Origin of the sequence: Massiliimalia massiliensis, from assembly GCF_900155615.1 — a bacterium.
GTDB lineage: Bacteria > Bacillota > Clostridia > Oscillospirales > Ruminococcaceae > Massiliimalia > Massiliimalia massiliensis.
The window spans coordinates 518623-575814 of sequence record NZ_FUHT01000002.1 but is presented as its reverse complement, the minus strand read 5'-3'; the positions used below and the strand labels follow the sequence as shown (position 1 = coordinate 575814).

Here is a 57192-nt window from a genome sequence, read left to right as displayed (position 1 = left end):
TCATCAATGTCTCTGATTTGGAAGCGAAATTTGAAGATGGCGCTGTCATCGATACAAATGCAATCGTTGAAGCAGGTCTTGTGAAAAAGACCCTTGACGGAATTAAAGTTCTCGGCAATGGTGAAGTGACAAAGAACTTTACTGTGAAAGCGGCAGCTTTCTCCAAATCTGCGGTTGAAAAAATTGAAAAAGCAGGTGGAAAGACCGAGGTGATGTAAGGTGTTGGAAGTAATTAGAAATGCCTTTAAGAACCCTGATTTGAGACGGAAGATCTTCTATACAATGATGATCCTTCTCATCTTCAGAATTGGTGCTGCAATCCCGGCTCCGTTTATCGACGCTGAACCCTTAGTGGCGTTAACTGGCGACGGCAGCAACTTCTTTGGGTACTTGAACATGCTTTCCGGTGGTGCGTTCCAAAGTGCAACCATCTTTGCAATGTCCATTACACCTTATATCAATGCGAGCATCATCATCCAGCTTTTGACCGTTGCGATTGGTCCGTTGGAACGCATGGCAAAAGAGGGTGGCGAAGGCCGCAAAAAGTTAAACAAAATCACTCGCTGGACAACAGTGGCAATTGCTATTTTACAGGCGGTTGGCTACTATTTCCTGATGAGAAGATATGACGCGATCCCCGAGGCATATCTGGATAACACTTTCACCACATGGTTCACCGCGATTACCATTATCCTGGTATTCACAGCAGGTGCTGCCCTGGTAATGTGGCTGGGTGAGCAGATCAATGACAAGGGAATCGGCAACGGGATTTCCATTATCCTGTTTGCGGGAATTATCACAAGAGGCCCGGCTGCCATTCAAGTCTTGTGGGCAGAGTTCCAGAAAGGCGGATACCACTACTTTGTAGTGCCGCTGACCCTGATTGTCTTTGCCGCAATTATTGTGTTTATTGTCATTATGACAACGGCAGAACGGAGAATCCCGGTAGCATATGCGAAACGTGTGGTCGGCCGGAAGATGTATGGCGGACAGTCCTCCTACATTCCGATCAAGGTCAGCATGAGCGGCGTTATGCCGATCATCTTTGCAAGCGCATTTTTATCCTTGCCGAGCACCATCCAGATGTTCTGGACACCAAAAACCGGCAGCTTCTGGTATCACGTATTCAATGCTCTCTCACCGAGAGGCGCTGCCTATGCGATCCTGTATTTCCTGCTGATTATTGCTTTTAACTATTTCTATATTGCGATCCAGTACAATCCGGTAGAGATCGCAAACAATATCAAGAGCAACAATGGTGCTATTCCGGGTATCCGTCCGGGAAAACCAACTGTAACATTCATTTCGAAGGTTATTTCCAAGATTACCCTGTTGGGTGCATTATTCCTCGGTGCGATTGCGATTTTCCCAATTATTTTCACCTGGCTGACAGATGTCAACATTTCTCTGGGTGGTACTTCGATTATCATTATCGTAGGGGTTGCACTGGATACCATGCGTACGCTGGAATCTCAGATGACTATGCGCCATCACAGAGGCTTCTTGGAATAAGACAGAGGAGGTCAACAGATGAATCTGATCTTATTAGGCGCTCCTGGAGCAGGAAAAGGAACACAGGCCGAGGTGATTTGCGAACATCTCAATATTCCGGCTATTTCCACCGGGAATATTATTCGTGAAGCACTCAAAAACGGAACAGAGTTAGGACTGAAGGCAAAATCCTTTATGGATTCTGGTGCTTTGGTACCCGACGAGGTTGTAATTGATATTATTAAAGAGCGTCTTGCAAAGGATGACTGCAAAAACGGTTTTATTCTCGACGGTTTCCCAAGAACTGTCCCGCAGGCTGAAGCACTCGATGCAATGGGCATCCAGATCGACAAGGTGATTGATATTGAGGTTGCGGATGAAAAAATCATGCAGCGCCTTTCCGGCAGAAGAGTCTGCCAGGACTGCGGTGCTTCCTACCATGTGGATTACAAGCCTTCTAAAGCGGAAGGAACCTGTGATAAATGCGGCGGGAAAACCGTTCAGAGAAAAGACGACCACCCGGATACCATCAAAGATCGTCTGCACGTTTACCATGAGCAGACCGAGCCTTTGAAAGACTACTATGAAAAGACAGGAAAGCTGACCATCGTAGAGGGTCAGGAGGAAGTGGCAGATACTTCTGCTTTAACTTTGAAAGCCTTGGAGGCATAGTAGATGGTAACTTTAAAAAATGCCAGCGAGATTCGGGTTATGAGTGATGCATGCCGGATTTCAGCACAGGCATTAAAGGTTGCAGGTGAATATATGCATCCCGGTGTCTCGACAAAGGAGATTGATGAAGCGATTCGCAAATATATCGTTTCAACTGGTGCAAAGCCCAATTTCCTGGGATACGGTGGATTCCCTGCAAGCGCATGTATTTCGATAAACGACGAAGTCATTCACGGGATCCCTTCCAAGAAGCGGATTCTGCATGACGGCGATATTGTCAGCGTCGACGTTGGCGCGTTTTATAACGGGTTTAACGGAGACAACGCCTACACCTTTGCGGTAGGTGAAATCTCAGACGAGGCAAAAGCGCTGCTCAGAGTGACGGAAGAATGTTTATACAAGGGTATTGAAGCGGCAAAACCGGGAAACCGGATTGGAGATATCGGCCATGCGGTGCAGTCCCATGCAGAAAGCTTTGGGTACGGTGTGGTGCGCAAGTTTGTGGGGCACGGCGTCGGCAGAAAACTCCATGAGGATCCTGAGGTTCCTAATTTCGGAACAGCAGGACGGGGCGTCCGGCTCGCGGCTGGGATGACACTGGCGATCGAACCGATGATCAACCTCGTAGGGGAAGACGTTAGAGTGTTATCTGATGGCTGGACAACAGTGACTGCTTCAGGAAGCATTGCCGCCCATTTTGAACACACCGTTGTGATTACCAATGACGGTGCAAAAATCCTTACCAGGGCGTAAGGAGGGTGAAAATGGCGCAGGCAGAGCGAAATACCCAGACGCTCCTCAAGAGGGGAAGCGTGGTCAGGTCCACTGCCGGGCATGATGCGGGGAGTTTTTATGTGGTGTTAAAGGCGGAAGCGGAGTTTGTGCTGATCGCAGACGGCAGGCGCCGGAAGGCAGAAAAGCCAAAACGGAAAAATATCCGCCACATTGCAAAAACAAACCAGGTCGTTCCGGAGGAAGACCTATTGACTGACAAAAAAATTAGGCGAGCACTGTGGGAGCTGAATTTTGGTTCTGGCAGTCCCGTCGCCTGTTAAAGGGAGGTAAACCGCTTGTCCAAAGAAGATGTAATCGAAATTGAGGGTATTGTAAAAGAGACAATGCCAAACGCTACCTTTAAAGTAGAATTGCCGAATGGACACACAATTTTGGCTCATATTTCAGGCAAGCTACGGATGAATTTTATTCGTATTCTGCCCGGGGATAAGGTGACGGTTGAAATGTCGCCATATGATTTGACAAAAGGACGCATTACTTGGCGTTCCAAATAAATCAGAACAAACAGACTAAGGTCTCGGTTGGAATTTTGTTGTCAAAGGAATTCCACTGAATCACGAAGGAGGTAATTTCAGATGAAAGTAAGACCTTCCGTTAAGCCCATGTGTGAAAAATGCAAAATCATCAGACGTAAAGGCCGCATCATGGTTATCTGCCAGAATGCGAAACACAAACAACGTCAGGGTTAATAGCGAAACCTTATATTATTTGGTTCAAACATCTATTACAGATACAGGCAGTGCCTTATTAAGGCATTGATTGTGTTATTTGGAGGTGCAACTTTATGGCTCGTATAGCTGGTGTTGACCTGCCTAGAGAAAAGAGAATCGAGATTGGTTTAACTTATATCTACGGTATCGGTCAGAAAGCAGCAAGCGATATCATCAAAGCAACAGGTGTAAATCCGGACATCCGTGTAAAGGATTTATCTGAAGATGATCTTGCAAAACTGCGTGATTATATTGACAAAAATTTCGAAGTTGAGGGTGACCTTCGCAGAAGTACTGCTCTTGACATCAAACGGTTGATCGAAATCGGATGCTACCGTGGTGTTCGTCATAGAAGAGGTCTTCCTGTAAGAGGACAGCGTACTAAGACAAACGCACGTACCAGAAAAGGTCCGAAGAAAACGATCGCTAATAAGAAAAAATAGCAGGAGGGATTCTGAGAAATGGCAAAACAAGTTGCTAAGAAAACAGTCCGCAGACGCCGTGAGCGGAAGAACATCGAACGCGGTGCCGTTCATATTCAGTCTACCTTTAATAATACCATCGTTACCATTACGGACACACAGGGCAACGCGATTTCATGGGCTAGCGCCGGTGAAATGGGCTTCAGAGGTTCTAAGAAATCCACTCCGTTCGCTGCACAGACTGCTGCGGAACAGGCGGCAAAGGCTGCTATGGAGCATGGTTTGAAGAGCGTTGAAGTCTATGTAAAAGGGCCTGGTTCAGGACGTGAAGCAGCAATCCGTGCGCTGCAGGCAGTTGGGCTTGAAGTCTCTATGATCAAAGACGTCACCCCAATCCCGCACAATGGTTGCCGCCCGCCGAAAAGAAGACGTGTGTAATATTTATCAGGAGGTGTAACGATATGGCTAGATATACTGGTGCAGTATGCAGAATGTGCCGCCGTGAAGGACAGAAATTATTCCTGAAAGGCGAAAGATGTTACTCTGATAAATGTTCTTTCGTTAGCAGAGGATATGCCCCGGGGCAGCATGGACAGAGCAGAAAAAAAGTTTCTGAATATGGAATTCAGTTAAGAGAAAAACAAAAAGCAAGACGTTTCTATGGCGTTTTGGAAAGCCAGTTCGCAAAATATTTTGACATGGCTGAAAAGAAACAGGGTATGACAGGGCCGAACCTGCTTATTATCTGTGAATCCAGACTGGATAACGTAGTTTACAGAATGGGTCTTGCCGGCTCTAGAGCGGAAGCTCGTCAGTTGGTTGTACACGGTCATTATACCGTAAATGGTAAGAAGGTTAATGTTCCGTCTTACCTGGTAAAGGAAGGCGACGTTGTTGCAGTTTGCGATAAGAGCCGTTCCTCTGACAAAATCAAAGCTGTTGTTGAAGCAAACGGTTCCCGCCCGGTTCCGATGTGGCTGGAGATGGATCAGGATAAATTGGCAGCAAAGATTGCACGGATGCCAAGCCGCGAAGACATCGATCTGGATGTCCAGGAAAACCTGATCGTAGAGTACTACTCCAGATAATCGAAGGTGCAGACGATTTTCCACTGGAATCAAACATTTTTACAAATCTTTTTCGGGAAATGCTGTTTGGCTGAATATTTTTCCCAGAAAAAACCAATCTATTCTATGTTGGAAACTTTTGGAACAGAAATATTCAGCAAACTGCCTGAAATTTTCGGGAGATCATTTTTTGAAAAGTTTTGTATCATAGGAGGGTTATAAATGATCGAAATTGAAAAGCCAAGAATTGAGACAGCTGAGATGAAACCTGACGGTAGTTACGGCAAGTTTGTCTTGGAGCCCCTTGAACGCGGCTACGGTACCACTCTGGGCAACAGCCTGAGACGCGTACTGCTCTCCTCATTACCAGGTGTCGCTGTAACCTCTATTAAAATTGACGGGGTACAGCATGAATTTTCCACCATTCCGGGTGTGAAAGAAGATGTTACGGAAATCGTTCTGAACATCAAAGGGCTGACCGCCAAAATCCATGGCGAGTCACCAAAAACCGTTTATATTGAAGCAGAAGGCGAAGGCGTCGTCACAGCAGGCGATATCAAAGCGGATTCTGAGGTTGAGATTTTAAATCCGGCCATGCATATCGCAACCCTGGATCAGGGCGCAAAGCTTTATATGGAAATCGTGATTGATAAAGGCCGCGGCTATGTTCCGGCTGAACGCAACAAGGCGAACATCCAGAATATTGTCGGTGCGATCGCTGTAGACAGTATCTATACGCCGGTTTTGAAAGTAAATTATACGGTTGAAAATACCCGTGTTGGACAGATTACCGACTATGATAAGTTGAGCCTCGAGGTATGGACTGACGGAACGATCTCCGCTAAGGAATCCATATCCCTTGCAGCCAAGGTTCTGAATGAGCATCTCAACTTGTTTGTGGATCTATCAGAAGAAGCGGCATCCGCGGAAATCATGGTAGAAAAGGACGACAAAGGTAACGAAAAAGTCCTCGAGATGACTATTGAGGAGCTTGACTTATCTGTACGTTCGTTTAACTGCTTAAAACGTGCAGGAATCAATACGGTAGGCGATTTGATTAATAAATCGGAAGACGATATGATGAAGGTCCGTAACCTCGGCAAGAAGTCCCTGGAAGAAGTTGTATTTAAACTCAACTCACTGGGCTTCAACCTGAATCCGGACGAAGATTAATCGAAGAACAACCAGTAAGGAGTGAATTAGAATGGCAGGAAGCAGAAAACTCGGAAGAGCCTCTGATCACAGAAAAGCAATGCTGAGAGCTATGGTTACTTTTTTACTTGAAAACGGTAAAATCGAAACCACAGTATCCAGAGCGAAAGAGGTTCGTGCTATGACCGAGAAAATGATTACCCTCGGCAAAACAAATAACCTCCACTCCAAGCGTCAGGCGTTTGCATATATCACAAAAGAAGATGTGGTTAAGAAATTATTTGATGAAATTTCCCCGAAATATGCTGATGTAAACGGTGGTTACACCCGCATCATCAAAACCGGGCCACGTCGCGGTGACGCAGCAGAGATGGCTATCATTGAATTGGTATAAGTAAGATACCATAAAAATCACCCGTCAGAGCCTTATATAATCGGCTTTGGCGGGTTTCTTGTTTTCTTCGTGATTCTATTTTGATTCTAATTTTTTGAAACTTTGATTGTATTCATCGAAAATCCTTTGACAAAATAGGATCATATGATATAATAGAAATAGAAAAAGGCGTTACCGGTAAACGGTTCGCCCTCAATAATAGGTTAAAGATAAACCGTATTCATTGGAGTGATGGCGGTTTATCTTTTTTTATTGCCAGTATGTAAGATTCTTTCGATAAGAACCAGAATAATAATCAGGTAGATTATATTCTCCATAAGCAAGCCCCCTTTCGAGGGCAAAGAATGAACCGCCTACCGCTGGGCAGGTAACGCCATAGATATTATAGCATGTCCACACTGGCGTGTAAAGTTTTGTTGCATTCAATCATAGCGGACATAATTTGGCTTTCCGCATCGTCAAGATAGCGAATGTCAACAATGTTGCCGTTGCATTCCAGAACTTCATATAGAGCGTTAACAGCCTCAAGGGTCTTTTCTGTACCGTCGGAATATATCAGAGTAACCCTATTAACATGTTGTTTTCTGATGGCTTGTTCTAATAAGTCAATCCGCTTGTTGATACTTCTCATGAAATCACCTGCCTCTCTGCGCCCTGTCAACTGCCGATGTTAGGATCGAAAGTGTAAGCGGATCCATATCCCCAATATAACGAAATGAAACGGGGTGGAAATCTTTAATTTCTCCGCTGCAAATCAATACCGGGTCTGTTTCGTCTGTAATTGGTACTTCTGAGCCGTCAGTCATGATCCACCACCATTCAGCTTCATGTGGCTTGATACGCCCCTCCAGCTTGCCGATACGCTTCAATAAACTGTTCATCAATGTTTCTCCTCAATCATCTTTTCAAGCTCACACAGCCGCCTTTCCTGCTCATCTGTCCTGATCGCACTCAAAACAGCGTTGCAGGCTAGTATGATCGTGTTGGCCGCCCTAGGGTCAAGCTCGTTGTTTAATACCATGTTTGCAACCTTGGATAATGCCCGGCGTACCTCAAGCGGCGTGGAAAGCTTCAATCTTCTCTTAGCCATAGTAATCCCTCCTAAGACAAAAGGCGCGCGGACTATTGCCCACACGCCCTAGAAAATGGCCTTTTACGCCTTATCCGCTACTGCCTGATAATAGATCGCCTTGGTCTTGTTATCCAGCACAAAGGCATCATACACGATTCTGCCTTCCACCAGACTACCGGAGATTCCCGGCGGGTCTTGATGGATTTTATAATCTTCCAGCTTAACAGGCGCTACCGTTGCGGATGGGTGCGCCATCATAAAGCCGAATGATTCAGGCAGTCTGTTGGCCGGCACTTTGACAACAGAAGCACCGTCCAGCATACCGATCACGCCCTTTAACCGCATGTCATTTGCGATATCAGTCTCCATGATGATATCCTTGCACTGTTTCATAAGCGTATAGGTTGCAGGTGTCACAACGAGGACACGCCCTGTTTCCGGTACAAATTCATTGTCAAGGGTTTCGCTTGCCTTGAGAATCTCAGTGTAGATATTCTCTGCCGTCAGCGCAACGCCTGCGGGCTTGGTTCCCGCCTTGGTACACATCACATTGTAAACGTAAGTGTCAACCTCTGGAATAATAACCTCTCTCTGCTGCCGGGCTAGAGCAGAGGCCGCCTGCAACTGCTGGCCTGTTTCGTCAGTGTCCAGCTTGTCAATGGTAAAGGTGAATGATCTGTCTTTGGTTAAAGCAAATTCCTCTGTGGTTGCGTTCAGGGCAGAAGCCGCTCCATATCTGGAAGCATTGTCACCTGTTCCATCCCGGTCATAGTCGTTCATGGTTCCGGTGCTGATCTTGTAAACCTTGACGGTGTGCGCACCAGTCCAATCAAAATCATTGTTTGTGAGTAAGCTTTTCTTGCTCTCTGCGGTAAATTTTTCGTCAACGTATGGTAGAAATTTCGTTACTAAATTAATAGCCATTGTATAAAGTCACGTCCTATTCTTTGTTTAGAAAGACGTTCTCCAACTGCTTGTCAAACAGGGTGTCCTGGTCTGGCCTGCGCCGGGGGAAGTTCCCAATCGAACCAGTTCCGCCCGGTTCCTGTACCTGTGGTTTTAGCTGTGGGAACGCTTCTATTAGTTTATCTGCTGAAGCTTGGAATGCTTCTGAATTGGAAGTATCCAGTATATCAAGCAATACCGACGGATACCCTTGATCCAAAATGTATTCTTTGCAGTTCAGCTTGTTTTCTCGGTTGATAATATCCTGCACCTTTTCACTGTCAGGCGTTTCAGCCTTATCCTTGACGCGGGCTAACCGTTCCTGAATAATCCTGTTCACTTCGTCCTGTGTGAAAGTGCGTTCCTCGTTCTGAGTGGCGCCGCCATCTGCTGGCGTGTTTATGATCTGTTTTTCCATAATGTCCTCCCGTTTTACGCCCGTCGGCTGAATAAATAAAAAAGGCATGAGCCAACCTCGCCTGTAAAAGGTTGTTCCCATGCCATCAAATAAACCCAAGTAAAAGAAGAAGCTAACCGGGAAGAAACATACAAACTCCCGGCGGTACTCATGCCATATTCTATTTGATTATATTATACCATATGTATTATAAAAAGTCAATCATTTTATACAAAGGGTATATATTTGCTATTTGCCTTTGTTATGCGGTTTCCTCCGGTTCTTAATAGTCAAATATATGTGATGAAATGGGGTATAGCGGTCACATTTGCGACATTTCACACTGGGGAAACGATCTTTGAAATATCCCACAATATCCAACATGTCAAATTCTTCATTGGATTCATAGCTAATTTTTATCTTCATTTTGTTTGTCCTCGCTGGGGTCTCTGCTTATAGCTTCCTGCTCCCTTCTGAATGCGTCCTGCGCCGCTGTCAGCACTGCCCGCAAGCTTTCCATAGTAGCCAGACATGGCAGGACATTTATGATTGCGTTTTTATAATTCTGGTGCTTTTGATTCAGTTTCTCCCTGACACAGATTTTTTTGATTTCTTCAAAGTGCGAATCCTTAATTTCTTTCGCCTGTTCTTCTGTCAGCCCGTATTCTTCCATCAATGTTTTCTTTCCGAATGTAATCATGTTCCTTTTCCTCTCTTTTTCTTTTATTTCCGGCTGGATATTCCAGCGTTTCGGCTTGCCGTTCTTCGTATGGGTTACAATCCCATTGCTCCCCATGATCTAAATACGCCCCGCAATGGGGACAGATTTTATACAGTGCCATGATCCACCTCTTGACTTGGAGGACTGCACCCGGTATAATAAAGATGTTTTTGAGGGGTGCAATCCTCTTGATTTGGCTTTCTATGTTGCAGCATAGGAAGCTGTTTTTTTTATGTACAGTCATTTTGCACCTTGCTTTTCTACAAGTAATTCAAGATATGCGATAAGTTTTTTTCGGTTTTCAGGTGTCATCCTCTTTAAAAGTCCTTTGGCAAATTTGGATTCCCCTGTTTTTGTCATCTTTCATTCTCCTTTTCTGCTCACTTTCATTTTTCTACCGTCAGAGAGAGACAAATGATCAAATGAAGGCGCAAAGCCCGTTGTTATGCGGTTTGTCTTACTTGATCACATGGTCAAATGACATTCTCCACTTGTCCATTTAATTAGTTCTCTTGACCACATGATCAAATGAAAAATATATAGTAATAATCAGTGTTTATAGCTTCTCTTGATCATTTCAGTGTGTCTGACGGGGTGTTAGCTTTTTATCCCCTCTGAATCTTGCAAAATTGATGTAGTTATCAGTTCTATATACCATGTTTTTTCTTTTCCAAAACCAGTGGCGTGATACTTAATATCTTTTTTGTCTTTTAACTCATCCTTCGCCCGTTTGATCGTAGGATAATATTTTCATCTTTACTCCTCCCTCATTTTGATTCCCAGCATTGGAACTAATTTTCCACTAGGGGATTCCGCATACCCAACAATCGGAAACAGTTGCGGCAGCGTACTGCCTTTCGGTGCAAGCCCCATAACTTCAGCTACACTTGGGAAACGTTCTTCTATGTACTCTTTACCGTTGATTTCAATTATTTTCATCTTTCATTCTCCTTTCAAAATCCACAGGGTAAAATTAGAGTACCTTTGCGCCCACTAGCTCCCATATTATATAGTCGCTAAGGTACGCTAATGGTAGCTAAGGTACATTTTGGTAATAGGGAACTAATGGTAACTAATTATCTAGTATTGTTGGTTGTCTGCCTTTAAATCTTAATGAATGTAGCCGCTTATTATTGCTTTTGCTGGCTGGCGGCTCATACACAATCCCATCATTTTCAAACAGTTCCCTTGATAGCTGTTTCATTTTTTTACTCAATGCCGTTTCATTGTCTGCTGGATATGCTCCCGCAATGTCAATGCAGGATTGAAATAATTCTCGTGCAGTTCCTCGCCAGCCTAGCGGGGATTCCTTTAACAACTCTTTTACCGTCTGAACAATCGGACTATTACGGTATTCAAATAGTTTGCGCTGTTCTTCTATCCAGTCCGCATCTCCCATAACCTGCCAGCGATATGTATTTTTGTCAAAGAAGATAACCGTTTCACTACTGTCAACGTCTCTGCCTGTAACTGATAGTGTGGTATTCGCATCCTGCCGTTTTGCCTTTGCCAGCACCATCGCAGTATCAGCCGCGCCCATAATGCCGTTGGTGCCGGAAATACGGTTGAACGGGTCGCTGTCATCTGTGGCTTTTCTAAGGTGATGAACCAATAAAAGACATATTCCGTTATCATCTGCAAATTTTTTCAGTATGCCCATATCCTGATAATCTTTTCCATAAACGTCTTTTCCGTTTCCTACAGAGCGCACACGCTGTAGTGTATCAATGACAATCAGCTTTGTATCCGGGTGTTCTGACATGTAATCTGTTAATTGCTCAATCAGTCCATTTCCCAGCGTTAGCGCAGACGTTGCATAATAGAAACCATCCGGTGCTTTTTGCCCGGCTAAAATTTTATTCATGCGGTCTTTTAATCTTCTTTCGCTGTCCTCTAATGCTAAATATAACCCGCTTCCCTGTACGGTATCATGATTTAAGAAACGGTTTCCTCCTGCAACAGATAAACAGAGATCAAGCACAAGCCAGCTTTTTCCGTATTTGGGCGGTGAAGCTAACAAGGCTAATCCCTGCGGCAATATCCCATCCACAACAAACCGAACTGGTGGCAATTCTTTACCTTGCAGATCGGCCGCCGATATAATAGACAGCTTTAATCGGTTATCGTCAACCGCATATTCAGCCCGGCCAAAAACGTCCGCCGGCGGTTCCTGCTTCTGATACTCCGGCAATCCTGCCGCCATGGTTTCAACCGCCTGAATGATGGATTCATTTTTTTCGTTGAGTTCGTAAAGATCAGTGATATCTCCATGCTCCTTTAAATCAGGGTATAGCTTGCAAAGGTCAACCAGCTTCACGCTTGCGGCTTGTCCGGTCAAAGCGTTGCAGATGATAGATGAAAATGCTTTTCCGGTTTCGTCGTTGTCCTGTATCACAATAACGTCTTTACCGGAGAGGGCTTTTGTATATTCGCTTTTCCATCCCTCGCCGTTTTGCTTTGCTCCATGTGGACTGCACACCGCCGCCCTGCCGCAGGCCTTGAGCGTTTCAACGTCCTTTTCTCCCTCGACAATATAGATCAAATCGTTGTTAGGAATACAATCGGCGTTATACAGTCCGGGATCATCGTTTGTTTTATGCTTTACCCATTGTTTCCCGTCGTAATGTTTCCATACAAATGTTTTCTTTCCGTCCGGTTTTAGGTATCTGTCTTTTCTGTTGCGTGGTCTTCCATTTTTATCGGGGTAGTAATAGGAACAGATATATTTCCATGGTTTATTCTGTTTTGGCTCTAAAGGCGTTGCAAATAAATCTCGTCTTTTCAATCCCACTGCTGATAAAATATCATCTAAATTGCATCCACGTTGACATGTAATAAGGGTTCTGCCATCTTCACCCATTCCAATACACAAGCTTGCCGTATGATCGTCATGCGCCGGACACAATGCGGAATATTGATTGCTTCCTGTTTGTTTCACTTTTTGGAAGTACTGTAATACTTCTTGTGTTGTCAATCTCTCGCCCCCTCATCAATTCCGCCCCAAAACTTCTGATTAAAATACTTTGTTGGAACTTTGCCGGATACGGTAATATATCCGCCCTGCTCCAGTTCTTTGTTCAGATTGCGGATCACATCATAAGCCTTGCCGTTAGATACGCCTAGAATCTCCGCAACCTCCGGGGCTGTTAGGTAGTATTTCATGGTTAGCCCTCCGATACAATAAATTCGCTTGGGTCAACGTCTAACCCTTTGGCAATCTTGAACGCTGTCGGTGCAGTGCATGTCCCCCTTAATCGCAGGGTACTAAAATTTTGCCTTGAAATTCCGGAACGCTCCGACACTTCTTTGGCCGACAAGCCTTTGCTTGCCATGATTAAATCAATTTTATCTTTACTGATTTTCACTGTTTCAACCTCCTTTGATGCTCATTTAAAATCAGCCTATGTTTAGATTATACTCATTTATAATGAATATGTCAATACTAATTTTAAAAAAATATTGATTTTTAATGAGCGTTGAGGTAATATGATAAAAAAGGTGGTGAATATATGTCCATAGGAAGTAATATAAAAGCGGCTAGAAAAGCAAAAGGTATAACTCAAAAGGAACTTTCAAAGAAAATAAATAAAACCTTTTCATCGGTTCAAAAATATGAATTAGATATAATACAACCGCCGGTTGACGTTATTCGTGATATAGCAGGCGCACTTGAGGTAAAAGTTTCCGATCTTCTTTATGACAGTCCAGCAACATCATTTTCAGAAATGAACAAAAGATTGCTCGAAAATGGGGTTACGAAAAACTGGATCATAAATCATTCGGAAGAAGATCAGGCTAACATGGATTTGATAGAAGCTAATTACTGCATAGCTGATAAAAAAGGCAAACAGGATATTGTGGAATATTCGCAGATGGTAGCGGATCGGACGTTGAAACAACGGAAACAGAACGGCGATCCCGGCAAAGAATAGCTGTGATTTGAAATCACATTACCCCTTGAGTCGCGTTTTGCGACGTTAGCCAAAGGGGGTCACGATTCGTTACACCCTTAAAGGTGATCGGCGTTTTACCGTATCGGGTGATGGGGTGGTACCCTGATTTAGGGTAACGGCACATTTCATACCGTCATGGGTGGGCGTTTTGCCTAGGCATGGGTGCCCGATCCGTTCAGCGTGCCAACAAGTTGGCATATGCTATAACGATTCGTTAGGGCATCCCCACAAGTGGGTATGATATGGAATCAACGAAAAGAGGTGAACACATTGCCAGCATACAAAGACGAACAGCGGGGGACATGGTATGCACAATTCTATTACAAGGATTGGGCCGGCACCCGTAAGAAGAAATTAAAGCGGGGATTTGCTACCAAAAGAGAAGCTGTAGCATTCGAACGGGATTTTGTCAATGCGCATTCTGGTAGTGTGGATATGACCTTTCAGGCATTCAGTGTAATCTATCTTGAGGATATGCAGCACCGCTTAAAGCTGTCTACCTATGAGAATAAACGGTTTACGATTGAAAACAGCCTGATCCCCTTTTTCGGAAATATGCCGTTGAATGTCATTACCCCCTCAGACGTGCGCCGATGGCAAAATGAAATGATTGCAAAGGGATATTCACAAACCTATTTGCGGGGCCTGCACGTCCAGCTATCGAGTGTTTTTAACTATGCAGTCAAATACTATTCCTTGGCTGAAAACCCTTGTAAAAAGGCGGGTAGCATTGGAAAACAACGGGCTGAATCCATGCAGTTCTGGACGTTGGAAGAATACAAAGCTTTTTCAAAGGCTGTCAGCCATAATATACAGGCGCATACGGCTTTTGAAATCTTATATTATACTGGAATGCGGATAGGCGAATTATTAGCATTAACACCCTCTGACGTTGATCTGGAAGCCTGTACAATCTCTATCAGCAAGACATACCAGAGGATCAACGGCCTAGATGTCATAACACCGCCCAAAACAGCCAAAAGTAATCGTGTGATCGCAATACCCCAATTTTTAAGGGACGAGATAAAGGACTATATTGGAAAGCTGTATAACATCTCCGACAATGACCGCATATTCCCGGTAACAAAATACGCATTCAATCATATGCTAAAACGCTATGCCAATAAAGCAGGAGTAAAGGAAATACGCCTGCATGATCTTCGGCACAGCCACGCAAGCCTGTTAATAGAAAAGGGTGTCAATCCGTTGATGATCGCCCAACGGCTGGGACATGAGAATATAGAAACAACCTTGAACATCTACGGCCATTTGTACCCAACAAAGGAAAGTGAACTGATCGCTTGCTTGGAAGATTTGCACCGTGTGCCGTGATTCTATTTTGATTCTAAAAAATCTAAAAAATATAAATAAAGGCTGAAATATAGTGAGAAAATGGGCTGAAAAGCCATAAAAAACACTGAAATCAGCCTAAAATAAGCAAATATCATTGAATTGGTATAATTAATTCATAATAGAAACCTCCCGCTAATACCCTGATGAAGGGTATTGGCGGGTTTCTTCTTAAGGTAAATATCCGGGCCTTTTAGAAACAATCACAAGTGAAAAAGAATAGGACAGGATCCTGTTCTTTTGTTTGGCTGCTGTACAGCAGCGTTCACATTTTATTGAAACATTATTTATAAATTTAGAGTGGAATCAAAACGATTTTTTGGATAAGATAGTAACATCGTATAAAATTGTGCTGCATATTTTTTACTTGACACAAAGTTTTGATTTTAGTATAATTAAAATATTGTAGACTAGTCTTACTATACCTATTTATGAAAAGAAAAATAGACAAATGAAATAAACAGGGGGATATGATTGTGGCCGCAATGAAACAAATTACCTTGACACAGGAAGGGCTTTTAAAGCTGGAAGAGGAACTGGAGCATCTTAAGATCGTAAGACGAAAAGAAGTTTCAGAGAAGATAAAAGTTGCATTGTCCTTTGGCGATTTATCAGAAAACAGTGAATACGATGAAGCGAAAAATGAACAGGCTATGGTAGAAGCCAGAATCAGCGAAGTAGAGGCTTTGCTCAAAAACGTGGTAGTTGTCAATGATGATGACATTTCTACAGATGTTGTCTCCGTAGGCTGTACGGTAAAGATGAAATGCCTGAAAAATGGAAAAGAGGATATCTTTAAAATTGTAGGATCAACAGAAGCGTCGCCGCTTCAGAAAAAGATTTCCGACGAGTCTCCGGTGGGAAAGGCAGTCATTGGACATAAGGTAGGGGAAAAAGTTGACGCGGAGGTTCCTTCCGGCGTGATCCAGTATGAAATTCTGGAAATTTCCAAATAAAGTTACGGAACCGGTTGTGCAGAATTGAGGAGAAGTGAAAATGAGCCAGAATGAAGTAGAAAATAACGTGCTTCCGACTGAGGAGGAAATGAGCGAGTTTTTAAAGGTCCGGCGTGAAAAGCTGGCGGAACTCAGGGAAAAGGGAAAAGACCCATTTCAGCTCACCACCTACCAGGTAACCGCTTATGCCAAGGATATCAATGAGCAGTTTGATGAATATGAAGGCAAGATGGTATCCATTGCAGGCCGGATCATGTCCAAGCGCGGTATGGGGAAGGCCGGATTTATTGATGTATCGGATTCCAGCGGACGGATTCAGTCCTATGTGAGAAAAGATCACGTAGGCGATGATTCCTATGCGGAATTTAAAAAATATGATATTGGCGATATCATTGGGATTAAAGGCGAGGTGTTCCGCACCCAAAAGGGACAGATTTCAGTGAAAGCAGAAGAAATCGTCCTGCTGTCCAAGTCCCTGCGGCCTTTGCCGGAAAAATGGCATGGCCTGAAGGATCAGGACACCCGTTACCGTCAGCGTTATGTAGATTTGATTGTCAACCCGGAGGTCAAGGATACCTTTATCAAACGCAGCCGGATTATCACGGAAATCAGAAAGTTCCTGGATGGCCTGAACTTTGTCGAGGTGGAAACTCCGGTTTTACACACAATTGCAGGCGGGGCCAGTGCAAGGCCGTTTATTACCCATCACAATGCGCAGAATATGGATATGTATATGCGGATTGCACTGGAGCTGCATTTAAAAAGACTGATTGTCGGCGGGTTTGAACGCGTCTATGAGATCGGACGCGTGTTCCGCAACGAGGGAATGGATACCAAGCATAACCCGGAATTCACCCTGCTGGAACTATATCAGGCCTATACCGATTATAACGGAATGATGGAGATCACAGAAAATATGATCCGTACTGTGGCGCAGAATGTGCTGGGTACCACTACCCTTCAATATGGTGAACACACCCTCGACCTGGGCAAACCGTTTGAGCGGATCACGATGGCGGATTCCGTGAAAAAGTACAGCGGAGTAGATTTCTCCGAAATCAAAACGCTGGAGGAAGCCCGCGCTGCTGCGAAAGAGCATCATATTGAATATGAGGATCGGCATCTGACCGGTGATATCCTGAATCTGTTCTTTGATGAATATGTCGAACATAATCTGATTCAGCCGACCTTTGTCACAGACTATCCGGTCGAGATTTCCCCATTGGCAAAGAGAAGCCCGAAAGACCCGTCGATTACAGAGCGGTTTGAACTCTTTATTGTGGGACGGGAACACGCCAATGCATTCTCCGAATTAAATGACCCGATTGATCAGAAAGAGCGGTTTGAGCATCAGGTCGAGCTTAAAAAGCAGGGTGATGATGAAGCGGCTGATATGGATGAAGACTATATCAACGCACTGGAATATGGTATGCCGCCGACTGGCGGGTTGGGCATCGGCATTGACCGGCTGGTTATGCTCCTGACTAACAACGATACGATCCGCGACGTGCTGCTATTCCCCACCATGAAACCGCTTAAGGACTAACATGGCTGTAATTCGGACACCACAGTATGCTGGTGTCCGTTTTTAATCAGAAAGGAAGAAGTAAAATGGCTGATCAACCACGCACTGATTTTGAAAAACTGCAGGCGAAGAAGCGGCAGGAAGCGGCTTTGAGGAAGCAGATGCAGTATATTAACAGCCTGTCGCCTGAGGACAGGGAAAAGATCTATGCAAAAAAGCATCGCACCCATGAGGAAATTAAGCCGAAAACCTTGAAGCAAAAGGCAGCAAATTATTGGTACCATTATAAGTGGGTGACAATCGGGGTTTTGATTGCAGCAGCGATTGGTTCTTTCTTTCTGCATGATATGCTTACCAGGGAAAAGTATGATTTTGAAATGATGGTGGCAACCGCGGAGTATTTTGATATGGATGCTGTACAGTCGGCATTTGACAAAACCAGCCAGTATGCCGTTGACACGGATGGAAACGGTGAGCAAAGCATCAGTGTCCTGTATGTCCAGATCGACCATGAGAACGCGGAGTCGCAGGATCCGAACTACTATATGGCGCAGTATGTCAAGTTTTCTGCAGCGCTTTCGCAGGGTGAGGATGCCATCTTTGTATTGGATCAAAAAACATATGACTTTTTAACGGAGCAGGATGAGACGCTTGCATTCGAGGATCTCACCCAGTATTCTGATAACGCCGGGATTGACGGCGACCGGTATTATCTGAAGGATGATCCTGCTTTAGGCAGTCTTTGCGATCAGGGTGACGACCTGTTTATCGTCCTGCGCAGACTGGAGGATATGTCCAAGCCAGAATCAGAGAAAACACAGAAACGGTATGAGGATCAGGTGACATATTTAACAAACCTGTTAAATCAGACGCCGGAAGAATAGAAACAAAATACCCACCGGGGATGAGATATACTGCTCCATGAATCAAGCGGAAAGGCTTGCTGTTTTTGGAAGACGTATGATTCTGCCTGGTGGGTGTTGTTATAAATAGAAATATTTTAAAAAAGCAGTTGTATTTACAACTTACATCTGTTATAATACAACCAGATACAAGTTGAAAGGATCGGTGCGCAATGGATAAGGTGAAACTTTATATTGAAAAAGACTTTACACTTGCAGAGGTTGACGATAGGCTCTACAGCTCTTTTCTGGAGCATTTAGGACGTGCGATCTACGAGGGCATTTATGAACCGGGGCATCCGGCGGCGGATCAGAATGGGTTCCGGCAGGATGTCCTCGAGCTGGTTCGGGAACTCAACGTTTCTCACGTTCGCTATCCGGGCGGGAACTTTGTTTCCGGATATGACTGGAAGGATGGAATCGGGCCAAAGGAAAACCGTCCGACTCGACTGGAGCTTGCCTGGAAGAGTATTGAAACAAACCAGTTTGGGATTGATGAATTTTATGACTGGAGCAAAAAGGCCGGAACAGAAATTATGGGTGCGGTCAACCTGGGAACCGGTACGCCGAAGGACGCCGGAGAAATGCTGGAGTACTGCAACTATCCGGGCGGAACCTATTGGTCTGATCTGCGAATCAAAAACGGGCATAAAGACCCGTATAATATCAAGCTGTGGTGTCTGGGAAACGAGATGGACGGCGAGTGGCAGATTTGCCATCTGGATGCTGACGATTATGGAAAGAAGGCGGTGGAGGCTGCCAAAATTATGAAGTGGATTGATGACTCCATCGAGGTGGTAGCCTGCGGAAGCGCGACGGTACTGCAGAAAACCTATCCGGAATGGGATCGCGTTGTATTGGAACACGCTTATGACCACGTCGATTATCTTTCCATGCATCGGTATTATGAGAATGAAGGGAATGACCTCGACTTCCTGGCTTCCTTTATCGACATGGATGATTTTATCAATACTATCACCAGCACCTGCGACTATGTCAAGGCGGTGAAACGCAGCAAAAAAAGGATGATGATTTCCTTTGATGAGTGGAATGTCTGGTATCAGGCCAAACAGGAACCGCATGATTGGCTGCATGCACCGCATATCCTGGAGGATCAGTATTCTCTGCTGGACGCGCTGGTTTTTGCCGGACTGGGAATGACGCTGATTAACCATGCGGACAGGGTAAAGGTCGCTTGCCTGGCACAGCTTGTGAATGTAATCGCGCCGATCTTTACGGAAAAGGGCGGGAAGGCTATCCGGCAATCAACCTTCTATCCGTTTAAATACCTGTCAACCTATGGAAGAGGAACTGTATTAAAACCAGTCAACACTACGCCGACAGTGGAAACCCGCTATGGGGATGCGCCGGTTGTCTCAACTACCGCTGTTTACGACCAGGAAAATGGTATGGTAAACCTGTTCTGTCTGAATATCCATCAGAGCGAGGCAATGCCGGTTGAAATCGACCTGCGTTCCTTTGGAAAGCTGGAGATGGTAGAGCATATGGTAATGGATGGAAATAATTTGATGACCTTTAACAGCATTGCAGAGGACTGCAATGTGGTTCCGAGACAGGAAAAGACAGAGCCTGGAGAAAAAGACATTTTTGAACTGGCTTTGCCGAAGCTATCCTTCCATGTTATCCGGTTTGCAGTCAAATAAGCGCCTCCATTCTATATCCGAAAAGCGGGCGGTTCGGAATGGAACATACTGAAAATGAAAAGGATGGCTCTACAGAGCCATCCTTTTTTATGTTTTTCTTTTTTGCCGAAGCTGCCGAAAAAATTCAGACAGGATACCCGCGCATTCGGTCTCCAAAACACCGCCCTCGCAAAGAGGCCGATGGTTATAGGGCAGATCAAATAGATTGACCAGAGAGCCGCAGGAGCCGGCCTTGGGATCATACGCACCGAAGACGACCCGGTCGATCCGGGCATTGATCATTGCGCCGGCACACATGGGGCAGGGTTCCAGGGTGACATATAGGGTACATCGCGGCAGACGCCATCCTCCCAGGCTGGAACAGGCTTCATTAATTGCCAGGAGCTCTGCATGAGCGGCCGCGTTTTTGCCGGTTTCACGCAGGTTATGCCCTCTGGCAATGACAATTCCGTCCTGTACAATCACCGCGCCGATTGGCACTTCATCGAGCAGGAAGGCTTTCTGAGCCTCCAGCAGGGCTTCTTTCATAAATAACTGATCCTGATTCAAGAAAAACCTCCTGCTTAGCCGATAATTTGAATATAGGGGATGACATAGAAAAAGGCAAGGACGACAATCATCCAGAAGCCGAAATTGGTGATCAGCGCCTTTATCTTCATTCGGTTTGTCAGGCAGGTGTCTACACTGTAAAGCTGGAAAGCGCGGCTGTCCCGACGGACAAACCAGCCAAAGAGAAATAGCGACAGCAAGAGCAAAACAATTCCAATCAGGCAGAAAATTTGCGCTGAAAATTCCTCGGAGAATTGCTGTTCGATGATAAGCTGAAGAACCCGCAGCCCCTTAGAAGCGAAATTAGCGGCGATAGCTGCAAGAATACTTCCCGACCGAACCGTAAAATAACCCAGCGCCAAGCCTGTCACAAAAGCATAAACCATCATATCAAAGCTGGGCTGCACCAGGGTATAGAGAATGGTGGAAACCGCAATCGCAATAATATCCCCGAACCGTCTCATAGAATGCAGGATAGCGCCCCGGAAGAGAAGCTCCTCCAAAAACGCGGGCAAAAGGGTGGTGGAAAAACAGAACAGGAGAAAGGCGGAAAAATCTGTTGGCGGGACTTCGCTTTCCTGCAAGACAACTACACCGCTCTCCTGCAAAATCCCCACAAAAAGCCGGGTGAAGATAGCAGCGACTACTCCAGTTCCCATTAAAATCAGGACACTGTAACGGGTTGTCCCAGGATTTGGCTTGGAAAAGAGCTGGCCGGAAAAGCCGAGCCGCCTGCCGAACAACAGGATCACAGCAGTCGGGACGCCCATATAGACTATCTGAGTCAGGATCTGGACAATCTGAGCCGAAAACACAGACATATTTACAATATTCGTTAAAGGATTAATGGTGATATCCAAACCGAGCATTGCCATAATATTGATAATCGGCGCAGGTGAAATCACCCGGAGAAAATAAAGGAGAAGAATCGAAAACAAAAGGATATTATACTGCATCACAAGCGCCCTGTACTCCGCCTGCCGCGGCGTCTGCGGTAAAAATCCCAGCCCATTGATATAGGTCGGTACCTGCCCCGGCGAGTCCGGCCGGGATGAAAACCGCTGTTGATGCTCCTGATGTGAAAACCGGCGGTCCATCTGCTTTCCTCCTCTCCCAAGATATATAGCTGATTTTTTCCTAAAGCTCCATCATGAAAGGGCTTCAGGCCCTGCCGCTATTTCCGGTTGTGTTCCCATTATAGCATAAAAAGCCGGTTAAAAAAACCGACTTTTTATGAACAAAAGAGACTTATTTACCGGGTTAACTGGCGAATCCATCGGAATCGGTTGACTTTTGGCAGGGCAACCAGGCATTTTGTGATCTGGTCGCTTTTCAAAATCCAAAAAACGGCAAGCGGAGACCAGTGAAAAACAAAGGCAGCCAGCGCAGATAGCGGCAAAACCATGCCCCACATAAAGATCGAGTCATTAAAGAATACAAACCGGGTATCCCCGCCTCCACGGACGATGCCTGTCAGTGCAGAGCATTGGTAAGAGGTTCCTACTACAGTGATACAAAGGACATTGATAAAGTCGCTGGTCATCTTCCGGGTTTCCGGAGAAATCGAGTAGAAATTGAGAATCGGTTCTTTGACGAGAAACAGCAGAATGCCCGTTATAACCCCGATGATAACAAAAAGAACCTGCATGGTGTAAGCATATTCCTTTACCTTTGGAATATTATCCTCTCCGACCGTACGCCCGATTAAAACGGCGGCAGCGCTGGCCGATCCATAGGTCACAACAGTCAGCACCTGGAAGATTGTAGTGGCAATACTGTTCGCCGAAATAGCAATAGAGCCCAGGTGACCCAGGATAGCTGTTTGAACCGCCATTGCAACACCCCAGATCAGGCTGGACATGATGACGAAAGAGCCGACCCGGATATAGTCCCCAAAAAGCTGGCGGTCAAAGTGAAGCAGCGACTGAAGACGCATATGGATCTTTTTATCAAAAAAGATGAGATAGATGATAACAACTGCGGTTTCCATTATCCGCGCGGTTAATGTTGCGATGGCAGCGCCTCGGATTCCAAGCTGCGGCGCGCCGAGCTTCCCAAAAATCAGAATATAGTTGAGCCCGATATTGACAAACAGGGCAATAACTGAGACAACCACGCCGATTCGCACTGTTTCCACGCCGCGCAACGCGCAGATGGCTGTATTGGTAATACAGAAGAAAAAATAGGAGAAGCAGACAATCCTGAGATACTGCTCCGCCTGTTGGATCACTGCCTGGTCATTGGTAAAGAGACTCAGTATCGGCACAGGGAAGAAAAATACTGCTGCCCATAAAACCGCGCCGCTTAAAAGCCCTAGCTTTAATCCGATGCTGAAAATGCGCCGAATTGGTTCAATATCCTTTTTTCCCCAATATTGGGAGGCAAGAACAACAATCCCTTCTCCGATTCCCATTGTGACCATCTGCAGAATAAACTGAATCTGGTTTACAATCGCGGCTCCCGAAAGGGCGGTCTCCATATAAGAGCCAAGCATAATATTATCCGCAAGATTGACAGCGCAGGTAATCAGGTTTTGCAGCGCAAGAATGAATGTCATGGAAAAGAAATCCTTGTAAAAGCTGCGATCCCTGGTAAAAATTTTTGTCATAACATGTAATCCCCTATTATTCGATATAATAATCTCTGACAAGAATCATTATATCAAAAGGAAATCAGGAATACAAGAAAGGAATCGTTTTTTCTTGGAGAAAAGGGGGATTGAAATTTTCTGCTCTTTTTGATATAATAATATAGTCTCATGACAACCTATCAGGAGGCCCCCGTAGTTAAATGGATATAACAAACCCCTCCTAAGGGTTAGTTATCAGTTCGATTCTGGTCGGGGGTGCCAAAAGGGATAAACCGGACAAAGGACGCAGGATTGCCTGCGTCCTTTGTTTATTTATTGTTAGCATGAAACTGGAATAATGTTTTCTTTATTATGACTATATCCGTAGTATGTAACCCGGTATTCCCTATCTGTGGTATACCTAGAACATGTACTTACAGTCTCTTTTTACTGTTTTGGATCGATCGTTCACTAAAAACTGTATAGACATGGTCTTGGGAGGAAAAACTGTTTGGCAATGATTTTTTGTATTGTCCTATTCCTCATTTTTTATTTTAAAAAAAATAGATATTTTACACGGGTCATGCGAGAGTTTTTAAACCTGTATTCTGGATATGAATCAGTATATTTAGATGTATCAGATAAAAAGGAGAGGCAGTCATATCCATAAGAGAGTACTGTAAGCTGATGAGTTTTATTCCTCATCATAATCTCGCCGTCCAAAAAAGAACGGAGATTAATAAAATGGAAGCTATAAAAAGAAATTATTATGGCAGCTTGTGTACGGAAATGTATGAGCTTTTGCATCCCGAGGCGCCGCAAGATGAATTGCATTTTTATCTTTCTTACGCTAAAAAAGAGATGTCAATTTTAGAGCCGTTATGTGGAAGCGGAAGATTTTTGATTCCCTTTGCAGAGAGAGGGTTTCATATCAAGGGTGTAGACAACTCACATGAAATGCTCAAAAAGCTGTTAGAAAAATCACCGGATTCGGACATCGTGGAGAGTGAAATAGAAGAATATCAGACATCAGAACGTTTTGACTATATTTTTATCTCCTTCGGCTCTGTATCTTTGTTTACAGAGATGCAATCCTGCAGAAGCATTTTATCGAAGATAAAGGAACTTTTAACAGAGGGCGGTAAATTTGTGTTTGCGGTGGATACGACTGCTAACCGGTGTCCCGACAGTGATCAATATACAGTAGGAGCTGCGGTTAAAACGCAGGAAAATGATGAATTGATTTTGAAGTCTAAAAATTATTATGATGAAGCAACGCACACCCAGTACAGCCCGGCAATATATGAATGGTATCATGATGGCAAGCTGTTAAGGAAAGAGGAGATGAACTTTCAAACACACCTGTACGAGTTGGGAGAGATGGAAATATTTTTGAAGGAAATAGGTTTTTCCGATGTGACAGTATATTCCTCCTTTAAAAAAGATATTGCCAAAACCAATGAATCGGAAATGTTTTTATACGAATGTAGTGTTTAAACCCCCAAGATGGTATCGGCCTTTAGCTCCCCAAAGCAAAAGAAGTGCTTTCAATCTAGCTGTAAGTATGGTATATTGGAAGCAGAGAGTCCTTATGGGCATCAAAAAAGACAGGAGATGGATTGTAATGAGATATTCAATTGAAGGGGAACCGCTGCCGGTTGTCATCTGCGAGCTGCAGGCGGGAGAAACAATGATTACAGAAAAGGGAGCGATGTCCTGGATGTCTCCGAATATGGAGATGAAAACCTCTACAAACGGCGGGATCGGGAAAGCGTTTGGGAGAATGTTCAGCGGGGAGGCTATGTTCCAAAACACCTATACCGCTCAGGGCGGCAATGGAATGATTGCGTTTGCCTCCAGCTTTCCGGGCTCTATTTTGGCGATTCCGATTTCGGCGGGAAATGAGATGATCGTCCAGAAATCTGCGTTCCTTGCGTCCGAGGCCGGAGTGCAGCTTTCTGTCTATTTTCATAAGAAGTTCGGCGGCGGGCTGTTTGGCGGCGAAGGCTTTATTATGCAGAAGCTGTCCGGCCAGGGAATGGCTTTTATTGAGATTGACGGCTATACCAAGCAGTATGATCTGCAGCCGGGTCAGTCGATCCTGGTTGACACCGGCTATGTAGCAGCAATGAGCGGAAGCTGTACGATGGATGTCCAGTCAGTTCCGGGCGTAAAGAATATGCTGTTTGGCGGCGAAGGCGTTTTTAATACCCGCGTGACCGGGCCGGGCCGGGTAATCCTGCAGTCCATGCCGATCAGCCAGATGGCATCGGTGCTGCGTCCGTTTATGCCAACCGGAAATTAACATAAGGAATCAAATAGGGAAGGGGCTGCCGAATTTTCGGCAGCCCCTTCCCTTGAGGGTAATTTAAAGTTCTATGGGTCATGAATTGGATGAGTACGGCCCATGAAACAGAACTTTCTAGCTTTTTGCTTTGACAATTTTATAGTAGGTTCTCGCTGTGAGCTGGTAGACGATAAAATACAGGATGCCAAATATCAGAGCTGTCGCTAAAACGCAGACGAGGAAGAGCGTGTTGTTGAACAACCCAAACATCATCAGCAGCTTACACAATACTGGAAATGCAATCGCAATATGCAGGAAGGCCACGAGAAGCGGGAGGAAAAATACCATCAAAACCTGCTTCTGAATTGCCTGACGAACCTCTTTGTCGCTCATCCCAACGTTTTGCATGATCTTAAAACGGTCGTGGTCGTCATATCCCTCTGTAATCTGCTTATAATAGATAATCAGCACAGTGGCAATGATAAATACCCCGACAAAGAAGATTCCTACGAATAGGATGCTTCCGTAAGTCTGATAGAAATCGGTTCGTGCCAGCCAAATAGTATCCGCGACGGAAAGCCGGGGTACTGTTTCGTTGAAGGAATCACGCAGGCTTTCCGAAAAGGCGTCCGTGTCCAGGGAATCCCCGGATACATTATAGAAATAGGAATAGCTTAATTCACGGCCGCCGGAGGAATCATCGCTGTAAAATTCTTCGTTATATTCGTCAAGCAGGGTTTTCATTTGCTCCAGGTTGGAAAAAACTACACCGACCGAATTCCGTAGATAGTCGGCCTGCGAAGCATAGGGAGGCGTTTCCACCAGCTTTTTCACCCGATAGGTGTGTCCGGAGATGGAAATTTCAGAACCGATTTTTGTCTCGCCCATAATATAGACGGCGACCTCATTTTCACCTAATGTGACCGGCTCTTTCACGGTACGGTTGTAGTCATCCATGGTAGTACATTGCAGGATAACCGGAGCAGTGCTGTCCGTACTGGCCGAAAGCATAGAGAAGGTCTTGCCGTCCTCCTGCTGAAAGGTGGCAAAGGAAAGATCATAATAGCCCATCGCGTTTTCGGCCTGGCCGCCGTGCTGCTGTGCATGTTTTTGTGCGGCTTCTTCAATAAGCGGTTCCGGGTTTTGGTCCTCCACAATAGCGGTGATATGGACATCTCTTGGAAAGCGCTCTCGCAAAATATCCTCTTCTCCGATAAACAGGCTGACGCAGGAGGACATAGTAACCAGCACCGCGGTAGAAAGGATACAGATATTAGACAATCCTACCGCATTTTGTTTCATCCGGTAGATCATACCGGAAACAGAAATAAAGTTGGAAGGCCGGTAATAAAAGCGTTTGTTTTTTCGAAGCGCTTTGAGAAAGACGATGCTCCCGGAAATAAATAGGCAATAGGTTCCGATGATTACACACAATACCGCAGTAAAGAAATTAGCGAAGGCATCCCACGGGGTTTTTACAGTGAGAGCCAGGACATACCCCGCGCCGAGCGCAAGCACTCCGGTCACAGCCAGGATCCAATGAGATTTCGGTTCCCGTTCACCGGCCTTTTCGCTGCTCAGCAGGGAGATTGGCTTTGTCTTGGCGACAGAAATCATATCATACAGCAGGATAATGCCAAAACCGATTGCAAACCACACAACAGTACTGAACACCGACTGAAGCGGAATCTGGAAGGTGAGGGCGGCCGGGAGATGGATGATTTTCATGTATAATAAGAACATAAGCTGGCTTAATAGGGCGCCGCCCAGCATGCCGCAGGCCAGGCTGACAATCCCGGTCAGCAGGACTTCCCAGACCATCATTACCGAGATGTGGCGTTTTTCCATCCCAAGGATGCTGTAAAGCCCAAATTCCTTTTTCCGCCGCTTCATCACAAAGCTGTTGACATAAAACAGGATGACCAGGGTAATAAACCCGCAGATGCTGCGCATGGATACCAGGATGTCGCTCATGCGGGCAGCGCCCTTCATACCGCTTTCGGCAACCATTACATTGACTGAGTCCATGATATAAAATACACCGACGCACAGGCAGACCGCGATGAGATAGGGAAGATACATGGCTTTGTTTTTCCGCATGGAGGTGAAGGCCATTTTGGGGTAAAATAAGCTATTCACGGTTCTTCCCTCCTGTTGCCAGGACGGTCAGCGCGTCAGAAATTTTCTGAAACATTGCTTCGTTGCTCAGATCCCCTTTATAGAGCTGATGAAAAACTACGCCATCCTTAATAAACAGCACCCGGTTAGCATGGCTTGCAGCCTTGGTGCTGTGGGTAACCATTAGGATCGTCTGCCCGCGGCGGTTGATTTCCTCAAAGATATGGAGCAGCCCGTCTGTTGATTTGGAGTCCAGCGCGCCGGTGGGCTCGTCTGCGAGAACGATCTGCGGGTTGGTAACCAACGCCCTGGCAACGGCTGCCCGCTGCTTTTGTCCGCCGGACACCTCATAGGGGAATTTCTGGAGCAGGTCGTGGATTCCCAGCATCCGGGCAATCGGTTCGATCCGTTGATGGATTTCTTTTGGCGATTTTCTGGACAGTACCAGGGGAAGCGCGATATTATCGTTGAGTGAGAAGGTATCGAGCAGGTTGAAATCCTGAAAGACGAAACCCAGATTTTCCCGGCGAAATGCGGACATCTGGCGATCCGGGATAGAGGCGATATCTGTTCCGTTTAAAAGAACCTCCCCGTCGGTCGGCTGATCAAGAGAAGCAAGAATATTTAAAAGGGTGGTTTTACCGGAGCCGGATTCTCCCATGATCGCGACATATTCTCCCTGTTCTACTGTAAACCCCACGTCGGTTAATGCCTGTACCTGGTTTCCGCCGAAGCGGGTGGTATAGATTTTTTTCAGATGGTTTACTTCTAATAAAGCCATGAATTGAAATCCTCCTTTTGACTGATTGCAATTCTATTATAAAAGGCAGGATGACTTGCCACCATCGATTTGCCTTACAATTCTTTTCCGGAAGCTTACATTTTTGTAAGGATGACAGGAAGAAAAAAGGCAGGAAGCCTATTCCTGCCCTAAAATTTCAGATGCCTCTTCCTCAGAAAGGAATCCCTGCTCCACCATCTGGCTGAGTACCTTTTTCTGACGTTTAACCGCTAAGTCCGGATTCACAGTCGGCGCGTAAACAGAAGGCGCATTGGGTATCCCGGCCAGCATGGTGCACTCAGAATCGGTCATATCCTTTGGCTGTTTGTGAAAATACCCCTCACATGCCGCCGAGACCTGGTAATAGCCGTTTCCAAAATAAATGGAATTGACATAAAGCTCCAGTATTTCATCCTTGTCCAGGTGCTTTTCCAACTGGCGCGCCATCAGGATTTCCGCAATTTTCCGGGTCGCCGTCCGTTCCTGGGTAAAGTAGAGATTTTTAGCGACCTGCTGGGTTATCGTGCTGCCTCCCTCTGCCAGGCTGAAGGAACGGAGATCATTCCATACTGCGCGCAAAATGGCAATCAGATCTACGCCGCCATGCTCATAAAAGCGCTGGTCCTCCACTGCAACGACTGCCTCCAGATAAAGCTCGGGCAGCTCCTCCAACGGGGTAAAGCCGGGCTGGCTGCGGACGTTGTCCGCCATATCCTCAACACTTGCTTGACCCAACGCAGCCTGATACATTTGGTAGCCCTGAAATACAATAATCCCGCCAATGATGATCAAAGCAGAAAGGATCAGCAGAAACAGATTGAGAAGTATTTTTTTAAGTTTCATGATGACCACCATGCCCTGTGCAAAACAAACCCGGTTTCATTTGCTTCGAACAAAGCACCCTTTCTATTAATTTCTATTTTATCATATCATCCGGAAGTGCTGTCTGCCATCGAATCAGCTTACATTTTCAGCATACAACCTTACATCAGCGTAAGAGAGTTTATTCTACCTCCAAGGCATCCCTGGAAAGTACAATCATCACAGCCGTCCCTTTTCCAACTTCAGAAGAGATCATAATGCGATGGCCCAACAGCTCGGCCGCCTGCCTGCATAGCGCCAGTCCAATTCCGGTGGAGCGCTGGTTTAAGCGCCCGTTATAACCCGTATAGCCCCACTCAAAAATCCGGGGAAGATCCTCCGGATGGATGCCGATCCCGGTATCCCGGATCAGGAGGGTATAGGGATCGTCTGGCTTTACAAATATCTCTACATTGCCGCTTGGCGTATATTTTACGGCGTTGGTCAGGATCTGTTCTATGATAAAGGAAAGCCACTTCTCATCGGTAAGCACCTTGGTATGGATTTCCCCTAACGAAACGCCGATCTTTTTATGAATAAAGAGCGGTGCGATTTTTTTCAGAACCTGCCGGATCAGTTCACCGAGGTCATATTCCCGGAACATCAGGTCGGACGGCTTTTCCAGCCGCTGATACTGAAGCCCCATCGAGACATACTGTTCTATTTTCAACAGCTCCTGTTCCAGATCCTGTTTTTTAAGCTCTCCCTCCTGGGAAAGAAGCCTGATCGCCGCAATCGGTGTTTTGATCTGGTGATTCCACAGGGTGTAGTACTGGTCGGCCTCCTCCCTTTGCTTGCGGGAGGTACGCTCGATTTTTTGGCATCGGTGCTCCAAAGCATGGATAATATTTTGGTAGGCTTCCTCAACAGCGCCGCCCGGAACCGGCATCTCCCCAATATGGAGCTCTGCCTGACGGATGAGCTGCTGCAGCTGAACAAGGCGTTTGCGGTAATAATAGAAATCCAATACTGCGGCAATTACGCTGAATACCCCGCAAAGCAGGCAGACATAGATTGCGGGTCCCCATGGAAGCCCATATAGGCGATAAACCAGTACAAGCACGGCAAAGAAAAGCAGATAAAGCCCGATTACCAGCTTTCGCTGACGGAGATAGGGAAGTAAGCAGCTCATTCCGATTCCTCCACCAGGTAACCAATCCCCTTTTTGGTTAGGATAAAGTTTGCTAGACCGATTTCCTCCAGATGCCTGCGCAGCCGAGTTATGTTAACGGTCAGCGTGTTGTCATCGATAAAGCTGTCTGTTTCCCAGAGCTTTTGAATCAGCTCCTCCCTGGAGACAACACTGCCTAAATGCTCCAGAAGCACCTGCATCAGCTTGAACTCGTTTTTGCTCAGGGTGATCTGCTGGGTTCCGTAGCTGAGAGAGGCGTCGTTTAAATTGAGTGTAACGCCCCGCCGGGAGATAATGTGGGGATCACAGCCAAAGGCATAGGTTCGGCGCAGGATCGCCTGGATTTTTGCAAGGATCACCTCCAGATGAAACGGCTTGGCAATCAGGTCATCCGCTCCCATATTAATTGCCATAACGAGATTCATATTGTCGCTTGCAGAAGAGATGAATAGCACAGGAACCCTGCTGATTTTCCGGATTTCAGAGCACCAGTAATATCCGTTATAAAAGGGCAGAGAAATATCCAATAAGACAAGATGCGGATCAAAATCACGAAAGGTGTCCAGAACCCGGTCAAAGTCTGATACGGCAGACACCTCATAATCCCACTTTTCCAGCTGCCGGGTCAAGACTGTTACAATCGTTGGGTCATCTTCTACAATTAAGATACGGTAGATCAAAATGGAACTCCTTTCCAGTCTATAATTGTATTATTTGAATAATACAATTTCATTATACAGAAAAGATAGGAAAAAAGCAATGAAAAATATCGGATCAGTAGTTTTTTTCCCGCGTTTCATGTATAATGAGACATAGAATATTTCTGGCGGATGGACGTACATCATGCAAAACCAGTTGATTTTGAACGGCTTAGAAAGCTGCTTTAAATATGTTCGGGCCTGATCAACGAAACTTCGCTGAGAGATGAGGGAAAAGCGGAATGGAAAATTCGCAGTCACTACATACCATTTTAAACCATTTGGGCAATACCGCTGTTTATGTCATCCGGCAGGATGATCACAAGCTTCTTTATTTTAACGATAGAGTAAAGCAGGTGACGCCGCATGCCGAGCTCGGCATTGCCTGCCATGATCTCTGGAAGGGTGCATGCGGAAATTGTCCTCTCCATGGCATTGGGAATAAGGAGACCAATAAAACCGTCAATTATAATGATCCCTTTGGGAAGGTGGTTGACCTGGCCGCAACCCGTCTGGAATGGGGAGAGGATAAAATCCCGGCCTTTTTGATCTCTGTTACACCAAGAACCCTTTTGATGGACGAACAGGCCTTTGCAGCGGAAAAAAACAAGCTCCTTGCCATCGCTTCCCGCATATATCCTCTTGTCATTTCAGTCAATCTGACCAAGGACGAGTATTCGGTGGTAGAATCCGGGAAATGGGAATCGTGGCTGCCGGTTTCGACCGGCTGTTGTTCAGAGATGTTAATGAACAACCTGTCTTATATCCATCCGGATTTTCGGGAACGGTACAAAGCGGTTCTGGATATCAAAGGTTTGGAGCGGGCGTTTGCATCCGGAGAAAAGGAAATTTATTTTGAGTATCGGGAACGGATGCGCAGGACAGAGTACCAGTGGTCGTGTGTACAGGTTGTCGCCGTAGACAATCCGGTGAACAGTGATGTTATGGCGCTGTTCCTTTTCAAGGGAATTCAGGAGCAGAAGGAACGAGCAGACCAGCTTCAGAAAGAACGGGAGCGCTTGTACGACAGCTTTCCCGGAGCAATGATCAAATGTATCATGGATGAAAGGCTCACATTTTTGGAGGCTAATACGGCGTTTTATAATATGTTTGGCAGTCCAAACGACTACGCGGACGGAACAGGCCATGCCATTTTAAAAGAAGATCGGGAGAGCGTACTTCCATATTTTCATGCCCAGGCCGCTGCGGGTGCGCCAATCGCAGCAGAATACCGGGTGTTGAACCAGAACGGGGAGCTTCGCTGGATTGGCTGCCGGGGTAACAAGGCCGGAAATGAACGGGGGTATCCGGTTTACTTATTCCTTCTTAACGACATTACTGTTCAAAAAATGGAGCAGCTTAAACTGAAACAGGAACGAACCCGCTATAAAGTAACCGTTGAAAATGCTGCGCTCGCCATGTTTGAATATTTAGCGGATCAGGATATATTTCGTGTGATCATCGGAACGAAAGAGGGCTATCATACCGAGGAAACAGAAGATTACTTAAAGAGACTGGAACAGTTTACAGAGCTTGATCCACAGGGCAGGGAACAGCTTCGCAGGCTGATGAGAGGCGAAGAAACCCAAGCGGAATTCTGCGTATGTTCTGGCAACCAGGGCGATACGCTGCAGTGGTATCAAATGCAGGGAAATTCGCTTTGGGATCATGGGAGACTGCAAAGGGTGCAGGGCTTTCTTTGGGATATCAGCGAGGTAAAGGAAATTGAAAAAGAACTGACCCTTCAGGAAAAGGCGGTTAATACTACCCTGGATGCAATCATCACACAGGCTTTTGACGAGCTGTTGTATTTAAACCTGGAGAAGGATAACCTGATATTGGCTAAAGCCAACGGCAGATATCAGACAGCCATAGACTTGCAGCGGCCTCAGGTAAAGGAGAATATACGTCAAACCTTGCATCCGGACGACCGGAATAAGCTGTTCGATGCGTTCTCAAAGGAGTCGCTTATCCAGAAATTCAGAAAAAGCTGGAAGCCTGTCTACGAGGAAGGAAGAAGGCTGGGGCTGGACGGAAGATATCATTGGATTTCCCTCCAGGCGATCCCGATTGAACGCAACGAAGCCGGGGAGCACATGGTGCTGTTTCTTATCTCCACGATAGATGAACGGAAGAAACTGGAACAGGAGATGCAAATGATGAGCGCCAGCATGATTTCTATGTTTGGCGAGCTTCTGGTGGTAGATCTAAAATCGGGGAGATATGAGCTTTATAAATCTGATCCGGCTGTAAAGCGGGTTGCTTCAATTGTAGGCGGGGTGGATTTTATTGCCTTTAACCGGCATTATGGGGATAACCTGATTCATCCGGATGATAGGAAGCAGTTTTTCCATTTATTTTCTCTGCCGCAAATCAGACAGAGAATCCGCTCCGGTGAACGGAAGCTGACTGCTGAGATGCGCCGTAAAAACGCAGACGGTGTTTACCGGTGGTGTGAGATGATCGGCGTGATTATTGATAATACCCTGCATGATGATTTCAGAATTCTGCTGACCTTCCGGGATATTCATGAGCTGAGAACAGCCCAACAGGAGCAAAAAAATGCAAACAAACGGTTTGTCAGTGCAGTCAATGATTTTTATGACATTATTTATGAGGGAGAGCTTTATTCCCAAAGGCTGTATATCTGGAAGCAGCCGGAGCTTTGGCGCTCGAAAGTTGATAAAAATACCGGTCTGGGCGAGCATCTGCGCAATGTCTGCGAAAAGCTGGTGCTGCCTGAATATCGGGAGGAATTCTGGAATACCTTTGAACCATCCCGGATGATCGAGGCATTTGGGGAAGGAAAAAAGGCTATCTCCATGGAAGTACCCAACCTTTGTCACAACGGGATAGTACGATGGTATAATGTGCAGGTACAGTTGATCGAACAGAGATCAGGACATATGCAGGTGATGATATACATTAAGGATATTGATGAGCTGCGGCGTGAGGAACATCGCCGTCAGGAGGCGCTGAAAAACGCCTTGATGATGGCCAAAAATGCGAATGAGGCAAAATCAGATTTCCTCTCCAGGATGTCACACGATATCCGTACCCCGATGAATGCTATCATTGGGATGACCACCATCGCCTCCGCTTATCTGGATCGTCCGGAAAAGATTGCAGACTGCCTGCAAAAAATTGGAGTATCTGCCAAGTTCCTGCTGGGGTTAATCAATGATGTGCTCGATATGTCAAAAATTGAGAGCGGAAAAATGGACATCAAGCTTGCGGAATTTGACCTGTACGAATTAGTGGGCGAGATAACCTCCTTCTGCTTTGAACAGGCAAAAGCAAAGCGGCAGCAGTTTTATGTTCATGTAGACAGCAGGGTAGAGCAGCGGTATGTCGGAGATGCCCTGCACTTGAACCAGGTGCTGCTAAACCTGCTGGGAAATGCCATGAAATATACACAGGAGGAGGGAACGATTTCCCTGCTGGTTGATCTAGAGAATGTTCGGGAGGACGCTTCAACGCTCCGCATGACAGTAAGGGACAATGGAATTGGCATGTCTGAAAGCTTTCTGGAACACCTTTTTGAACCCTTTGAGCAGGAGAAGGATGACGATGGGCGGGTGTTTGAAGGAAGCGGCTTAGGGTTGTCTATTACTCATAATCTGGTTCGGATGATGGGCGGACAGATTTCGGTGGAAAGCAAAAAAGGTACAGGCAGCACCTTTGATGTGCTTCTGTCTCTCCAGCGGGCCGCTCAGGAGCCGGGCAGGACAGAGGCGGCAAGGCTTCCGGAGCTGTCGGTATTGATTGTGGACGATGATCCGGTAACCTGCGAGCATACCGGAAGCTTGCTTCGGGAAATAGGCGTTTCTGCCCAATGGGTATCCTCAGGGGAGGAAGCTCTCAAACGGATTGAAGAGCAATACCGGAAAGACAGCCCGTTTGACATTGCGATTATCGATTGGAAAATGCCTAAAATGGATGGAATGGAAACCGTTCGGAGAATTCGCAAACAATTTGGGCGGGAACTGCTGGTCATCATTATGTCCGCATATGATTGGTCCGAAATCGAGCGGGAGGCTCACCTCTCGGGAGTCGACCTTTTCCTGGCAAAGCCCATTTTCCGCAACCATATCCGGCGCGTACTGGAGCAGGCGGCAAATCTGGAAGCTAAGCTTCCCGGCAAGGCGCCGAAAATGGAGTTTCAGAACGAGCGGGTTTTGCTGGTGGAGGACAATGAAATAAATATGGAAATTGCCAGAACCATTCTTGAGATGAATGGGCTTACAGTTGACACGGCGGTCAATGGAGAGGAAGCAGTAGAGCGGTTTGTACTGAGCAATCCGGGCGATTATCAGATGATCCTGATGGATATTAGGATGCCGAAGATGGATGGGCTGGAAGCAACTCGCCGCATCCGTTCCTCCGGAAAACCGCACGCGAAGACAATCCCGATTGTTGCTATGAGTGCAAATGCTTTTGAGGATGAACGGGAAAACGCCAGGCTGGCTGGTATGGATGACTATTTGACCAAGCCTGTGGAAGCGGAGACACTGTTCAGTGCTTTGCGAAATTACATTAAATCATAATAAGAGCCGATGCAACTGCATCGGCTCTTATTATGATTACATCACCTAATATTCAGAAAGCGCCCGGTTCCAATCGGCGTGGAATGCTTCAATGGTCTGATACCGCCGTTCAGGTTCTTTCGTTACCGCTTTGAGTAAAACAGTATAACCAGCCGCGTTTAGTCCCCAGCGCTCCGACGGGCAGGGAGAAAAAGCGTTTTCCTGGTACCGTTTGGCAATTTCTTCCGGGCGGAAGCTGCCAAAGAAATCAAACAGCATAGCCCCCAGCGTATAGACGTTGGTACGTTCGTCAAGATTTGCACCCAAACGGTATTCCTCGGGAGCTTTCAGCCGCTTTGTTCCATAAAAATTTTCGCCTATATCGTTTTGAGCGGGCTTTTTCCGAAACAGGTCGACGTCGCAGATTGTGGTGGTATCCGTCGGGAAATTATAGATTAGGCTGCCGTCATAAAAATCAACCGCCACATAGCCGCTTTTGGAAACCGCTTCCAGAAAGGAAAATAACACCTCGGCCGTTTTCAGCTTCTTGGAGACAGGCAGGCTTTTAAATCGATCTGCCGGACTGATGAGGCTGGGGTTTTGCTCGTATGCGTCAAAATTCCAGTGGTCAAACAGGCATTCCCCATCCGCCCAGTCAAAAATTGACACATAGTATTTTTCAAAAGGATGATGGCCCACCAGGCGAATGAGGTTCGGATGGGAGATCCGTTCGTAGAGAGGGAGAGCCTGCTGGAGCATCGCGATAGATTCGGCCGGGGAAACCTCCGCCGAGACAGTATCTGCGCCGGCAATTTTGAGAAAATATTTTACTCCCTGCTTTTCCACTCCGAAGCAGATACAGCCGGAACCGGTTTCGTCAATCACCTGAAACGGGGAACCATACCGTAGAATCCAGGAAAGGTCCTGCTCGCTTCGCAGCTTAAAAGTGAGCGGCCCAAGCTTGCATTGATACATTTGATGTCCTTTCTCTTTGCAGGAGGGAAGGGGTTGGAAGCGCTTTTTCTTTCCCTATTGGCGGATTTGTGTCCGAATGTGCTGATTTGTTTTTATCAGGATCATCCCTTGTTTTATGGCGTTATCGCAGATAAAGCTTTTATTCAAACATAAGGTAAAAGGCGTCTACGGCCTTTTGAACCTCTTTTTGTGCAAACTTTACCGCTTCCTCCTGAGAGGCGTCCATGTTTTCGTCAACTGCACCTACCAGCAGAAACGCCGCGTAATCTCCCTGCTGGACAACCTGCGCCGACATAACCTTGGCGAGATTTGCGGGATACTGGATCTCGTTTTCGATTTTGTCCTCTTTGACCTGTTCCAGCAGCTTCTTTACCTCGCCGCCTTTCCCTTCCCTTGCCTTTATAATCACGACACGGTCAGGATGGAAGCCAATCATGGAACATTCCGCTTTCATTTCTTCGACCAGGGAGGAATCAATCGGAAATTCAGCAGCCAGCATCTCCTCCGGCATTTCAGTATCAGGGAGGTAGTTTTCTCCGTAGGCCTCTTTCACCGCGGCGAGAATATCGTCGATTGATACATCGACAGCTTCGGAGGAGCTTCCATTGGAAGCTGTGCTGCCTGACGGCTGTCCGCAGCCTGCTAAAAAGGATAGCATAAGCAGGCTGGCGCAGCAGACCGAGAATATTTTCTTAATTACTTTCATCATATACCTCATTTAACTGTGAAAGGAAAAGACGATTCCGCTTTTCCTTATTGTTTGAAGAACAAAAGAATCCATTCTCCGATAGCTATGATTTTTGTATGCCCTCATTATATCTGATTCCTTATGGGAGTGCAACCCCTCTTTTCAATTGGAGATAGTTATGGTAAAATAAGTATAAACAGGAAAAAGAGGATATGTCCTGCTATTGATAAAGAAAGGCGGCTTTGCAAGGCAAGGCGTGGATAGAAAACATGAAATCAAGAAGCAAAATAGTCGCGCGTTACGCTGAGACCGATCAGATGGGGATTGTTCATCATTCTGTTTACCCGATCTGGTTTGAAGTAGCACGTACAGAGTTTATCAGACACGCTGGAATGACCTACACAGAGATGGAGCAGGCCGGTGTGATGCTCCCGCTCGCCGGACTTACCTGCCGGTACTTTTATCCGGCGAAATATGAGGATGAGGTGATAATCGAGGTAAGCATCTCAAAATTTACGCCCGCAAGGATTGAGTTCCTTTATGAGGTGTATAACGAAGAAGGACGGCTGCTGACACAAGGGACAACCGTTCATGGATGGACTAATCTAGAACTTCACCCGATTAACCTCAAAAAACACTTTCCCAATATTTACGAAGTAGTGAAGCACGCGCAGGAGGATGAATAGGTGTCCACAAAAAAACAAGTATGGATGTATACAGACGGAGCTTGCAGCGGTAATCCCGGACCGGGCGGCTGGGGAACTATCCTGAAAAGCGGCGGCCATGTCAAGGAGCTGAGCGGCGGAGAACCGAACACTACCAATAACCGGATGGAGCTGACAGCGGTCATCGCCGGACTTTCGGCTTTGAAATATCCCTGTGAGGTAACGATCACCAGCGACTCCAAGTATGTGATCGACGCGATCCAGCAGGGCTGGGCAAAAAAATGGCGGGCGCAGGGCTGGATGCGCAATAAGAAGGAAAAGGCGCTAAACCCGGATTTATGGGAGACGCTGCTTGACCTGCTGGATGTCCATGACGTCACCTTCCGGTGGGTGAAGGGACATGCCGGACACCCGGAAAACGAGCGCTGCGACGAGCTGGCGGTGCTGGAATCCAAAAAATTCTGAAACTTGTAATTTTTTCTTGCATAATGGACAGAATAGGTGTATAATGGGTATATGCTCAAATGAGCATATACCCATTTCAAATCAGAACTCGCTTGAGATACAGCCTTTCACTGTATTGCTGGCAACGTCAAGAAGAAAGGAACTGGATAGGATGAACAAGGTTATTTATGCGGATAATGCCGCAACTACACCAATTGATCCGCGGGTTTTAGAAGCGATGACCCCGTATCTGACAGAGCATTACGGAAATCCGTCGAGCATTTATTCTATTGGGCGGGATGCGAAACGGGCGATTGAGACAGCTCGTGAACAGGTTGCCAAAGCGTTTGGCGCTAAGGTGCAGGAAATTTATTTTACCGGCGGCGGCTCGGAATCGGACAACTGGGCGATTAAAGGCAGCATGGATTTGTTAAAGGCGAAAGGGAAAACCCATATTATTACAACAAATTTTGAACACCATGCGGTGATGGATACCTGCAAGTTTATGGAAAAGCATGGGTTTGAGGTCACCTGGCTTCCGGTTGACGAGGAGGGTTATGTCACCGCGAAACAGGTCGAGGAGGCAATCAAAGAGGATACCGGCCTAGTGACCATTATGTATGCCAACAACGAGATCGGCACCATCCAGCCGATTGCTGAAATCGGTGAAATCTGCCATCAGAAAGGGATTTTGTTCCATACTGACGCGGTGCAGGCAGTTGGCAATATTGAAATTGATGTTGTCAAACAGCATATTGATATGCTCTCCATGTCCGGACATAAGATTCACGCTCCCAAAGGTGTGGGCGTGCTGTATGTGAAAAACGGCGTCCGGCTGAGCAACCTGGTTCACGGCGGCGGCCAGGAACGCGGGCGCAGGGCTGGAACTGAAAATGTCGCAGCGATTGTCGGACTGGGAAAAGCAATTGAACTGATTACCCAGAATATCCCGGAACGGATTGAAAAGGTAAGCAGGCTGCGGGATTATCTGTTTGCACAGGCTTCTAAAATTGAACGCTCCCGGATTAATGGCAGTACAAAAAACCGTTTGTGCGGGAATTTTAATATGTCCTTCGAAGCCGTAGAGGGAGAAGCGCTGCTGCTGATGTTAGACCTGAACGGAATTTGCGGTTCATCCGGATCGGCATGCACCTCCGGTTCGCTCGATCCGTCACATGTGTTGCTGGCGATCGGCCTGCCGCATGAAATTGCGCACGGCTCTTTGCGCTTAAGTATTAATGAACAGACAACCCAGGAGGATGTTGAAAAGATTGCGGAGGTTCTGCCGAAGGTGGTGGGGCGCCTGCGGGAGATGTCCCCGGTATGGAATAAGCTGGATTAAAAGAGGAAAGGAAGTACGGATTATGTTATATTCTGAAAAAGTGTTGGATCATTTTGCGAATCCGAGAAATGTCGGTGAGATCAAGGACGCGGACGGAATCGGCGAGGTTGGAAACGCCAAATGCGGCGATATCATGAGAATGTATCTGAAAATTGACGGCGATACAATTACCGACGTCAAATTCCAGACCTTTGGCTGTGGCGCCGCTATTGCGACAAGCTCAATGGCAACTGAGATTATAAAGGGCTCCAAAATTGAGGATGCACTCAAGCTGACCAACAAAGCGGTAGTAGAAGCGTTGGACGGGCTTCCGCCGGCAAAAATCCATTGCTCTGTTCTGGCTGAGCAGGCGATTAAAGCGGCTCTGGCAAACTATTTTGAAAAGCAGGGGCTTGACCCGACTCCGCTGGTCGGTGAATTTCACACAGACTGTGAAGCGTGCCATGGCTGCCACTAAAAGAATATTAGTCGCGCTAAGCGGAGGGGTTGACTCCTCCGTTTGCGTTTATTTATTGAAAAAGCAGGGGCATGATGTCGCCGGGGTTGTGCTGAAAATGTCCCCTGCGCACGATCAAACGGTTGCCGATGCACAGGAAGCGGCAGATGCATTGGGAATCCCGCTCTATGTCAAGGATATGGGCGAATCGTTTGACCGGAACGTGATCGACTATTTTGTGTCAGAATATCAGAACGGCCGAACGCCGAATCCCTGCGTAGTCTGCAATCCGACCGTCAAATTCCGGGCTTTGATAGAGGCGGCGGACGAATACGGGTATGATTTTGTTGCGACAGGGCATTATGCAGACCTGATTGAACGCGACGGAAAGGTTTTTCTTGCGCGTGGAGAATGTAAGCAACGGGATCAGTCCTATATGCTTTACCGGCTCACGCAGAGGGAGCTGAAACGGCTGATATTCCCGCTAAACCATATGGACAAAAAGCAGGTGCGGGAAATCGCAGAGGAAGCGAATCTCCCCTGCGCCAAAAAGCCGGACAGCCAGGAGATTTGCTTTATCCCGGATAATAATTATGCGCAGTTTATCATAGAGCGGACAGGACAAATGTCTAAACCCGGCGATTTTATTGCACCGGATGGGACTGTCTGCGGACAGCATAAAGGGATCATCCATTATACCGTCGGTCAGCGTAAACATCTTGGGATTGCGCTGGGACGGCCGGTTTTTGTCAAACGGATTGACCCGGTTGAAAATAAGATTTACCTTGCGGATGCCGGCGATGAATATTATGCGCGGGCAGTAGTCCGCGATGTGTCTATAACAACAGGAGAGACTTTGCAGCGATGCCGCGCGCAGGTAAAAATCCGTTCTGTTGCGCCGCTTGCGGGCGCGGAAGTAATTCCGATGGAGGATGGACGAGTAGAGGTGCGGTTTGATGAGCCTCAGCGCGCAGTCGCAAGGGGACAGTCTATTGTGTTCTACACACCGGAGGAAATTGTGACCGGCGGCGGATTTGTGGAAGAAGTGTTTGAAACATAAAAGGGATGGAATATGCTTCCATCCCTTTTATGTTAAATCTGGGAAGTATCTGCTTCCCCTTTTTTCACCTCAAACCAGAAGGTACTGCCCTGGCCTTTGGTACTGGTCACGCCAAAATTGAAATGATGCATCTGCAGAATTCCCTTTACAATGGAAAGTCCCAGACCGGTTCCCATGCCTTTTCGATCCTTCTTTTTATACGGTTTGTAATATCTATCCCAAATCAACGGAAGGTATTCTTTTTCGATGCCAACCCCAGTATCAATTACCTTGACAACAGCTCGGTTTGGTTCATCTTCCAGAACAACAAATACTTTTTTGTCCGGCCCGGTGTGGTTGGTAGCATTGTTGACCAGATTGTAGATCACCTGTTCTATCTTGAGCTCATCCGCATATACCATTACCTTGGCCGGCGCGGTTAAGGTAAACTGATAGCCCTCGTTGGTAGTCAAAAGATCATACCGGTGAATAATGTCTCGCAGCTTTGCCGCGAGATCAAATTGGCTGTATTCCGGTGTGATTTGGCCTGCCTGTAATTTGGATAGATCAAGGATATCGTTCACCAGACCGTTCAGGCGGTTGCTTTCATCAATAATGATGTCTAGCTGCGCGTCCCGTTTTTCCTTGATATCTCCGGTCAGATCCTTGATGGTTTCCGCATAGCCCTTGATCATTGTCAGCGGGGTACGGATATCGTGCGAGACATTGGCGATCAGCTCCCGCTGCAGGCTGTTTGCCTTGGAAATTTCTTTGGACATGGCATTAAAATCATTGCCAAGCCGGCCCAGCTCGTCTTTGGAACGAATGTCGACATAGGTGTTCAGATTACCCTTTGCAATTTCCTGTGCGGCGGCAGAAACCTGAAGAATCGGCTTTGTCAGGGAGCGGGCGATTACAAAGGAGCTGATGGTAGCAACCAAAAGGAGCACGGCTGTGATCCAGATCAGCTGCATGCGGATGGTTGAAACTGCTTCCTGTACCGGTGCAAGCTCAGAGGCAACCATCACAATATATTCAGACTGGCTACTGTTTTGGTAGGAGGCGCCGACATAATAGCGTGGTTCATGAGCTGCCTGCAGGTTGTCGGAAAAAACATATTCCTGGCTGCTTTGCTCCAGAAGCTGGAGCATCCCGAGCCGGACGCCTTCGTTGGTATCAAGGATATTCCGGCTCCCAACCGGCTGCATTGTCATCCGTTGGGAGGGAGCACCGTTTAGATATTCCGTCACTTCAATACAATAATTGTTATCCGCCGCAATTTCTTTCAGGTCGGCAGCGGCCAGCAATACGCCCTTGTCATTGATTATGGAAACGACCGTCTTGGTACTGTCCATAATTTCCGTCTTTTTTTCTGCCATATAAGTCTGCTCCAGCAGGACGACCTGGCAGATCCAGATCGCGACAATCACCAAGGCGGTCATACCAAAGATGGCGAGCCAGAGCTTGTGCTTAATACTCTTCATATTTGTAACCTACACCCCAGATTGTTTTGATTAGGTCGCGGTATTCCCCGAGGTTGCCCCGGAGCATTTTGATATGGGTATCCACAGTGCGGCTGTCTCCATAGAAATCATATCCCCAGATATTGTTGAGCAGGGTATCCCGGGTGATGACAGCATTTTTATTATGGATAAAATAGACTAAAAGCTCGAATTCCTTTGGCGTCATGTTCACCTGTTCGCCGTCAATCCGAACCTCGTAGGATTTGGGATTGACAGAGAGGCTGCGGAAGGTATACGCTTCCTCTTCCACCGGCTTTTCGCGGTGTACCCGTTTGAGGATGGCTTTGACTCTGGACATCAGCTCCTTGGGACTGAACGGCTTGACGACATAGTCGTCCGCTCCCAGATCGAAGCCAAACACCTTGTCATACTCCTCCCCCTTGGCGGTCAGGAGGATGACCGGGACATCAGAAAATTCCCGGATTTTGCGCAGCGTCGTGATACCGTCCCAATTTGGCATCATAACGTCCAGAAGGATCAAATCAACCGGATGCTCCTTCACAAGCTGATAGGCGGCAAGCCCGTCCTCTGCCTCTAGGAATTCAAATCCTTCAAATTCCACATACTGCCGGATAATATCCCGAATCCGCGCCTCGTCGTCCACTACTAAAATCTTTTCCATCCCCGGTCCTCCTTTTTATTCTTCAAGGATAGCACATTTTTGTGAAAACGCTGTGATAATTAAAGCAAGTTCCTGTAAATCTCCGCCTTGGAGAAGGGGGAATCCTTGGCCGCCGCCTTGGCGGCTTCAGTCGCTTTCATACCGCCGTCTATCAGCTCTTGCGCCTTTGCCACCGCCTCGTCCAGCGTGGGCTGCGGTTCCTCCTGCTTTGTCATTCCCTCGACAACCAGAACAAACTCTCCCTTAGGCTTCAGCTCCTGGTAAAAGAGAAGTGCCTCTCCCAGCGTGCTGCGGCGCGCCTCCTCATAGATTTTGGTCAGCTCCCGGACAATAGAAATCCGGCGGCTTTCCCCGAAAAAAGCAGCTAAATCCTGCAAGGTCGCAAGCAGCTTATGCGGCGCTTCATAAAAGACCATCGTACGCTTTTCTTCTTTCAGGGATTCCAGATGCTCCAGCCTGTTTTTCCGGTTTGTGCTTAAAAACCCCTCAAAGGTAAAGCGGGTGGTAGGAAGACCGCTGATTGCCAGCGCGGAAACAGCCGCGCTCGGGCCGGGAATCACCCTGACCGGAACGCCGGCGTCAGTGCAGAGCCGCACCAGATCCTCGCCTGGATCGGAGATACAGGGCATCCCGGCATCCGAGACGACAGCGCAGCTTTCACCGTTTTGTATCCGGGACAGGATCATTTCGCCGCGTTCTCTTAAATTATGCTCATGGTAGCTTACCATCGGTTTTTTAATTTCAAAATGGTTGAAGAGCTTTTGCGTGACCCGGGTATCCTCCGCCGCGACAAAGTCTACCGAGCGGAGAGTCTCAACAGCACGGGGTGAAAAATCCTGCAGGTTTCCGATCGGCGTCCCGACAACATATAAAACAGACATATTCATAAATCCTTTCTAATTTCCCGGCTTTCCCCAGCCATAGATCCGGGACATTTCTGCCGAGAATTCGTCCCCGTCGTAAACGGAAAGCACAGGCTCTACCTGCATAAACGGTTTGCTGCCTTTTTTCCCCTCGAGCAGGAAAAGCCAGGGAGCAGAAGAAGGCGTCTTTGCAACAAACCGGAGCCGCTTTGGCTCGATATCTGCCGCCCGCATTGCTGAAATTACATCGGCAAGCCGCTCTGGGCGCTGGCAGAGACAGAGCCTGCCGCCATATTTTAAAAGCCTTGCGGCCGCGTTACAGACGTCCTCCATCGTACAGAGCACCTCGTGCCGGGCAATCTGTTCAGCCGCCAATTCGCTGAGAATTCCGGCGCCGCCCGCCTTATAGGGAGGATTGCAGGTGACCACGTCGAAGGCGCCGGCGGGAAGGCTGTCCAGCTCCTTTAGGTCAGCCAAACGCGGGATGATTTTTCCCTCCAGCCCGCTGATGCGGAGGGAATCCTTGAGCTGCTCAATGGCCTGCTGCTGAATATCAACCGCATAGGTCAGCCGAGGGGAGCAATCTCGGAGCATTAACAGCGGGATGATTCCGCATCCGGTTCCCAGGTCACAGACCGTATCCTTTTTTCGCGGAGAAGCAAAGGAGGCGAGCAGGAAGGCGTCGGTTCCAAAGCGATGCTCCGGGGTAATGCAGACAGAAATATATTCTGAAAGCTTTTCATAGCTGGCAGAAGCAAACATGAAGCAAACCATCCTTTTTCTATCATTACCGTTATTTTAGCACACTTGCCCGGGTTCGTAAATGTTTTCCTAAAAAGAAAAAGGCGGCACAGGATTCCTGTACCGCCTTTGTAAAAAGTTTTCTTATTTCACAATGAACTTTTCCAGTTCAGCAAAGAAAGCAGCGCCGTCTTCGGTATGTGCTTCCAGGGTGATCGGTTTGGACAGATCCAGGCTGAAGATACCCATGATGGATTTGGCGTCGATTGCATATCTTCCGGAAATTAAATCTACATCAAATTCGTATTTGCTAACGATATTCACGAAACTTTTTACATCATTAATGGTGTTCAATAAAATCTTAACTGTTTTCATTCTTTACTCCTCCTAATTCACTCACACAAACTACAACTGATCCCGGAAGGGGGACGGCTTTCTCACCGTTTTTCCCTTACCGCACCTTCAATATAGCAGATGCTGGAAGCAATGTCAACACCCTCGATTTGAAAAAAAGGTAAAAATCCAGTATAATAGAAAAAACGGCTTTTTCGTTGTAAATACTGCACAAAATAAAGTTGAATAATTTATACAAATGACCATAATTTTTGCTTTCTTTTTTATGCAAAGAGAGCTTGTTTTGACAGGAACCGCTTAAGGTTATTATGCATAATTCACCATTTTTTATGCAGAGAAATTGCTTTCAAAAGGTAAATTGCTATTTTTATTAAAACAAAATGCACAAAAATCGAAATTGTATTTGTTTGATCTGTACAAACACCGAAACATAATCAGAAAGGATACAAAAATGAAGATTGCCTTCTATACATTGGGATGCAAAGTGAACCAGTACGAGACAGAAAACCTGAAAAGCCGGTTTGCGGCGGAGGGCTTTGAACTGGTAGGGGATACGGATGAGGCGGACGTTTATGTGATCAATTCCTGTACGGTCACTGCCTCCGGCGATAAAAAGACACGGCAGATTCTTCACCGGTTTCACAGGCAGAACCCGAACGCAGTCCTTGCGCTGACCGGATGTATGCCGCAGGCGTTTCCGGAGAAGGCCTCGCATCTGCCTGAGGCGCAGATTGTGACCGGGTCTTATCACCGGGCAAAGCTGGTAGAATATGTCCGCCGGGCACTGGCAACAGGCGAGCGGATTGTTGATATTACGCCGCATCAGCGCGGAGAGGCCTTTGAAGCTATGAAAACAACCAGATTTACCGAGAAAACGCGGGCCTTTGTTAAGATTGAGGACGGATGCGACCGGTATTGCTCATACTGCATCATTCCGAAAGCACGGGGCCCGGTGCGGAGCAAGCCGCTCCCTGAGCTTCGGGATGAGCTGATGGGTATTGCGGAGAACGGATACAAAGAAGTTGTACTTGTAGGAATTAATCTGTCCTCTTATGGGAAGGACTGCGGCTTGCGGCTGATTGACGCGGTAGAACTGGCCTGCTCTGTTGATGGGATTTCCCGCGTGCGGCTGGGCTCGCTGGAGCCGGAGCTGCTCACAGACGAGGATATTGACCGGATGGCGCGCCAGCCGAAATTCTGTCCGCAGTTTCATCTGTCCTTACAGAGCGGTTGTGACGAAACGCTCCGGCGGATGCACCGGCACTATGATACAGCCTTTTATGCCGGCTTGGTAGAAAAGCTGCGCAGCCGCTTCCCGGACTGCGCGGTAACTACCGATATTATGGTTGGGTTTGCCGGGGAGACAGAGGAAGAGTTCGATACTTCCCTTCGGTTTGCGGAACGGATCGGGTTTGCACAGACGCATGTATTCGCTTATTCGGTCAGGGAGGGAACGCGCGCGGCAAAGCTTCCGGGACAGCTAGACCGCAAAGCAAAGGAAAAACGGAGCAGGCAGATGATGGAAACGGCGCGGCAAAGCCGGGAACAGTTCCTTCGAAGCCAGATTGGGAAAACAGAGGACATCCTGTTTGAATGTACCGTGACGGAGGAAGGTACAGAGGGACATACCAAAAATTATGTCCCGGTTTATGTCAAGGCGGATATCCCGCTTTCGCGAAAAATATTTCCTGTTCGGATCACCGGAGTAAACGGAGATCATTGTACTGGCGAACTTGCATAGATAAAATGTTCCCCATTTATGCAAAATGTATTAATTATCTATAGAATTTTCAGCCTGGTTTTAGTATAATAAATCTTATAATCGATTACTATGCGACTATCGACCATGATGAAGAAAATAGGAGTGTGGCACATGTCAGTTTTTCGTATCTATGTGGAAAAAAGGGAAGAGTTCGCCGTTGAGGCTGCTCATATTCTGAGCGATTTGAAAACAGCGCTTGCAATCGACAATGTGGAGTCGGTCCGCCTGCTCAACCGGTATGATGTCGAAGGCCTGTCGAAGGATGCCTTTGACCAGGCGACAGTCACCATCCTGTCCGAGCCCGCGGTAGATGAAACCTATACCGAGCTGCCGCCGGCGGACGGGGCAAGAGTGTTTGCAATCGAATATCTGCCCGGACAGTTCGACCAGCGTGCGGATTCCGCTGCGCAGTGTATCAGCCTGATGACACAGGACAAGCGTCCGATGGTGCGCAACGCAAGAGTTTATCTTCTGGGCGGCCCGATTACTGACGAAGAATTCTCTCGGATCAAGGATTACCTGATTAACCCGGTAGAAAGCCGGGAGGCTTCTCTGGAACCGGTTAAAACTCTGGCTGTGGATTATGAGACCCCTGCAACAGTAGAAACCCTGGCCGGCTTTACCGAGCTCGGCGAAGAGGGGCTTGCCGAATTTATTTCCAATTACGGCCTTGCAATGGATCTGGATGATATCCGGTTCTGCCAGTCCTACTTTAAAAACACTGAAAAAAGAGATCCCACGATTACTGAAATTCGCATGATTGACACCTATTGGTCCGATCACTGCCGTCACACTACCTTTTCCACCCATATTGACAATGTAACAATTAAGGATCCGCAGATTGAAAAAACATACCGCGAATATCTGATTACCAGAGAGGAGCTTTATGCCGGACGGAAGGACAAGCCGGTCACTTTGATGGACCTGGCTACCATCGCCGCCAAAAAGCTGAAAAGGGACGGCCTATTGACTGATCTGGATGAATCGGAAGAGATCAATGCATGTTCTGTAAAAATCAAGGTCGATGTCGACGGAGACGAGCAGGACTGGCTGCTGATGTTTAAAAATGAAACCCACAACCATCCGACTGAGATCGAACCGTTCGGCGGAGCGGCTACCTGTCTGGGCGGCGCGATCCGCGATCCGCTTTCCGGACGCTCCTATGTTTATCAGGCAATGCGTGTGACCGGTGCGGCCGATCCGCTCCTTCCCATCAAGGATACCATGGCCGGTAAGCTGCCGCAGAGAAAAATTACAGTCGGCGCAGCAAACGGCTATAGCTCCTACGGCAACCAGATTGGACTTGCGACCGGGCATGTCGCTGAAATTTATCATCCGGGCTATACTGCCAAGAGAATGGAAATTGGCGCGGTCGTCGGAGCGGCTCCGGCGGATCACGTAATCCGTGAGGTTCCGGAGGCAGGGGACATCATTGTCCTGCTTGGAGGAAAAACCGGCCGGGACGGCTGCGGCGGCGCGACTGGCTCCTCGAAATCCCATACGATTGAGTCCATTGAAAGCTGCGGCTCTGAGGTACAAAAGGGAAATCCGCCGGAAGAGCGGAAGCTGCAGCGCCTGTTCCGGAAAAAGGAGGTTACTACATTAATCCGCCGATGCAACGACTTTGGCGCGGGCGGCGTATCTGTAGCAATTGGGGAACTGGCGGACGGACTAAAAATTAATCTGGATGCAGTTCCGAAAAAATATAACGGCTTGGACGGAACAGAGCTTGCGATTTCCGAATCCCAGGAACGGATGGCCTGTGTCGTGCGGGCAAAGGATGTCGACCAGTTTATCGCTGAGGCGCAAAAGGAAAATATTGAAGCCACGGTAGTTGCGGAGGTAACTGAAGAACCAAGACTTAGGATGCAGTGGCTGGGAAATGAAATTGTTAACCTGTCCCGTGAATTTTTGAATTCCAATGGTGCGGAAAAACATACTGACATTCAGATTGATAAACAAACGGTAAACCCGGTGAACGAGTATCACAATACACCCGAGGACTGGACAAAGCATTTAAGCGGTCTGAATCTCTGTTCACAGAAAGGATTAGTAGAACGATTTGATTCTACCATCGGCGCGGGCACCGTTCTGATGCCTTACGGCGGGGAACATCAGATGACTCCGACCCAGGCGATGGTTGCTAAAATCCCGGTTCTTGAAGGAGAGACGGATACCGCCTCTGTGATGGCTTGGGGCTTCAACCCAAAAATCAGCGAGCAGAGTCCGTATCTCGGCGCTGTCTACGCGGTCGTGGAATCGATCGCCAAGGTGGTTTCCGTAGGCGGAAGCTATCATCAGTGCTGGCTGACCTTCCAGGAATATTTTGAACGCACCCAGAACGATCCCAAGCGCTGGGGCAAGCCGCTGGCAGCGCTGCTGGGCGCTTATCAGGCGCAGCTCTCCATGGGAATCGCCGCGATTGGCGGAAAGGATTCCATGTCCGGGACGTTTGAGGATATTGATGTCCCGCCGACTCTGGTTTCCTTTGCTGTTTCTGTCGCGGATGCGGGAAAGGTTGTATCGCAGGAATTTAAAAATGCCGGCAATCCGGTTATTTTGCTGCAGCCGAAATACCTCGATAACGGGATGCCGGATTTTGACAGTGTCAAGGAAGTGTTTGATACAGTCGAAGGTTTGATTGAGAAGGGACAGGCTGAAGCCTGCTTCGCTCTGACCGCCGGAGGGATCTCCGAAGCGGTGGTTAAGATGGCGCTGGGAAATCAGATCGGGATGAAATTCACTCGGGATATCGACGATACCCTGCTCTTTAACCCTGTTTACGGCGGATTCCTTGTAGAATTGAGGAGCGATTGCCAGGAAGCGGAACAGTTTGACATCATCGGGGTGACAACCTCCAAATATATGGTTGTATTCCCCTCTCTGCAGATGCTGGATCTGAAACATCTCCAGAAAGAATATGAGGAAAAGCTGGAGCCGGTCTTTCCGTGTAATATCAAGACAACTGCAAAACCGCTGAATACAGTGACCTACCAGTATACGGGCGAACGCTTAAAGGCTGCCCTGCCGGTCGCAAAACCACGGGTACTGATCCCGGTTTTCCCGGGAACAAACTGCGAGTATGACACTGCGCGTGTGTTTGAACGCGCTGGCGCAAAAGCGGAAGTCTTTGTTATCCAGAATCAGAACGGTACGCAGATTGAAGAAAGTGTGAAAGCCTTTAATGAGTTGATCAAACAGTCCCAGATCATCATGATTCCGGGCGGGTTCTCCGGCGGGGACGAGCCGGAAGGCTCCGGGAAGTTTATTACTTCCTTCTTCCGCAATCCGGTGATCAAGGACAGCGTGCATGAACTTCTGAAAAACCGGGATGGCCTGATGCTGGGAATCTGTAATGGCTTCCAGGCGCTGATTAAGCTGGGCTTGGTGCCATATGGGGAAATCGTTGATATGGAGCATGACTCCCCGACGCTTACCTTTAATACCATCGGGCGCCATCAGTCCAAGATGGTACACACCCGGATTTGTTCGAATAAATCTCCGTGGTTTGCAAATGTTAACACCGGGGATATCCATACAATCGCTATTTCTCATGGAGAAGGACGGTTTGTGGCTGACAAGGCTTTGTTCAAGCAGCTAGCCGACAACGGGCAGATTGCGACCCAGTATGTCAACCTGAACGGAGATCCGACCTATGATATCCGCTTTAACCCGAACACCTCTGTCGGAGCGATCGAAGGGATCACCTCTCCGGATGGGCGAATCCTTGGAAAGATGGGGCACAGCGAGCGGATCGGGCGCAATATCTGCAAAAATGTTCCGGGTGACAAGGATCAGATGCTGTTCCGTTCCGGCGTAGAATACTTTACCAAGTAACCGGAAAGTCTGAGAGACTTCCTTACCCCGCATTGTAGGTGACACAATGCGGGGTATTTTTTCTTGACAAAAATGATATAATGGAAGAAAACGGAAAGGGGCAGATTTACTATGCCAGAGTTTCAAAAAATAGAACAAAAGGAATTGATGGAAAATCCTTCGGCGCTTTCGGTTAACCCTTTTGAGATGATCGTAAAACAATGGTATCTGATTACAGGCGGAACGTTGGATCATTACAACACCATGACCGCAGGTTGGGGTACAATGGGAATTTTTTGGGGAAAGCCGGTAGTGAATGTCTTTATTCGTCCACAGAGGTATACCTTTGAGTTTGTAGAGGCGGGAGAGCTGTTTACCCTGTCCTTCTTTGACGAGAGCTACCGGGCCGCGCTGAATTTCTGCGGCAGCCGCTCCGGGCGAGATTATGACAAGGCGAAGGAATGCGGCCTTACTCCGCGGGACTTTGACGGTGCGGTCGGTTTTGCGGAGGCGCAGACGGTTTTTGTTTGCCGCAAGGTTTATTCTTATGATATCAAACCCGAAGAGATGATCGATCCGGCAATTGAAAAATGGTACCCTAGTCATGATTATCACCGCTGCTATTTTGCGGAAATCCTGGGTGTATATCAGAAGGAAAAATAAAGGGTTTCAGCCTATTGACAAAATAAACAATTTTATATTTTTTTCATAGTTAATATAAATAAAATTTACAATTATGTCATATTCCTATTGAAAAATGTCAAAAAAGGTTGTAAGATATGGATAGAGGAGTTGTGTAAACTGCTTCACAATAGCGAAAAACAGAAAACGGCAGCGTTTTCTGTTTTTTGATTGGAATACTTATATAAGCTCATTAATATGGTATGAGATTCTCTATGTGGCAACCTTAAATTGTCTACGCTATAAGGATTCGTTAAGCCGTTTCATTTTGGCTCGGCTGCTGCTTTTTGGCAGGGAATTCTTGTCCGCTTTCTGGTTTGGAGATAGATCGTGGAGGCGGAGGGAAGCACACTCTATTGCATCAATGACCGATTGAGCTTTTTGCGCGATCGGTCTAATTTTTTTCAATAGGAGGAAACAAAATGGTAGAGAAGTTTTTCAAACTGAAAGATCATGGGACAACCGTCCGTACGGAAATCCTCGCTGGTCTGACAACCTTTTTCGCAATGGTGTATATCCTCATGGTAAACTCCGGGATGTTCGCAGATCCGTTTGGAGACGGCACGAATGTGTTAGGGGTTTCTTATGGGGCGATCTATATTGCGACTGCGATTTCTGCGGTAATCGGAACCCTGCTGATCGGCCTGCTGGCTAATCTGCCGCTGGCACAGGCGAGCGGCATGGGGCTGAACGCATTCTTTGTTTACACTGTCTGCGTCGGCTTTGGCCTGACCTATGCGAACGCGTTGGTGCTGGTTCTGATCGATGGTATCGTATTCATCATCCTGACCGCTACCGGGCTTCGCAAAAAGATTTTCACCGCAATTCCGCAGGCGGTACGTATTGCGATTCCGGCTGGTATTGGCCTGTTCATCGCATTCCTCGGCCTGCAGAATGCCAAGATTGTCATCCCGAGTACATCCACCGGCGTTACCCTCGGCTCTTTTAACCTGTTGACGGAAGGCAACTGGGCGGTAATTATGCCGATGCTGGTTACAGTGGCGGCTGTTCTTGCAATCGCTATTATGTCCAAGAAAAATGTCCGCGGCGCTGTCCTGTGGGGGATTTTAGGCGGCGCAGTGCTCTATTACCTGCTTGGCCTTACTGTTCCGGGCTTCTATGCCGAAAACCCGTTTACTATGTCCAATCCGCTGGATGCGTTTAAAGCCTTTGGCACCGAAGCATTTGGCAAGGTGTTCACAGAAGGCTTTGACTTCTCTGCTTATGCTGCTGACCACGGTACGGCAAACCTCGTCCTGATCATCGTTACAACTTCTTTAGCTTTCTGCATGGTTGATATGTTTGATACAATCGGCACCCTCTACGGCGCATGCGCACGCGGAAACATGCTGACAAAGGACGGCGAAGTTCCGAACATGAACCGCGCGATGCTGGCTGATGCAATTGCGACCACCACAGGCGCTGTCTGCGGGACTTCTACTGTTACTACCTATGTTGAGTCCTCTGCGGGTGTTGCGGAAGGCGGACGCACCGGCCTTTCTGCTGTTGTCACCGCAATCCTCTTCTTTGTGGCAATGTTCTTAAGCCCGGTTGCTCAGTTGATTCCTGGCTGCGCGACTGCTGCTGCGCTGGTTTATGTCGGCGTATTGATGATGGCCTGCGTGAAAGATATTGACTGGCATTCTATTGACGTCGCTGTTCCGGCCTTCCTGACTATGGCGATGATGCCGTTCAGCTATAACATTTCTTATGGTATTGCGTTCGGTTTGATCTCTTATGTCGTCATCAAGCTGTGCACAGGCAAAGTCAAGGAAATCAAGGTTGGTACCTGGGTCATCACAGTGCTGTTCCTGGCAATGCTGTTCTTAACCCACTAATCTTTTTGATAACGGGAACATATTTGTTTGTTTTAACCCAGCCCATGTTTTCATGGGCTGGGTTTTATTTTTAGGGGTGTAAAACGGATCGATTTGTTGTATAATAATGGTAGAGAAAGGCGGTGTTCCTATGTTGGAGAAGGTAAACTTAAAACGGGTGATGATTAAAGAGGAATATAAGCAGGAAGCGGCGTTGCTGGAGGAAAGGCTGGGCCTTTTGCAGCAGAGGGTGAAGCAGAACAAGCTGTCTGTACTGATTTTGTTCGACGGCTGGGGCGCCGCAGGAAAGGGCAGCCTGATTTCCAAACTGATTCTCAATTTTGACCCAAGAGGATTCCGGGTACAGTCCTTTGTCGCTGCTGACCAGGCGGAACAGAGACGGCCGCTGCTCTGGCGCTATTGGAACCATATTCCGGCGCAGGGAGAGATTGCAGTATTTGACCGGAGCTGGTACCAGGATATTACGACCGCGCAGTTGGAGAGCAGCTTATCAAAATCGGAGCTGAAAAGGAGAATTCAGAGTATCAAGACAATGGAGCGGCAGCTTTCAGATGACGGGACGCTGTTGCTTAAGTTCTTCCTGCATATTGACCAGAAGGAACAGAAAAAACGGTTCGAGAAGCTGGAGGACAATAAAAACACAGCATGGCGGGTGACAGCACAGGACTGGAAACGAAACAAGCATTATGATGAGTATTATCGTGTGTTTGACCAGGTTCTTACAGAGACCAATACCGATTATGCGCCGTGGCATATTGTCGGCGGACATGACCGGTACAGTGCGGTCATTGACATTTACCGGACAGTGGCGGACGAAATCGAAGCCGCAATTGAACAAAGAGTGGAGAAGCTGGCGCATCCAGTGGTTCTTCCGCCGCAGATTGCATCTCCGGAAGGGTTTGATCTGGTTAGCGTGCCAAAGCTGTCACAGATCAGCCTTTCAAAGCAGATTGAACCGGAACGGTACAAAGAGGAGCTAAAGGACGCGCAGGATACCTTGAAAAAGCTGCACAACAAGCTTTATCGCAAGAAAATCCCGGTTGTGATCGCATATGAGGGCTGGGATGCCGCCGGCAAGGGAGGCAACATCAAGCGGGTCGCGGCAGCGCTTGATCCGAGGGGATATGAAGTGATCCCGATTGCCGCGCCGGATAAAAATGAGCTTGCCCATCATTATCTCTGGCGGTTTTGGAACCGGGTTCCCAAAACCGGACATGTCGCTATTTTTGACCGCACCTGGTATGGGCGCGTTATGGTGGAGCGGATTGAGGGCTTCTGCACCGACGAAGCCTGGCACCGGGCTTATCGGGAAATTAACGAGTTTGAGAAAGAACTGTCCGACTGGGGCGCGGTGATTGTCAAGTTCTGGATTCATATAGACAGCGAAGAGCAGCTCCGGCGCTTCAATGAGAGGCAGAACACGCCCTCCAAGCAATGGAAAATTACTGAAGAGGATTGGAGAAATCGGGACAAGTGGGATCAGTATGAGAACGCGGTGAATGACATGCTCCAGTATACCTCGACTGATTTTGCACCATGGCATATTATCGAATCACAGGACAAAAAATTTGCAAGGGTGAAAGCGCTCCGTGTTCTGATCAGTGCGATTGAAGATCGCCTGGACAGGGAATAACAGCAAACCGGACTGAAGGCAGGTCTCTTGCGCGCGGCAGATGGTGGTGAAGATGCAGTATCAGAGAATTTTAATTATTGGGAACAGCGGGAGTGGGAAATCGACTCTGGCTGTCCGGCTCGGGGAGACGTTGGGACTCCCCGTGACCCATCTGGATCAGCTTTTCTGGCAGGATGGATGGGTTTCTGTTTCCGGGAAGGAATTTGACCGCCGGCTGGAAGAAAGATTGTCCCAACCGGCTTGGGTGATGGACGGCAATTATGACCGAACGCTTCCCTGGCGGATGGAGCGCTGCGACGCAATTGTCCTATTGGATTTTAATCGTTTCACCTGCATGACAGGCGTTCTAAAGCGAATTTTCCATTATCGCGGCCGGACAAGGCCGGATATGGGAGAGGGCTGCCCGGAACGAATTGATGTTTCGTTTCTGATCTGGATTTTATGGACTTTTCCGAGAACCAAAAGACGCAGAGATTTAGAACTGATCCGAAAACATCCGGATAAAAAGGCGTTTATCCTGAAACGGCGCTCACAAATCCCGGAGCTAATCCGGCAGATGCAATCAGAATAATAAAGAACAGGCAGGCGTATTCGCCTGCCTGTTCTTTATTTCGTGAGTTTATCAATTAGAGAGAGAACCTCTTTTAACTTTTCTTCCGAATCTCCTGTTTCCATCGCCTCTTTGACACAATGCTCCATATGTGCGTGGATCACTTCGCGGTTTGTCTTGCGAAGAATGGACTCAGTAGCAAGAAGCTGATTGGAGATGTCGATACAATACCGGTCGTCCTCTACCATCCGGATGATTCCGTCAATCTGGCCGCGCGCAGTTTTCAGCAGGCGCAGAATCACTTGTGGGTCTGCCTTCACAGGAATCCCTCCTATTCGATTGTAACAACTTCATATCCGGCGTCAACAACCGCCTGTTTCAGTGTGTCATCGCTGACCGCACCGGTCAAGGTAACGCGCGCCAGCTTGTTTTCCAGCTCCACAACTGCTTCAACGCCGCCAATTGCGTTCAGCGCTTGCTGCACGTGGTTGGAACAATGCGGGCAGGACATACCGTTAATATGAATGATTTTCTGCATAACAATTTCCTCATTTCTTTCACTTGATTTTATTTCTTGCGTCGCAGGAGCAGCAGAGCGGGCGCGCGGGGTAAACCATTTTAAACGCAGCGCGTTGCTGACTACGAAAACAGAGCTGAAACTCATAGCCGCCGCGGCGAACATAGGGTTGAGCTTTAGTGCAAAGGCGGGGAAAAGAATCCCGGCCGCAAGCGGAATGCCGATGCTGTTATAAAAGAACGCCCAGAAGAGATTCTGCTTGATATTCCGGATCACGGCATGACTGAGCCGAATCGCGGACACTACATCCAACAGGTCGCTGCGCATCAGCACTACGTCTGCGGATTCAATTGCAATATCTGTCCCGGCTCCGATAGCGACGCCGACGTCAGCACGCGCCAGTGCGGGCGCGTCGTTAATCCCATCGCCGATCATAGCGACGACCTTCCCATCTTCCTGTAGTTTACGGATTTGGGCCTCCTTCTCTTGCGGAAGTACATCCGAAATCACCGTTGGAATGCCCGCCTGCTGACGGATTGCCTCTGCGGTTTTCGCGTTGTCGCCCGTCAGCATGATGACGTCGATCCCCATCTGGGTGAGTTCGGAAACCGCCTGCCGACTGGTTGGCTTGATTGGGTCGGCAACCGCTATCACGCCGAGCAGCTTCTCCTCATTTGCAAAGAAAAGCGGCGTTTTCCCCTCGCCGGCAAACTGTTCAGCGCGGCTCTGCAGATCCTGGAAGGGAAGCTTTTGCATTTCCATCATCAGCCGGTTTCCGGCATAATAATGTTTTCCGTCAATTACAGCGGAAATCCCCTGTCCCTCTGTGGCTTGGAAGCCGTCCGCCTGTAGAAACGGGATATTTTGTGTGTTTGCGTATTCTACAATAGCGTTTCCCAGAGGATGTCCCGATAGCTGTTCAAGGGAAGCGGCGATCTGGATCAGGCTGGAAAGCGGAACGCCTTCTGTAGGCAGGACGTCAGTAACCGACGGC

General features: G+C 47.3%; 59 protein-coding genes, 1 tRNA gene and 1 riboswitch (2 of these 61 cut by a window edge). Of the genes, 33 read left to right on the top strand and 27 right to left on the bottom strand.

Annotated elements, in window-relative coordinates; all coding sequences use genetic code 11:
* The 12 genes from rplO to rplQ form a co-directional block, all read left to right on the top strand.
* A protein-coding gene (gene rplO / locus CZ360_RS02735; protein WP_077532648.1) for a 50S ribosomal protein L15 crosses the window boundary here: on the top strand, window positions 1-218 show its final stretch. 226 nt of this gene lie to the left of the window's left edge; 218 of the gene's 444 nt are visible here — the last part of the coding sequence; its start codon lies beyond the left edge, outside the window; the stop codon is at window positions 216-218.
* A gap of 1 nt (window position 219) precedes the next feature.
* A complete protein-coding gene (gene secY, locus CZ360_RS02730; RefSeq protein WP_077532647.1) occupies window positions 220-1512 on the top strand; it encodes a preprotein translocase subunit SecY in 1293 nt (430 codons plus the stop codon).
* 18 nt (window positions 1513-1530) lie between these two features.
* On the top strand, window positions 1531-2163 hold the full coding sequence (locus tag CZ360_RS02725; RefSeq protein ID WP_077532646.1) for an adenylate kinase: 633 nt from the start codon (window positions 1531-1533) through the stop codon (window positions 2161-2163).
* Between the two features lie 3 nt (window positions 2164-2166).
* Window positions 2167-2916, top strand: a complete 750-nt coding sequence (map, locus tag CZ360_RS02720) for a type I methionyl aminopeptidase (RefSeq protein WP_077532645.1) — start codon at window positions 2167-2169, stop codon at window positions 2914-2916.
* A gap of 11 nt (window positions 2917-2927) precedes the next feature.
* Window positions 2928-3218 carry a KOW domain-containing RNA-binding protein gene (locus CZ360_RS02715; protein WP_077532644.1) on the top strand — a complete coding sequence of 97 codons (291 nt, stop codon included), beginning with the start codon at window positions 2928-2930 and terminating at the stop codon, window positions 3216-3218.
* 15 nt (window positions 3219-3233) lie between these two features.
* Window positions 3234-3452: a translation initiation factor IF-1 gene (gene infA / locus CZ360_RS02710; protein WP_077532643.1), complete on the top strand. Its 219-nt coding sequence runs from the start codon at window positions 3234-3236 to the stop codon at window positions 3450-3452.
* A gap of 81 nt (window positions 3453-3533) precedes the next feature.
* Complete coding sequence (gene rpmJ / locus CZ360_RS02705) at window positions 3534-3647, top strand: 50S ribosomal protein L36 (protein ID WP_077532642.1); 114 nt, start codon at window positions 3534-3536, stop codon at window positions 3645-3647.
* A 95-nt stretch (window positions 3648-3742) separates the two neighbouring features.
* On the top strand, window positions 3743-4111 hold the full coding sequence (rpsM, locus tag CZ360_RS02700) for a 30S ribosomal protein S13 (protein WP_077532641.1): 369 nt from the start codon (window positions 3743-3745) through the stop codon (window positions 4109-4111).
* Between the two features lie 18 nt (window positions 4112-4129).
* Window positions 4130-4528 (top strand): 30S ribosomal protein S11, encoded by a 399-nt coding sequence (gene rpsK / locus CZ360_RS02695; RefSeq protein ID WP_077532640.1) that lies wholly within the window; start codon window positions 4130-4132, stop codon window positions 4526-4528.
* Window positions 4529-4551: 23 nt separating this feature from the next.
* The gene (gene rpsD, locus CZ360_RS02690; RefSeq protein ID WP_077532639.1) at window positions 4552-5178 is read left to right on the top strand and encodes a 30S ribosomal protein S4; all 627 of its coding nucleotides are present in this window, start codon (window positions 4552-4554) and stop codon (window positions 5176-5178) included.
* Window positions 5179-5379: 201 nt separating this feature from the next.
* Window positions 5380-6330, top strand: a complete 951-nt coding sequence (locus CZ360_RS02685; protein WP_077532638.1) for a DNA-directed RNA polymerase subunit alpha — start codon at window positions 5380-5382, stop codon at window positions 6328-6330.
* Window positions 6331-6361: 31 nt separating this feature from the next.
* A complete protein-coding gene (gene rplQ / locus CZ360_RS02680; protein WP_077532637.1) occupies window positions 6362-6703 on the top strand; it encodes a 50S ribosomal protein L17 in 342 nt (113 codons plus the stop codon).
* A gap of 382 nt (window positions 6704-7085) precedes the next feature.
* Here rplQ and CZ360_RS02675 read toward each other — a convergent pair whose 3' ends face one another.
* The 10 genes from CZ360_RS02675 to CZ360_RS02630 all read right to left on the bottom strand — a co-directional run bounded on the left by CZ360_RS02675 (window position 7086) and on the right by CZ360_RS02630 (window position 13203).
* A complete protein-coding gene (locus tag CZ360_RS02675; RefSeq protein WP_077532636.1) occupies window positions 7086-7334 on the bottom strand; it encodes a hypothetical protein in 249 nt (82 codons plus the stop codon).
* Between the two features lie 4 nt (window positions 7335-7338).
* Window positions 7339-7584, bottom strand: coding sequence for a hypothetical protein (locus tag CZ360_RS02670; RefSeq protein ID WP_077532635.1), 246 nt, complete (start codon window positions 7582-7584; stop codon window positions 7339-7341).
* Window positions 7584-7793: a hypothetical protein gene (locus tag CZ360_RS02665; RefSeq protein WP_077532634.1), complete on the bottom strand. Its 210-nt coding sequence runs from the start codon at window positions 7791-7793 to the stop codon at window positions 7584-7586. The genes CZ360_RS02670 and CZ360_RS02665 overlap by 1 nt, the downstream gene beginning before the upstream one ends.
* 63 nt (window positions 7794-7856) lie before the next feature.
* A complete protein-coding gene (locus CZ360_RS02660; protein ID WP_077532633.1) occupies window positions 7857-8699 on the bottom strand; it encodes a major capsid protein in 843 nt (280 codons plus the stop codon).
* A gap of 16 nt (window positions 8700-8715) precedes the next feature.
* Complete coding sequence (locus CZ360_RS02655) at window positions 8716-9186, bottom strand: hypothetical protein (RefSeq protein ID WP_077532632.1); 471 nt, start codon at window positions 9184-9186, stop codon at window positions 8716-8718.
* Between the two features lie 340 nt (window positions 9187-9526).
* Complete coding sequence (locus CZ360_RS02650; RefSeq protein ID WP_143530124.1) at window positions 9527-9817, bottom strand: hypothetical protein; 291 nt, start codon at window positions 9815-9817, stop codon at window positions 9527-9529.
* 777 nt (window positions 9818-10594) lie between these two features.
* The gene (locus CZ360_RS02645) at window positions 10595-10777 is read right to left on the bottom strand and encodes a hypothetical protein (RefSeq protein ID WP_077532630.1); all 183 of its coding nucleotides are present in this window, start codon (window positions 10775-10777) and stop codon (window positions 10595-10597) included.
* A gap of 133 nt (window positions 10778-10910) precedes the next feature.
* Window positions 10911-12812 carry an AAA family ATPase gene (locus CZ360_RS02640; RefSeq protein ID WP_077532629.1) on the bottom strand — a complete coding sequence of 634 codons (1902 nt, stop codon included), beginning with the start codon at window positions 12810-12812 and terminating at the stop codon, window positions 10911-10913.
* Complete coding sequence (locus CZ360_RS02635; RefSeq protein ID WP_077532628.1) at window positions 12809-13000, bottom strand: ICEBs1 excisionase; 192 nt, start codon at window positions 12998-13000, stop codon at window positions 12809-12811. The genes CZ360_RS02640 and CZ360_RS02635 overlap by 4 nt, the downstream gene beginning before the upstream one ends.
* A gap of 2 nt (window positions 13001-13002) precedes the next feature.
* Window positions 13003-13203, bottom strand: coding sequence for a helix-turn-helix domain-containing protein (locus CZ360_RS02630; RefSeq protein WP_077532627.1), 201 nt, complete (start codon window positions 13201-13203; stop codon window positions 13003-13005).
* 144 nt (window positions 13204-13347) lie between these two features.
* On the opposite strand from CZ360_RS02630, the gene CZ360_RS02625 reads away from it, so the two are divergent.
* The 6 genes from CZ360_RS02625 (at window position 13348) to arfA (ending at window position 20188) form a co-directional block, all read left to right on the top strand.
* Window positions 13348-13770, top strand: a complete 423-nt coding sequence (locus tag CZ360_RS02625; RefSeq protein ID WP_077532626.1) for a helix-turn-helix domain-containing protein — start codon at window positions 13348-13350, stop codon at window positions 13768-13770.
* A 291-nt stretch (window positions 13771-14061) separates the two neighbouring features.
* Window positions 14062-15123: a site-specific integrase gene (locus tag CZ360_RS02620; RefSeq protein WP_077532625.1), complete on the top strand. Its 1062-nt coding sequence runs from the start codon at window positions 14062-14064 to the stop codon at window positions 15121-15123.
* Between the two features lie 494 nt (window positions 15124-15617).
* Window positions 15618-16097 carry a transcription elongation factor GreA gene (greA, locus tag CZ360_RS02615; protein WP_205411098.1) on the top strand — a complete coding sequence of 160 codons (480 nt, stop codon included), beginning with the start codon at window positions 15618-15620 and terminating at the stop codon, window positions 16095-16097.
* A 40-nt stretch (window positions 16098-16137) separates the two neighbouring features.
* Complete coding sequence (gene lysS / locus CZ360_RS02610; protein WP_077532623.1) at window positions 16138-17643, top strand: lysine--tRNA ligase; 1506 nt, start codon at window positions 16138-16140, stop codon at window positions 17641-17643.
* A 65-nt stretch (window positions 17644-17708) separates the two neighbouring features.
* Window positions 17709-18506 carry a hypothetical protein gene (locus CZ360_RS02605; RefSeq protein ID WP_077532622.1) on the top strand — a complete coding sequence of 266 codons (798 nt, stop codon included), beginning with the start codon at window positions 17709-17711 and terminating at the stop codon, window positions 18504-18506.
* A gap of 191 nt (window positions 18507-18697) precedes the next feature.
* Window positions 18698-20188 carry an arabinosylfuranosidase ArfA gene (arfA, locus tag CZ360_RS02600; RefSeq protein WP_077532621.1) on the top strand — a complete coding sequence of 497 codons (1491 nt, stop codon included), beginning with the start codon at window positions 18698-18700 and terminating at the stop codon, window positions 20186-20188.
* Between the two features lie 87 nt (window positions 20189-20275).
* Here arfA and tadA read toward each other — a convergent pair whose 3' ends face one another.
* From tadA to CZ360_RS02585, 3 genes are all read right to left on the bottom strand, one after another.
* The gene (tadA, locus tag CZ360_RS02595; RefSeq protein WP_077532620.1) at window positions 20276-20737 is read right to left on the bottom strand and encodes a tRNA adenosine(34) deaminase TadA; all 462 of its coding nucleotides are present in this window, start codon (window positions 20735-20737) and stop codon (window positions 20276-20278) included.
* Between the two features lie 14 nt (window positions 20738-20751).
* Window positions 20752-21834, bottom strand: coding sequence for a CPBP family intramembrane glutamic endopeptidase (locus tag CZ360_RS02590; protein ID WP_077532619.1), 1083 nt, complete (start codon window positions 21832-21834; stop codon window positions 20752-20754).
* Window positions 21835-21989: 155 nt separating this feature from the next.
* Window positions 21990-23345 carry an MATE family efflux transporter gene (locus tag CZ360_RS02585; protein ID WP_077532618.1) on the bottom strand — a complete coding sequence of 452 codons (1356 nt, stop codon included), beginning with the start codon at window positions 23343-23345 and terminating at the stop codon, window positions 21990-21992.
* Between the two features lie 168 nt (window positions 23346-23513).
* On the opposite strand from CZ360_RS02585, the gene CZ360_RS02580 reads away from it, so the two are divergent.
* From CZ360_RS02580 to CZ360_RS02570, 3 genes are all read left to right on the top strand, one after another.
* A tRNA-Arg gene (locus tag CZ360_RS02580) sits at window positions 23514-23588 on the top strand.
* Between the two features lie 462 nt (window positions 23589-24050).
* Window positions 24051-24803 (top strand): class I SAM-dependent DNA methyltransferase, encoded by a 753-nt coding sequence (locus tag CZ360_RS02575; RefSeq protein ID WP_077532909.1) that lies wholly within the window; start codon window positions 24051-24053, stop codon window positions 24801-24803.
* A gap of 127 nt (window positions 24804-24930) precedes the next feature.
* Window positions 24931-25611, top strand: coding sequence for a TIGR00266 family protein (locus tag CZ360_RS02570; RefSeq protein ID WP_077532908.1), 681 nt, complete (start codon window positions 24931-24933; stop codon window positions 25609-25611).
* Between the two features lie 117 nt (window positions 25612-25728).
* On the opposite strand, the gene CZ360_RS02565 is transcribed toward CZ360_RS02570, so the two are convergent.
* The 5 genes from CZ360_RS02565 to CZ360_RS02545 form a co-directional block, all read right to left on the bottom strand.
* Window positions 25729-27732: an ABC transporter permease gene (locus CZ360_RS02565; protein WP_143530123.1), complete on the bottom strand. Its 2004-nt coding sequence runs from the start codon at window positions 27730-27732 to the stop codon at window positions 25729-25731.
* On the bottom strand, window positions 27725-28492 hold the full coding sequence (locus tag CZ360_RS02560; RefSeq protein WP_077532616.1) for an ABC transporter ATP-binding protein: 768 nt from the start codon (window positions 28490-28492) through the stop codon (window positions 27725-27727). The genes CZ360_RS02565 and CZ360_RS02560 overlap by 8 nt, the downstream gene beginning before the upstream one ends.
* Before the next feature lie 138 nt (window positions 28493-28630).
* A complete protein-coding gene (locus tag CZ360_RS02555; RefSeq protein WP_077532615.1) occupies window positions 28631-29335 on the bottom strand; it encodes a transglycosylase domain-containing protein in 705 nt (234 codons plus the stop codon).
* 160 nt (window positions 29336-29495) lie between these two features.
* A complete protein-coding gene (locus CZ360_RS02550) occupies window positions 29496-30485 on the bottom strand; it encodes a sensor histidine kinase (protein ID WP_077532614.1) in 990 nt (329 codons plus the stop codon).
* Window positions 30482-31162, bottom strand: coding sequence for a response regulator transcription factor (locus CZ360_RS02545; RefSeq protein WP_077532907.1), 681 nt, complete (start codon window positions 31160-31162; stop codon window positions 30482-30484). Before CZ360_RS02545 ends, CZ360_RS02550 begins: the two co-directional genes overlap by 4 nt.
* Before the next feature lie 263 nt (window positions 31163-31425).
* Between CZ360_RS02545 and CZ360_RS02540 the strand changes: the two genes are divergently transcribed.
* The gene (locus tag CZ360_RS02540; RefSeq protein WP_077532613.1) at window positions 31426-35730 is read left to right on the top strand and encodes a response regulator; all 4305 of its coding nucleotides are present in this window, start codon (window positions 31426-31428) and stop codon (window positions 35728-35730) included.
* Between the two features lie 45 nt (window positions 35731-35775).
* Here CZ360_RS02540 and CZ360_RS02535 read toward each other — a convergent pair whose 3' ends face one another.
* Together CZ360_RS02535 and CZ360_RS02530 are read right to left on the bottom strand one after the other, a co-directional pair.
* Entirely contained in the window at window positions 35776-36684 is a 909-nt protein-coding gene (locus tag CZ360_RS02535; RefSeq protein WP_077532612.1) for a serine/threonine protein kinase, read from the bottom strand.
* Window positions 36685-36823: 139 nt separating this feature from the next.
* Window positions 36824-37393, bottom strand: a complete 570-nt coding sequence (locus CZ360_RS02530; protein ID WP_159438082.1) for a DUF4358 domain-containing protein — start codon at window positions 37391-37393, stop codon at window positions 36824-36826.
* Between the two features lie 248 nt (window positions 37394-37641).
* Here CZ360_RS02530 and CZ360_RS02525 point away from each other — a divergent pair, with 248 nt between their 5' ends.
* The 5 genes from CZ360_RS02525 to mnmA all read left to right on the top strand — a co-directional run bounded on the left by CZ360_RS02525 (window position 37642) and on the right by mnmA (window position 41319).
* Entirely contained in the window at window positions 37642-38058 is a 417-nt protein-coding gene (locus tag CZ360_RS02525; protein ID WP_077532610.1) for an acyl-CoA thioesterase, read from the top strand.
* Window positions 38059-38502: a ribonuclease HI gene (gene rnhA, locus CZ360_RS02520; RefSeq protein WP_267872671.1), complete on the top strand. Its 444-nt coding sequence runs from the start codon at window positions 38059-38061 to the stop codon at window positions 38500-38502.
* 151 nt (window positions 38503-38653) lie between these two features.
* The gene (gene nifS / locus CZ360_RS02515) at window positions 38654-39823 is read left to right on the top strand and encodes a cysteine desulfurase NifS (RefSeq protein ID WP_077532609.1); all 1170 of its coding nucleotides are present in this window, start codon (window positions 38654-38656) and stop codon (window positions 39821-39823) included.
* A gap of 22 nt (window positions 39824-39845) precedes the next feature.
* On the top strand, window positions 39846-40280 hold the full coding sequence (nifU, locus tag CZ360_RS02510; protein WP_077532608.1) for a Fe-S cluster assembly scaffold protein NifU: 435 nt from the start codon (window positions 39846-39848) through the stop codon (window positions 40278-40280).
* Entirely contained in the window at window positions 40267-41319 is a 1053-nt protein-coding gene (mnmA, locus tag CZ360_RS02505; RefSeq protein WP_077532607.1) for a tRNA 2-thiouridine(34) synthase MnmA, read from the top strand. Before nifU ends, mnmA begins: the two co-directional genes overlap by 14 nt.
* A 32-nt stretch (window positions 41320-41351) precedes the next feature.
* On the opposite strand, the gene CZ360_RS02500 is transcribed toward mnmA, so the two are convergent.
* From CZ360_RS02500 to CZ360_RS02480, 5 genes are all read right to left on the bottom strand, one after another.
* Window positions 41352-42782 carry a sensor histidine kinase gene (locus tag CZ360_RS02500; RefSeq protein ID WP_077532606.1) on the bottom strand — a complete coding sequence of 477 codons (1431 nt, stop codon included), beginning with the start codon at window positions 42780-42782 and terminating at the stop codon, window positions 41352-41354.
* On the bottom strand, window positions 42769-43443 hold the full coding sequence (locus tag CZ360_RS02495; RefSeq protein ID WP_077532605.1) for a response regulator transcription factor: 675 nt from the start codon (window positions 43441-43443) through the stop codon (window positions 42769-42771). The genes CZ360_RS02500 and CZ360_RS02495 overlap by 14 nt, the downstream gene beginning before the upstream one ends.
* Window positions 43444-43502: 59 nt before the next feature.
* The gene (rsmI, locus tag CZ360_RS02490; RefSeq protein WP_077532604.1) at window positions 43503-44324 is read right to left on the bottom strand and encodes a 16S rRNA (cytidine(1402)-2'-O)-methyltransferase; all 822 of its coding nucleotides are present in this window, start codon (window positions 44322-44324) and stop codon (window positions 43503-43505) included.
* A gap of 15 nt (window positions 44325-44339) precedes the next feature.
* Window positions 44340-45068, bottom strand: coding sequence for a tRNA1(Val) (adenine(37)-N6)-methyltransferase (locus tag CZ360_RS02485; RefSeq protein ID WP_077532603.1), 729 nt, complete (start codon window positions 45066-45068; stop codon window positions 44340-44342).
* Between the two features lie 123 nt (window positions 45069-45191).
* Window positions 45192-45422 carry an HPr family phosphocarrier protein gene (locus tag CZ360_RS02480; RefSeq protein ID WP_077532602.1) on the bottom strand — a complete coding sequence of 77 codons (231 nt, stop codon included), beginning with the start codon at window positions 45420-45422 and terminating at the stop codon, window positions 45192-45194.
* Window positions 45423-45852: 430 nt separating this feature from the next.
* Between CZ360_RS02480 and mtaB the strand changes: the two genes are divergently transcribed.
* The 6 genes from mtaB (at window position 45853) to CZ360_RS02450 (ending at window position 55702) form a co-directional block, all read left to right on the top strand.
* Window positions 45853-47142, top strand: a complete 1290-nt coding sequence (gene mtaB, locus CZ360_RS02475; protein ID WP_143530122.1) for a tRNA (N(6)-L-threonylcarbamoyladenosine(37)-C(2))-methylthiotransferase MtaB — start codon at window positions 45853-45855, stop codon at window positions 47140-47142.
* Between the two features lie 132 nt (window positions 47143-47274).
* Window positions 47275-51000, top strand: coding sequence for a phosphoribosylformylglycinamidine synthase (locus tag CZ360_RS02470; protein ID WP_077532601.1), 3726 nt, complete (start codon window positions 47275-47277; stop codon window positions 50998-51000).
* 111 nt (window positions 51001-51111) lie between these two features.
* Window positions 51112-51642 (top strand): flavin reductase family protein, encoded by a 531-nt coding sequence (locus tag CZ360_RS02465; protein WP_143530121.1) that lies wholly within the window; start codon window positions 51112-51114, stop codon window positions 51640-51642.
* A gap of 178 nt (window positions 51643-51820) precedes the next feature.
* Window positions 51821-51923, top strand: a riboswitch (purine riboswitch).
* Window positions 51924-52082: 159 nt separating this feature from the next.
* Entirely contained in the window at window positions 52083-53498 is a 1416-nt protein-coding gene (locus CZ360_RS02460; protein ID WP_077532600.1) for an NCS2 family permease, read from the top strand.
* Between the two features lie 130 nt (window positions 53499-53628).
* Window positions 53629-55131: a polyphosphate:AMP phosphotransferase gene (gene pap, locus CZ360_RS02455; protein WP_077532599.1), complete on the top strand. Its 1503-nt coding sequence runs from the start codon at window positions 53629-53631 to the stop codon at window positions 55129-55131.
* A gap of 52 nt (window positions 55132-55183) precedes the next feature.
* Window positions 55184-55702, top strand: coding sequence for a P-loop NTPase family protein (locus tag CZ360_RS02450; RefSeq protein WP_077532903.1), 519 nt, complete (start codon window positions 55184-55186; stop codon window positions 55700-55702).
* A gap of 35 nt (window positions 55703-55737) precedes the next feature.
* Here the strand turns inward: CZ360_RS02450 and CZ360_RS02445 are convergent, their stop codons facing one another.
* The gene (locus tag CZ360_RS02445; RefSeq protein WP_077532598.1) at window positions 55738-56001 is read right to left on the bottom strand and encodes a metal-sensing transcriptional repressor; all 264 of its coding nucleotides are present in this window, start codon (window positions 55999-56001) and stop codon (window positions 55738-55740) included.
* 11 nt (window positions 56002-56012) lie between these two features.
* A protein-coding gene (locus CZ360_RS02440) for a heavy metal translocating P-type ATPase (protein WP_077532597.1) crosses the window boundary here: on the bottom strand, window positions 56013-57192 show its 3' portion. The gene runs 1355 nt beyond the window's last position; the window shows 1180 of its 2535 coding nt (coding positions 1356-2535); the start codon falls outside the window, past its right edge; it ends in the stop codon at window positions 56013-56015.

Excerpts from the sequence above, each read along its gene's own strand:
- CZ360_RS02675 (WP_077532636.1), bottom strand. The coding sequence starts at position 7,334 with ATGAGAAGTATCAACAAGCGGATTGACTTATTAGAACAAGCCATCAGA.
- CZ360_RS02535 (WP_077532612.1), bottom strand. The coding sequence starts at position 36,684 with ATGTATCAATGCAAGCTTGGGCCGCTCACTTTTAAGCTGCGAAGCGAG.
- CZ360_RS02555 (WP_077532615.1), bottom strand. The coding sequence starts at position 29,335 with ATGAAACTTAAAAAAATACTTCTCAATCTGTTTCTGCTGATCCTTTCT.
- CZ360_RS02685 (WP_077532638.1), top strand. The coding sequence starts at position 5,380 with ATGATCGAAATTGAAAAGCCAAGAATTGAGACAGCTGAGATGAAACCT.
- CZ360_RS02575 (WP_077532909.1), top strand. The coding sequence starts at position 24,051 with ATGGAAGCTATAAAAAGAAATTATTATGGCAGCTTGTGTACGGAAATG.
- mnmA (WP_077532607.1), top strand. The coding sequence starts at position 40,267 with ATGGCTGCCACTAAAAGAATATTAGTCGCGCTAAGCGGAGGGGTTGAC.
- CZ360_RS02625 (WP_077532626.1), top strand. The coding sequence starts at position 13,348 with ATGTCCATAGGAAGTAATATAAAAGCGGCTAGAAAAGCAAAAGGTATA.
- rplQ (WP_077532637.1), top strand. The coding sequence starts at position 6,362 with ATGGCAGGAAGCAGAAAACTCGGAAGAGCCTCTGATCACAGAAAAGCA.
- CZ360_RS02560 (WP_077532616.1), bottom strand. The coding sequence starts at position 28,492 with ATGGCTTTATTAGAAGTAAACCATCTGAAAAAAATCTATACCACCCGC.
- rpsD (WP_077532639.1), top strand. The coding sequence starts at position 4,552 with ATGGCTAGATATACTGGTGCAGTATGCAGAATGTGCCGCCGTGAAGGA.
- CZ360_RS02500 (WP_077532606.1), bottom strand. The coding sequence starts at position 42,782 with ATGAAGAGTATTAAGCACAAGCTCTGGCTCGCCATCTTTGGTATGACC.
- nifU (WP_077532608.1), top strand. The coding sequence starts at position 39,846 with ATGTTATATTCTGAAAAAGTGTTGGATCATTTTGCGAATCCGAGAAAT.
- lysS (WP_077532623.1), top strand. The coding sequence starts at position 16,138 with ATGAGCCAGAATGAAGTAGAAAATAACGTGCTTCCGACTGAGGAGGAA.
- CZ360_RS02485 (WP_077532603.1), bottom strand. The coding sequence starts at position 45,068 with ATGTTTGCTTCTGCCAGCTATGAAAAGCTTTCAGAATATATTTCTGTC.
- CZ360_RS02480 (WP_077532602.1), bottom strand. The coding sequence starts at position 45,422 with ATGAAAACAGTTAAGATTTTATTGAACACCATTAATGATGTAAAAAGT.
- CZ360_RS02540 (WP_077532613.1), top strand. The coding sequence starts at position 31,426 with ATGGAAAATTCGCAGTCACTACATACCATTTTAAACCATTTGGGCAAT.
- CZ360_RS02650 (WP_143530124.1), bottom strand. The coding sequence starts at position 9,817 with ATGATTACATTCGGAAAGAAAACATTGATGGAAGAATACGGGCTGACA.
- CZ360_RS02460 (WP_077532600.1), top strand. The coding sequence starts at position 52,083 with ATGGTAGAGAAGTTTTTCAAACTGAAAGATCATGGGACAACCGTCCGT.
- rpmJ (WP_077532642.1), top strand. The coding sequence starts at position 3,534 with ATGAAAGTAAGACCTTCCGTTAAGCCCATGTGTGAAAAATGCAAAATC.
- CZ360_RS02715 (WP_077532644.1), top strand. The coding sequence starts at position 2,928 with ATGGCGCAGGCAGAGCGAAATACCCAGACGCTCCTCAAGAGGGGAAGC.
- arfA (WP_077532621.1), top strand. The coding sequence starts at position 18,698 with ATGGATAAGGTGAAACTTTATATTGAAAAAGACTTTACACTTGCAGAG.
- CZ360_RS02525 (WP_077532610.1), top strand. The coding sequence starts at position 37,642 with ATGAAATCAAGAAGCAAAATAGTCGCGCGTTACGCTGAGACCGATCAG.
- CZ360_RS02470 (WP_077532601.1), top strand. The coding sequence starts at position 47,275 with ATGTCAGTTTTTCGTATCTATGTGGAAAAAAGGGAAGAGTTCGCCGTT.
- map (WP_077532645.1), top strand. The coding sequence starts at position 2,167 with ATGGTAACTTTAAAAAATGCCAGCGAGATTCGGGTTATGAGTGATGCA.
- CZ360_RS02590 (WP_077532619.1), bottom strand. The coding sequence starts at position 21,834 with ATGGACCGCCGGTTTTCACATCAGGAGCATCAACAGCGGTTTTCATCC.
- mtaB (WP_143530122.1), top strand. The coding sequence starts at position 45,853 with ATGAAGATTGCCTTCTATACATTGGGATGCAAAGTGAACCAGTACGAG.
- CZ360_RS02725 (WP_077532646.1), top strand. The coding sequence starts at position 1,531 with ATGAATCTGATCTTATTAGGCGCTCCTGGAGCAGGAAAAGGAACACAG.
- CZ360_RS02665 (WP_077532634.1), bottom strand. The coding sequence starts at position 7,793 with ATGGCTAAGAGAAGATTGAAGCTTTCCACGCCGCTTGAGGTACGCCGG.
- CZ360_RS02570 (WP_077532908.1), top strand. The coding sequence starts at position 24,931 with ATGAGATATTCAATTGAAGGGGAACCGCTGCCGGTTGTCATCTGCGAG.
- CZ360_RS02450 (WP_077532903.1), top strand. The coding sequence starts at position 55,184 with ATGCAGTATCAGAGAATTTTAATTATTGGGAACAGCGGGAGTGGGAAA.
- CZ360_RS02585 (WP_077532618.1), bottom strand. The coding sequence starts at position 23,345 with ATGACAAAAATTTTTACCAGGGATCGCAGCTTTTACAAGGATTTCTTT.
- nifS (WP_077532609.1), top strand. The coding sequence starts at position 38,654 with ATGAACAAGGTTATTTATGCGGATAATGCCGCAACTACACCAATTGAT.
- CZ360_RS02550 (WP_077532614.1), bottom strand. The coding sequence starts at position 30,485 with ATGAGCTGCTTACTTCCCTATCTCCGTCAGCGAAAGCTGGTAATCGGG.
- rsmI (WP_077532604.1), bottom strand. The coding sequence starts at position 44,324 with ATGTCTGTTTTATATGTTGTCGGGACGCCGATCGGAAACCTGCAGGAT.
- CZ360_RS02660 (WP_077532633.1), bottom strand. The coding sequence starts at position 8,699 with ATGGCTATTAATTTAGTAACGAAATTTCTACCATACGTTGACGAAAAA.
- CZ360_RS02530 (WP_159438082.1), bottom strand. The coding sequence starts at position 37,393 with ATGATGAAAGTAATTAAGAAAATATTCTCGGTCTGCTGCGCCAGCCTG.
- rpsK (WP_077532640.1), top strand. The coding sequence starts at position 4,130 with ATGGCAAAACAAGTTGCTAAGAAAACAGTCCGCAGACGCCGTGAGCGG.
- CZ360_RS02645 (WP_077532630.1), bottom strand. The coding sequence starts at position 10,777 with ATGAAAATAATTGAAATCAACGGTAAAGAGTACATAGAAGAACGTTTC.
- CZ360_RS02605 (WP_077532622.1), top strand. The coding sequence starts at position 17,709 with ATGGCTGATCAACCACGCACTGATTTTGAAAAACTGCAGGCGAAGAAG.
- rpsM (WP_077532641.1), top strand. The coding sequence starts at position 3,743 with ATGGCTCGTATAGCTGGTGTTGACCTGCCTAGAGAAAAGAGAATCGAG.
- CZ360_RS02670 (WP_077532635.1), bottom strand. The coding sequence starts at position 7,584 with ATGAACAGTTTATTGAAGCGTATCGGCAAGCTGGAGGGGCGTATCAAG.
- CZ360_RS02635 (WP_077532628.1), bottom strand. The coding sequence starts at position 13,000 with ATGAAATACTACCTAACAGCCCCGGAGGTTGCGGAGATTCTAGGCGTA.
- CZ360_RS02495 (WP_077532605.1), bottom strand. The coding sequence starts at position 43,443 with ATGGAAAAGATTTTAGTAGTGGACGACGAGGCGCGGATTCGGGATATT.
- CZ360_RS02465 (WP_143530121.1), top strand. The coding sequence starts at position 51,112 with ATGCCAGAGTTTCAAAAAATAGAACAAAAGGAATTGATGGAAAATCCT.
- CZ360_RS02655 (WP_077532632.1), bottom strand. The coding sequence starts at position 9,186 with ATGCCTTTTTTATTTATTCAGCCGACGGGCGTAAAACGGGAGGACATT.
- pap (WP_077532599.1), top strand. The coding sequence starts at position 53,629 with ATGTTGGAGAAGGTAAACTTAAAACGGGTGATGATTAAAGAGGAATAT.